This window comes from Adlercreutzia sp. ZJ304 (assembly GCF_011039075.1).
Classification (GTDB): domain Bacteria; phylum Actinomycetota; class Coriobacteriia; order Coriobacteriales; family Eggerthellaceae; genus Adlercreutzia_A.
This window is the reverse complement of the sequence record NZ_JAAKEG010000008.1, coordinates 1-57671: the sequence shown is the minus strand read 5'-3', so window position 1 is coordinate 57671 and position 57671 is coordinate 1. Positions and strand designations below refer to the sequence as shown.

Annotated in this window: 49 protein-coding genes and 1 tRNA gene; 1 reads left to right on the top strand and 49 read right to left on the bottom strand. The window is 46.0% G+C overall.

Annotated features, from left to right (window positions below; translation table 11 throughout):
* Window positions 1–189 precede the first annotated feature (189 nt).
* The 44 genes from G7Y46_RS05925 to G7Y46_RS05710 form a co-directional block, all read right to left on the bottom strand.
* The gene (locus G7Y46_RS05925; protein ID WP_165253213.1) at window positions 190–459 is read right to left on the bottom strand and encodes a type II toxin-antitoxin system RelE/ParE family toxin; all 270 of its coding nucleotides are present in this window, start codon (window positions 457–459) and stop codon (window positions 190–192) included.
* Complete coding sequence (locus G7Y46_RS05920) at window positions 452–748, bottom strand: hypothetical protein (protein ID WP_165253211.1); 297 nt, start codon at window positions 746–748, stop codon at window positions 452–454. The genes G7Y46_RS05925 and G7Y46_RS05920 overlap by 8 nt, the downstream gene beginning before the upstream one ends.
* A gap of 251 nt (window positions 749–999) precedes the next feature.
* Complete coding sequence (locus G7Y46_RS05915; protein WP_165253209.1) at window positions 1000–1857, bottom strand: fumarate hydratase; 858 nt, start codon at window positions 1855–1857, stop codon at window positions 1000–1002.
* Between the two features lie 2 nt (window positions 1858–1859).
* Window positions 1860–2435, bottom strand: a complete 576-nt coding sequence (locus G7Y46_RS05910) for a fumarate hydratase C-terminal domain-containing protein (protein ID WP_206214178.1) — start codon at window positions 2433–2435, stop codon at window positions 1860–1862.
* On the bottom strand, window positions 2386–3525 hold the full coding sequence (locus tag G7Y46_RS05905; RefSeq protein ID WP_165253207.1) for an HpcH/HpaI aldolase/citrate lyase family protein: 1140 nt from the start codon (window positions 3523–3525) through the stop codon (window positions 2386–2388). The genes G7Y46_RS05910 and G7Y46_RS05905 overlap by 50 nt, the downstream gene beginning before the upstream one ends.
* A 22-nt stretch (window positions 3526–3547) precedes the next feature.
* Complete coding sequence (locus tag G7Y46_RS05900) at window positions 3548–4453, bottom strand: peptidase (protein WP_165253205.1); 906 nt, start codon at window positions 4451–4453, stop codon at window positions 3548–3550.
* A gap of 60 nt (window positions 4454–4513) precedes the next feature.
* Window positions 4514–5641, bottom strand: coding sequence for a phosphonopyruvate decarboxylase (gene aepY / locus G7Y46_RS05895; RefSeq protein ID WP_165253203.1), 1128 nt, complete (start codon window positions 5639–5641; stop codon window positions 4514–4516).
* 1 nt (window position 5642) lies between these two features.
* The gene (locus G7Y46_RS05890; RefSeq protein ID WP_165253201.1) at window positions 5643–6605 is read right to left on the bottom strand and encodes an aldo/keto reductase; all 963 of its coding nucleotides are present in this window, start codon (window positions 6603–6605) and stop codon (window positions 5643–5645) included.
* Window positions 6606–8015, bottom strand: a complete 1410-nt coding sequence (locus G7Y46_RS05885) for an MmgE/PrpD family protein (RefSeq protein ID WP_165253199.1) — start codon at window positions 8013–8015, stop codon at window positions 6606–6608.
* A complete protein-coding gene (locus G7Y46_RS05880) occupies window positions 8015–9319 on the bottom strand; it encodes a hypothetical protein (protein WP_165253197.1) in 1305 nt (434 codons plus the stop codon). The genes G7Y46_RS05885 and G7Y46_RS05880 overlap by 1 nt, the downstream gene beginning before the upstream one ends.
* On the bottom strand, window positions 9316–10437 hold the full coding sequence (locus tag G7Y46_RS05875) for a DegT/DnrJ/EryC1/StrS family aminotransferase (protein WP_206214177.1): 1122 nt from the start codon (window positions 10435–10437) through the stop codon (window positions 9316–9318). The genes G7Y46_RS05880 and G7Y46_RS05875 overlap by 4 nt, the downstream gene beginning before the upstream one ends.
* Window positions 10438–10499: 62 nt before the next feature.
* A complete protein-coding gene (locus G7Y46_RS05870) occupies window positions 10500–11963 on the bottom strand; it encodes a lipopolysaccharide biosynthesis protein (protein WP_165253195.1) in 1464 nt (487 codons plus the stop codon).
* A gap of 6 nt (window positions 11964–11969) precedes the next feature.
* Window positions 11970–12956 (bottom strand): glycosyltransferase, encoded by a 987-nt coding sequence (locus tag G7Y46_RS05865; protein ID WP_165253193.1) that lies wholly within the window; start codon window positions 12954–12956, stop codon window positions 11970–11972.
* Window positions 12957–13035: 79 nt separating this feature from the next.
* Window positions 13036–13176 carry a hypothetical protein gene (locus tag G7Y46_RS05860; RefSeq protein WP_165253191.1) on the bottom strand — a complete coding sequence of 47 codons (141 nt, stop codon included), beginning with the start codon at window positions 13174–13176 and terminating at the stop codon, window positions 13036–13038.
* A 152-nt stretch (window positions 13177–13328) separates the two neighbouring features.
* Window positions 13329–14732, bottom strand: a complete 1404-nt coding sequence (locus G7Y46_RS05855; RefSeq protein ID WP_165253189.1) for an O-antigen polymerase — start codon at window positions 14730–14732, stop codon at window positions 13329–13331.
* On the bottom strand, window positions 14708–15577 hold the full coding sequence (locus G7Y46_RS05850; RefSeq protein ID WP_165253187.1) for a glycosyltransferase family 2 protein: 870 nt from the start codon (window positions 15575–15577) through the stop codon (window positions 14708–14710). The genes G7Y46_RS05855 and G7Y46_RS05850 overlap by 25 nt, the downstream gene beginning before the upstream one ends.
* 1 nt (window position 15578) lies before the next feature.
* Entirely contained in the window at window positions 15579–16556 is a 978-nt protein-coding gene (locus tag G7Y46_RS05845) for a glycosyltransferase (protein WP_165253185.1), read from the bottom strand.
* Window positions 16553–17626 carry a glycosyltransferase family 1 protein gene (locus G7Y46_RS05840; protein WP_241157072.1) on the bottom strand — a complete coding sequence of 358 codons (1074 nt, stop codon included), beginning with the start codon at window positions 17624–17626 and terminating at the stop codon, window positions 16553–16555. The genes G7Y46_RS05845 and G7Y46_RS05840 overlap by 4 nt, the downstream gene beginning before the upstream one ends.
* A gap of 92 nt (window positions 17627–17718) precedes the next feature.
* Window positions 17719–18420, bottom strand: coding sequence for a sugar transferase (locus G7Y46_RS05835; protein WP_165253181.1), 702 nt, complete (start codon window positions 18418–18420; stop codon window positions 17719–17721).
* A 10-nt stretch (window positions 18421–18430) separates the two neighbouring features.
* Window positions 18431–18943: an antiterminator LoaP gene (gene loaP / locus G7Y46_RS05830; protein ID WP_165253179.1), complete on the bottom strand. Its 513-nt coding sequence runs from the start codon at window positions 18941–18943 to the stop codon at window positions 18431–18433.
* Between the two features lie 261 nt (window positions 18944–19204).
* Entirely contained in the window at window positions 19205–20449 is a 1245-nt protein-coding gene (locus G7Y46_RS05825) for a type II toxin-antitoxin system HipA family toxin (RefSeq protein ID WP_165253177.1), read from the bottom strand.
* Window positions 20450–20452: 3 nt separating this feature from the next.
* Complete coding sequence (locus tag G7Y46_RS05820; protein WP_165253175.1) at window positions 20453–20752, bottom strand: helix-turn-helix transcriptional regulator; 300 nt, start codon at window positions 20750–20752, stop codon at window positions 20453–20455.
* Between the two features lie 100 nt (window positions 20753–20852).
* Window positions 20853–21938, bottom strand: a complete 1086-nt coding sequence (locus G7Y46_RS05815; RefSeq protein ID WP_241157071.1) for an FtsQ-type POTRA domain-containing protein — start codon at window positions 21936–21938, stop codon at window positions 20853–20855.
* Between the two features lie 58 nt (window positions 21939–21996).
* Window positions 21997–22920 carry a UDP-N-acetylmuramate dehydrogenase gene (gene murB, locus G7Y46_RS05810; RefSeq protein WP_241157070.1) on the bottom strand — a complete coding sequence of 308 codons (924 nt, stop codon included), beginning with the start codon at window positions 22918–22920 and terminating at the stop codon, window positions 21997–21999.
* Between the two features lie 3 nt (window positions 22921–22923).
* Complete coding sequence (gene murC / locus G7Y46_RS05805) at window positions 22924–24321, bottom strand: UDP-N-acetylmuramate--L-alanine ligase (RefSeq protein WP_165253173.1); 1398 nt, start codon at window positions 24319–24321, stop codon at window positions 22924–22926.
* 82 nt (window positions 24322–24403) lie between these two features.
* Window positions 24404–25504 carry an undecaprenyldiphospho-muramoylpentapeptide beta-N-acetylglucosaminyltransferase gene (gene murG / locus G7Y46_RS05800; protein ID WP_241157069.1) on the bottom strand — a complete coding sequence of 367 codons (1101 nt, stop codon included), beginning with the start codon at window positions 25502–25504 and terminating at the stop codon, window positions 24404–24406.
* On the bottom strand, window positions 25489–26736 hold the full coding sequence (locus tag G7Y46_RS05795; RefSeq protein WP_165062286.1) for a putative peptidoglycan glycosyltransferase FtsW: 1248 nt from the start codon (window positions 26734–26736) through the stop codon (window positions 25489–25491). Before G7Y46_RS05795 ends, murG begins: the two co-directional genes overlap by 16 nt.
* Window positions 26737–26740: 4 nt before the next feature.
* A complete protein-coding gene (murD, locus tag G7Y46_RS05790; protein ID WP_165253169.1) occupies window positions 26741–28411 on the bottom strand; it encodes a UDP-N-acetylmuramoyl-L-alanine--D-glutamate ligase in 1671 nt (556 codons plus the stop codon).
* On the bottom strand, window positions 28411–29454 hold the full coding sequence (mraY, locus tag G7Y46_RS05785) for a phospho-N-acetylmuramoyl-pentapeptide-transferase (RefSeq protein ID WP_165253167.1): 1044 nt from the start codon (window positions 29452–29454) through the stop codon (window positions 28411–28413). The genes murD and mraY overlap by 1 nt, the downstream gene beginning before the upstream one ends.
* Complete coding sequence (murF, locus tag G7Y46_RS05780) at window positions 29454–30914, bottom strand: UDP-N-acetylmuramoyl-tripeptide--D-alanyl-D-alanine ligase (protein ID WP_241157068.1); 1461 nt, start codon at window positions 30912–30914, stop codon at window positions 29454–29456. Before murF ends, mraY begins: the two co-directional genes overlap by 1 nt.
* A 49-nt stretch (window positions 30915–30963) precedes the next feature.
* Window positions 30964–32460, bottom strand: coding sequence for a UDP-N-acetylmuramoyl-L-alanyl-D-glutamate--2,6-diaminopimelate ligase (locus G7Y46_RS05775; protein WP_241157067.1), 1497 nt, complete (start codon window positions 32458–32460; stop codon window positions 30964–30966).
* A 6-nt stretch (window positions 32461–32466) separates the two neighbouring features.
* Window positions 32467–34239, bottom strand: coding sequence for a penicillin-binding protein 2 (locus G7Y46_RS05770; protein WP_165253163.1), 1773 nt, complete (start codon window positions 34237–34239; stop codon window positions 32467–32469).
* A gap of 7 nt (window positions 34240–34246) precedes the next feature.
* Complete coding sequence (locus G7Y46_RS05765; protein ID WP_165062291.1) at window positions 34247–34705, bottom strand: cell division protein FtsL; 459 nt, start codon at window positions 34703–34705, stop codon at window positions 34247–34249.
* 28 nt (window positions 34706–34733) lie between these two features.
* Window positions 34734–35690, bottom strand: a complete 957-nt coding sequence (gene rsmH, locus G7Y46_RS05760) for a 16S rRNA (cytosine(1402)-N(4))-methyltransferase RsmH (RefSeq protein ID WP_165062292.1) — start codon at window positions 35688–35690, stop codon at window positions 34734–34736.
* Between the two features lie 39 nt (window positions 35691–35729).
* Window positions 35730–36275, bottom strand: a complete 546-nt coding sequence (locus G7Y46_RS05755) for a division/cell wall cluster transcriptional repressor MraZ (RefSeq protein WP_165062293.1) — start codon at window positions 36273–36275, stop codon at window positions 35730–35732.
* 269 nt (window positions 36276–36544) lie between these two features.
* Window positions 36545–37834: a Ni/Fe hydrogenase subunit alpha gene (locus tag G7Y46_RS05750; RefSeq protein WP_165253161.1), complete on the bottom strand. Its 1290-nt coding sequence runs from the start codon at window positions 37832–37834 to the stop codon at window positions 36545–36547.
* Window positions 37831–38595 carry an NADH:ubiquinone oxidoreductase gene (locus tag G7Y46_RS05745; protein WP_241156007.1) on the bottom strand — a complete coding sequence of 255 codons (765 nt, stop codon included), beginning with the start codon at window positions 38593–38595 and terminating at the stop codon, window positions 37831–37833. The genes G7Y46_RS05750 and G7Y46_RS05745 overlap by 4 nt, the downstream gene beginning before the upstream one ends.
* 32 nt (window positions 38596–38627) lie before the next feature.
* Window positions 38628–39530, bottom strand: a complete 903-nt coding sequence (locus G7Y46_RS05740; RefSeq protein ID WP_165062295.1) for an FAD/NAD(P)-binding protein — start codon at window positions 39528–39530, stop codon at window positions 38628–38630.
* Window positions 39520–40554, bottom strand: coding sequence for a 4Fe-4S dicluster domain-containing protein (locus G7Y46_RS05735; RefSeq protein ID WP_165253159.1), 1035 nt, complete (start codon window positions 40552–40554; stop codon window positions 39520–39522). The genes G7Y46_RS05740 and G7Y46_RS05735 overlap by 11 nt, the downstream gene beginning before the upstream one ends.
* Before the next feature lie 151 nt (window positions 40555–40705).
* Window positions 40706–41110, bottom strand: a complete 405-nt coding sequence (gene ndk / locus G7Y46_RS05730; protein ID WP_165253157.1) for a nucleoside-diphosphate kinase — start codon at window positions 41108–41110, stop codon at window positions 40706–40708.
* Between the two features lie 17 nt (window positions 41111–41127).
* Window positions 41128–42468 carry a tetratricopeptide repeat protein gene (locus G7Y46_RS05725; protein ID WP_165253155.1) on the bottom strand — a complete coding sequence of 447 codons (1341 nt, stop codon included), beginning with the start codon at window positions 42466–42468 and terminating at the stop codon, window positions 41128–41130.
* A gap of 31 nt (window positions 42469–42499) precedes the next feature.
* Complete coding sequence (locus G7Y46_RS05720) at window positions 42500–43018, bottom strand: peptidylprolyl isomerase (RefSeq protein WP_165062299.1); 519 nt, start codon at window positions 43016–43018, stop codon at window positions 42500–42502.
* A gap of 176 nt (window positions 43019–43194) precedes the next feature.
* Window positions 43195–43590 (bottom strand): GtrA family protein, encoded by a 396-nt coding sequence (locus G7Y46_RS05715; protein ID WP_165062300.1) that lies wholly within the window; start codon window positions 43588–43590, stop codon window positions 43195–43197.
* Window positions 43591–43708: 118 nt separating this feature from the next.
* Window positions 43709–43784, bottom strand: a tRNA-Arg gene (locus G7Y46_RS05710).
* A gap of 76 nt (window positions 43785–43860) precedes the next feature.
* Between G7Y46_RS05710 and rlmD the strand changes: the two genes are divergently transcribed.
* Complete coding sequence (rlmD, locus tag G7Y46_RS05705; protein ID WP_165253153.1) at window positions 43861–45183, top strand: 23S rRNA (uracil(1939)-C(5))-methyltransferase RlmD; 1323 nt, start codon at window positions 43861–43863, stop codon at window positions 45181–45183.
* Window positions 45184–45245: 62 nt separating this feature from the next.
* Here rlmD and G7Y46_RS05700 read toward each other — a convergent pair whose 3' ends face one another.
* The 5 genes from G7Y46_RS05700 to G7Y46_RS05680 all read right to left on the bottom strand — a co-directional run.
* Window positions 45246–51992 (bottom strand): hypothetical protein, encoded by a 6747-nt coding sequence (locus G7Y46_RS05700; RefSeq protein WP_165253151.1) that lies wholly within the window; start codon window positions 51990–51992, stop codon window positions 45246–45248.
* A gap of 33 nt (window positions 51993–52025) precedes the next feature.
* On the bottom strand, window positions 52026–52763 hold the full coding sequence (locus tag G7Y46_RS05695) for a hypothetical protein (RefSeq protein WP_165253149.1): 738 nt from the start codon (window positions 52761–52763) through the stop codon (window positions 52026–52028).
* Window positions 52764–52819: 56 nt separating this feature from the next.
* Window positions 52820–53521, bottom strand: a complete 702-nt coding sequence (locus G7Y46_RS05690; RefSeq protein WP_165253147.1) for a hypothetical protein — start codon at window positions 53519–53521, stop codon at window positions 52820–52822.
* Window positions 53522–53704: 183 nt separating this feature from the next.
* The gene (locus G7Y46_RS05685) at window positions 53705–54355 is read right to left on the bottom strand and encodes a flagellar protein FliS (protein ID WP_165253145.1); all 651 of its coding nucleotides are present in this window, start codon (window positions 54353–54355) and stop codon (window positions 53705–53707) included.
* 107 nt (window positions 54356–54462) lie between these two features.
* Window positions 54463–57671: InlB B-repeat-containing protein (locus tag G7Y46_RS05680; protein WP_165253143.1), on the bottom strand; the 3209-nt coding region annotated here is incomplete at its 5' end.

Below are 57671 nucleotides of genomic sequence, written 5' to 3'. Positions count from 1 at the left end.
TTTCTTCTTCATTTCATCGAAGAAACCCTTGCCTACAAAAACAACGACAAGAATAACTATTATTGCAATAATAATTCCGACTACCCAAGGCTGAGCCAAGAACTCAAAGATATCCATTGAAACTCCTAGTCGTATTCAAACATTACACTAATTTTAATGCAAAGTGCACACTAAGCAACTATGCCATTTCTATTGCGCCATCCTTTGGTGAATAAGCGCAAGAATATGGACTTCATTGCGTTCTGCATGATATTCATAGATGACATCAAAAGGCGCAATGACCAGCTTGCGTACAGTTTTGCCATATTTCCTGCGAATTGATTGAGGCACTATACCAGAACCGATCTCGGGCATATCGGACAATAAAGAAATAGCATCCATGATCTCTTTGCGCTTGCTGGCAAGAAGTACTTGTGCAACGTCATTTAAGAAACCTTCAGTAAAAAGAATTTCAGGCATCTGTACGCCTCTTGACTTCTTCATATGCCGCCTCGATACCTTTTACATATCGCCCAGCAGCAATATCTGCGCGTCCCCGTTCAATAGCAGATGCCATACAAGCCTCATATACCGCACTTTCTGCAGCCTCGTTAAGCTTCTCTTGAAACATATCCTCAGTACAAAACACGTAAGCCCCAACACCGTTTTCGGTTATACGTACAATATTTGACTGAGCGGCTTTTTTTATCTCTCCTTGTTTCTTTTGTAGCGCAGAGATTGGGAAAATAGGCTCCATTGTCACCGTCATACAGCATCCTTTCGGAAGAAAATATACTATAGAATAGTATATAAGTTATTCCGACTGACTAAAAGCGACTTTTTAAAGCTACTCTGAAGAGGGCTTAATTTAGTGTGCCCTAATTTTGTCCCGGGCGTAGACTTAAGGTTAGATTTTCTTTATTTAACCTGTTCAGACATAGGATTTGGCTATTTATCCCATACGTTTTAAGACTTGCCCGGAAAGGCCAGCAAACCGCACATTGTAGTCCTCTCACTATTTTAGTCGATAACAACACTTGCATGCCTTGGTTCAAAGCAGCAACACGGTCGCAAGCAAACAATGCGCACACCACTCGCCCGAGCAGGTCCAATTTTTAGAAAAGTGCCTAGAACAGTTGTTGAGCCACCTATACCCATAGGTCCTATACCACTTGCATTAACAGCATCCGATATGCGCTGTTCCATCTCAGATTGATTACCATATCTCCCATCTACCTGAGCCTGAAGCATTAGATTTACTGCCTCATAGTGCGAACGACCAATGCCGATAGCTAAGGTACAAGGAGAACAACCCAGTTGAAGACAAGCCTCTTTAGCCCATTCAATAATCTGATTCTCAATATTAGAAGCATCGTGTCGGTGAAATATACGGTAGCTTCTTCCCCGTATAGCAGGTCCACCGCCAAGCATCAAAACATGAATTCGAAAAATATCCTCGTTGATTCTTCGTATAGCAACAGGAGCGATATCTAGCATGGCAGGATCGTCATACATACCCAAAGTCTGTCCCAAACGATCCTCGCCATCCCCCTTTACAGCCATAGGTCTCCCAGGAAGCCTGCGTAAGCCCTCTGCAACACCTAATTCGATTGCCTTTAGAATTTCGCCATTGACAATCTTACTAGGCCCAACCTCAAGCAAAATATGAGGAATGCCGGTATCGTCACACAAAGGACTCGAATTTTGTTCTGCAGCCTCTCCGTTAGCAAGCATAATCTCTAGTAGCCATTTAGCCGTTTCGTTCTTCTCGCATTCAATAGCCCTCATATAAGCATGTTTCTTATCATTAGGATAAGCGGAACTAGCTTCAATCAAACAACTGGCAACTTTATCAACTATAAGTTTTTGACAATCCATTGCTATCCTTGATATATGCTTTTACCATGCGCAGCAGCTATAACAGCAGGACATTCTTCAAGTTCAATTTCGTATAGAGCTTCCATTCCTAGCTTGGAAAATGCAACCACTCTCTTTGATGTCATGCCTTTCCCAAGCAACGCTGTAACTGGAGGAACAACAGCATAAACGGCACCGCTTTCTTCTAATTTTGCAATTGTAGTATCTGAAAGAGAACCCTTACCTAGAAATACCCTCACGCCTACATCACAAAGCGGTCCGAAGCTTTCCTCAATTTCAAGCTTATTGCTAGATGTTGGTCCTATACCAGCTTCGCTGACAGCTGTATGTAAGATGGCGGCACCCTCAAAATTTATACCAATATCATTAATATTTCCGCTATCAATCAACTCGCAGACTTTAGGAAGAGCTGCGTCACGTCCACAGATAACACGTCCTGAAAAGATAGCCCTATCACCAACAAACAAATCCGACACATCCGAAATAGGTAATTTAATATGTTTATATTCAGCACGCATCGCATTACCTTTATACACCGAAAAGCTCAACGTATCTCTTCTCGTTTTCAATAACACCATATGCTTTTGCGCGCATGGCTACTTTACGTGCCCAGTTAGTATGAGGAGCTATTTCATTCATTTTGTTAGCTTGCGTGCTTTTTACCACTCCACTGTTTGTGTTAAGTATTTGCATCGCATCGTTATATTCCTCACGTGTAACCGCTTGTAATGCATTGACAAACCTTATATGGGTTGGATGGATAACCGTACGACCAACAAAACCGTTAGCCTTATCGAGAATCACCTCACGTAATAGACCGTCGACTTCCTCGTTGAAAATACGATGACGTCTCAGAAGTCTATCTTCGATATCAATTTTAGGTAAATCTTCAAACATCATTTCCTTAGGAGCGCGAAAGTACTCCCATACAGGTCCAGATACAACATAATCGTTATTACGACTAAAAACATTTAAAATGTCACTTAAAATTTCTCGTACAGTCAGAATATCGTAGATAGAATAATCAACACCACGACGAGCACCAAAGCAACTACTAAAGTCAGTAGCACCAACTCGTACCTGCAAAACAATATCTTTATAGTCATCTAGGATTTCGCGCACCGCCATAAGCTCACCCATGCGACTCTCTTTGAACGCAACCTTAGAATCCTCAAGAATAGGCATACCGTAGAGAATTTCTCCGAGCTCATCATTGAGTTGTTTGAGATAGTTGAAATATGCCTCACCATTGCGGCTATTAAATTTAGGAAAATTAAACCCGCACAAAAGCTTTGATTGACGCACTGTCAGCTGCTGAGCAAAACGATGAAATTGTCCAATCGAACGAACACGGCAAAATATTAAAGGAACTCTATCGATATCAAGACTTCCATCCTCAATTGCATCTACCAAGATATCAAGCAGCGCAAGCGAATTGGCTTCAGCTTCATATACTTTGTCCGCAGGACACGCATCCTCGAAACATAGAACCATAGATGTTAGTTCAGGCAGCCAGCCAGAAATTATCTTACCAGCAAAGTCCTGTGTCCCAGGCATATACATAGTTGCACCAAGACAGAAACGTAACAACTCAGAATCGGTATGCTTATTAAACTCAATTGGTTCCTTAACGAACATAAAACCGGGGTTATAAAGATGATGTCTCATAGGATCCTTTCCTCTATGCTCTTTACCAACCGATCGAACCTGCAGGTGAAGCAATCGCCTCAGGGTAGTACTCATCAATAATGCGCTTCACAAGTGCAACCTGTTTTGCACGCTGACAAGCCTGTTCAACTGTTGTATCCCAGCTATGTGTGCCAGCAACACTCCCGCCAGTTTTGAGGTAAACAGGAGCTGCCACACGAATCATTTCAGGAACCTCGTAATGACGAATAAAACCACCAGAAGAAGTCGGATTTTCAGTATGAATGTCAATAGGAATGTTGACTGCTTGACGTATCGCTGCAAGCATTTGAAGCTGTATATCGCGCACCGGATTAATGCTATCAAGCCCTATGGATTCAAACAACTTTGCAGAGCAAGGATTAGATATTCCAGCATGCGCTGACATCTTAAAGTGACAATCTATCGGAATCTCTCCAACCTTGCGCGCTTCATTTAGTACCCACAGACAGCCCTCGTCATAGACAAGAAAACCACGAACTCCAAATTTAGCAGCACGTTTAACTTCTTCAATTGCTCGCACAATCTGTTCTTGACCGCGCAAACGATAGCCAATTCTCTTGCCCTCTTCGGTCTTAGCCGAAGCAGAAGTGTCCGTTGTTGCTCGCGGACCAATAGCAAGAATTAATTGAGTGCGATACTTGGAAGCAAGAGAAACCATCTGCTCAATTTCGCTATCAAGTAGCGACATAATTCCCTTAGTCTGCGTAACGCGATGTATATCAATTTCATATTCATGAAGTTTTTCTAGCAGTGCTCGCATAGCGGCTGGACCTTGAATGCCAGGCACTTCAAATCGATACTGTGCTCCATCGGTAAACCTCTTCTGAGAAACCGGTAAGTCATATGCATCACCTTTGGGTAAACCAATGCTTCCCAGAAAGTCCCTTGTCTCATCCATAGTTGTCATCCAAGACCCCTTCAATCTTTGATTTTCAAGTTGCAAATAATAAAATCCATCGTTGTAGTTTTAATCAGATCTAAGCTCTCGCATCAAACAGCTCTTCATATCTGTAGGGTTAATCTCAAGTCCCGGAATATCGGATCGAATTCCAGGACGAATATAAACATCGAGAAATGCAGCATTATTCTTCTTGCATAGTTCTTCAGCAGCCCAAGAAATATCATCGGTGCAAAAAACAGGACCGCCAACAGTCTCATAGCCGCATGCTGCTGCAATCGTCGTTAGATCAATATCTTGTCCAGCTGATGGTCGACCACCAACTGACTCATGCATACCATTATTAAGTACTATATGAAGAAAATTGGGAGCTTCATATCGCGAGGGCATAGTAAAAGCACCCATATGCATAATCGCTGCAGCATCTCCATCAAGACATATAACCTGTCTGTCTGGTACAGCCAGAGCTATTCCTAAAGCGATCGAAGACGCATGTCCCATTGAGCCAACATTCAAATAATCGCAAGAATGATTCTCTCCTCGAGCCTCTCTCAAATAATAAAGCTCCCTTGCAGCGCGACCTGTAGTAGCCGAATAGAGGCTATCAGCAGGAGCTGAATCGAGAACAACTTCTATAGCTTCTTCTCTACTTAAGAGCAGCTTCTTGCCGATAATAGAACTTTTAAGACCGCTGAATATGTCCTTCGGCACAAGAATAGCGACTGGCATGTTTTCATCGCGTGCTTTTGACACCATTTGAGTTACAGCATAAAAAGTCTCAGATTGTTCATCATTAAGTACTATATACGGAATTCCTATATCACTAAGTAAAGATGGGGTGATTTCCCCTTGTAGCTTATGCTGCACATGGTCCAAATGCCACGGATCACCTCTCCAACCAATAAGTAATATTATCGGAATACCGAGCATTTCACGACATGCAAGAGAAACAAGCGGATTGATAGCATTTCCAAGTCCAGAGTTTTGCATATATACAAGTGGCACTTCGCCTGTTGCTAAATAGTGACCCACCGCAATGCCAATAGCGTTTCCCTCATTGGCGGCAACTACGTTGCTATTGTGGTTGCAATATGTTTGTAATTCAGCGCAAAACTCGTATAAATAAGAATCAGGTACACCAGTGTAGAATCTAACTCCCACATCAGAGAGAGCTTCAATAAACTTCGTTGCTTGCATGCTATATCACTTTTCCATCGGAATAAAAGCGGTAATATTCAGGTGAATCTTTGGCTGTAAGCCCCCAAGCACTATCCATAGCCTCAACAATCATACTTGGCAAAGCAAGTTTATTAAGACTATCAAGATTCTGTTTAAGCTGACTCATGCTCGAAGCTCCGACAATGACACCATCACCTCGATCCTTATTCAGCATCGAATGATTAGCGAGCCATCGATATGCCGCTTCCGCAACTGAAATATTGCATAGCTTGCATGCTTCAGAGATGAGCACAATAGCCTCAAAGTATGATTCTTTCCAATAACGTCCTTGATAGCTTTTCGCTCGTAAGGCAAAACGACCGCTATTAGGTCTAGTATTGATGTCTTCATATTTGCCGGTAAGCATACCCCCTGCCAATGGGTTATATGCATAAAAACGCATACCAAGACTGTCGAGATATGGAAAAAGTTCGCTTTCTGCATTACGACTTAAAACGTTGTATACGCCCTCAAAAACAGTAGGTCTAGGACACCCTAACTTCTCGCAAATCGGAATCATCTCTTCAATGAGTTCTAATGGAAAGTTACTCACTCCCAATTCTTTAAATTTTCCTTCAGAATAAAGTTCGACACATCCCTCAATTGCATCTCCAATAGGAGTGCTTCTATCGGGAAAATGGAGATAAAAAACATCAACAGATTTTAAGTCCATACGTATGAGAGACTCATTGAGTTGCATAACAACTGACGCTCTATCAAGTGTTCCTGTAACCCGGGGATTTGCTTTAGTAGCAACGGAGAACCCTGAAATATCAAAAGACTTAAAACATTCACCCAAAAGACTTTCACAAGCACCATCGTTGTACACATAAGCCGTATCAATTTCTGTACCACCAGCACTTTTGAAAGCGCCCAGCATATCTATAGCATCTTGAACGAATACTTGCTGGCCAATATTCATGGTTCCAAAAATTGCTTTCATCTAACCATCCCATCCTAGACTGCATGGAAAACGAAAAGGCGCCTTAGTGTCGCTCCACATTTCAAAGCATCGCAATACAAATTCATCAACATCTTTATTCGCTATATTTACGCCACTTGACTTAATACAACAATTCTTCAGTTTCAGCTTCAAATCATCGAGTGTAAATGGATTCTCTGGATCTCCTTTTGGTACAGGAATAGCATGCTTAAATTCATTTCCACCTATTGTCTTTACAATTAATTCAGCACCGCGAATACCTTCTGATGGTCGCTCAAGCGATGGATCTTCAACGATTTCTATAACATCGATTAATTTATCAACCTCTTCCGGAATTGTATTAATTTCTAAATCAGAAAGATCGAAATGCCCTGTCACAAAAGCAGTAGCCACCGCATAATAAATTGAAAACTTCGCTTCGGCTGTCGTTTGGGGCTTCTTTATTTGACCTGCAAGTTCAATAGCATGTCCATAAGTACGCACAAGTATATGCTCTAAAGATTTGTAATCGACTTTGTTCCTTAGAAACAGAGCTGCCTCAATTCCGCCGTGAGTATGTCGACAAGACGGATAGGCTTTCATATAACATTCAGCTATACCAAAACGCTTTCCTAGTCCACCTAGAATTACATTAATATTAGGTTTTGATGTCATAGCTTGCAGCCATCCTCTTGCACTCTCAAGAGGATGCTCCGAAGCAACAACACCTCGCTCTGCCAACAGAGCAGACAACATCCCAGAATAAGCAGCTCTAGCAGGATTCAAAGGTTTAGCTTCTTGTCCAGTTTCACCCACAAGCAAAAGGCCCGAAGATTGAGTACAAGCTAAAGAAATTGCACTATAGATCTGTGATTGATTGAGACCTATTATCTTTGCGCAAGCAACCGCAACAGCAATTGCCCCAACTGTTCCAGTTGAATGAAATCCTCTCTCAATCATTTCTGGCATACAGGCAGCGCCAAGACGACTGTATATGTCATATCCGATAATCATTGCCTCAATCAGCGCCCCATTCGAAAGCTCTCTTTCTTCAGCAAGAGCCATAATGGCCGGCACTATATGGGTCCCAATATGACCCGCCGCCTGCTTATTTCCGTCATCCATGTCAGCGCCATGCGCATATGCCGCATTAATCATCGCAGCATCTAGTACAGAATACTTACCTTCTTTGAAAAAGATACTCGAGGCACCCTTTTTGCTATCCTGAAGAACAATATCTGCAAGCGCAATATTGAATCCGGAATTCACTCTATATCCCGCATGTACGACCGCTATAAAATCTAGCAAATGATATTTTGCGCGCTCCAAAATATGTTCAGGAATATTCTCGTATTTAAGTTCGGCAGCATATTTACTTAATAATCCCGTTAAATTAACTTCTAATGGAAAAGTATTATCACAATAATCCATTATCTATCCTCTAAAGATGCATGCTCTGCCCACAACACAAGAGCATCGGTCATTGAAGAAACTTTCATATCGCCACTTGTGTCCATAATTTGAATACATTCATTGATGTGCTTCGAAATACGAATAGCTTCATCAATAGTATCCGACAAGAAATTAACTTCCACCGCCCTTCTACCCACATCAGCAAGAGGAGCTACAATATCACCGGGAATCTTTCTGCAATTAACGGAAACTACCCCATTAATTTTTCTTGCTGCAGAAATCCCCTCAATAGAAACAATCTTGCCAGACCGGACAGTTACATCATGTATCACTTCGAACATATCGTTTAAAAGATAGGGTTTACTATCAATTTCTAAATCGCATGATGACATACTTCCAGTTAAGGCAAACTCAACTAGCAATTCTGCAAAATCTACACCAATTGCTTTTTTCAGCGCTCTCTCATAATCTCCCCCAGGAAATCTTAATCCTGGATCATAGAAATAAAACTCTCCATCTTTTACAAAACCTTGCATGAAAGCAGGACCATTTTCACACCCAAGACTCTTAAGCATTGAAATAACTTTGCGATTCACTTTTGCCATATATTCTTCAGCATGTCTCGATGGAGATACTGTTCCGATAGCAACATTACCCAAGTCATCTTTTAGACTACCAAGAAGCCTGTCAGACAAACGCTCCAGATACGCATGCCCATCAATAAAGAAATATGTAACGGATATATCATCTGCATCGTTCATATATTGTTCTACTATAACTCGCCCATCAGCTGACTCTTTCGATGCCGTCGTCAATATACGGAATAATTCAGTCTTGTTATGGCAAATGCCCTGGCCACGCGACCCCCTACTATCAACTGGCTTAACAAACAATGGAAAACCGAGTTCATTACCAGATTCCATTAATTCATCAGGAAACCCGCACTCATAAGGAATAGTGTTAACGCCATATTTTGAACAATATGATTTAAAAAGAGATTTATCTGTCATGGTAGCAAATGCAAAGTCATTTCCATAACACGGAAAACCCATTCGACTACAGAGAAGGCGATAGGGAATTTGGCAAGGATCAAGCCATGCCGAAATCGCTCCATCAATACCCTCTAATTTACAATATCGAACCATCTCTTCAGTATTGAATATATCGATTTTCGCCGAACAGTCGGCTAATTCTTTTGCTGGAGAATTGTCAAGATAATCAACCACATAAGAAACTACACCTAGATGATGTGCAGCTTCAACAAGTTTACAATGCTGGTCGGCTCCACCAAGAATTAGCAACTTTTTTCCGTTCAGATTCATTGACTTTGCCCTAGTACGATTTCGTAAATCTTCTCAATATCATCAAAAGATAAATCTGCATAGAGCGGGAGTGTCAGTACTCTTGATGCCACGTATTTAGCTACTGGAGTATCGCCACTTTCAAAGCGACCCCTATAGCATTCATAGTCGCTTACGAGAGGATAGAAATATTTACGAGCACCAATACTTTCTTTAGCAAGAGCATCAAATACATCATCGCGAGTTGCACCAAAAGAATCTTCAAATACAACAGGTAGATAGGCATAATTGTGTTTTATGTTGTCTGGCGGTATGCATATCTTAATGCCGGGGATACTTCCTAAAAGTTCCCAATAATGCTCTGATATCTTTTTACGTTTCAAAATTTCATCGTCTAAATGTCGTAAATTACAAATTCCCATAGCAGCACAGAATTCATTCATCTTGGCATTGCCGCCTACGTATTCAACACTCTCAGGTCCTGTAATGCCGAAGTTCTTCCACTGGTTTAGAACATCTTTTAACTCAGAATCTTTGAAGCAAACTGCTCCACCCTCTATTGTGTTAAACACTTTAGTGGCATGAAAACTAAACATAGACGCATCACCAAAGGTAGCTGCACTTACACCATCGCGTTTAACTCCGAATGCATGTGCAGCATCGTATATAACTTTTAGATTGTGTTTGTCTGCAAGTTCTTGGATAGCATCTGTATCACACAGATTGCCATAAACATGAACAGGCACTATTGCGCAAGTTGATTCATCAATAAGTCTCTCAATGCTTGCGGGATCTATTGTGTAGTCATCAGGCTTAATGTCGGCAAATACAGGCTCTAGTCCTTTACGTACAATAGCATGTGTAGTTGAAGCGAAAGTAAATGGAGTGGTAATAACTTTGCGTCGTCCATCTTTTCCAAGACGCATAGATTCAATTACACCTTCAAGTGCAGAGTGTCCGTTTACATAAAGAGCTACATTGTCTACACCTAAAAACTCTTTCAATGTAGCTTCTAGCTGTTTGTGTTTCTCGCCCATATTGGTAAGCCAATGGCTATCCCAAAGAGGTGCAATTTCGGATATATACTCATCTAGTGGTGGCATAGATGAGCGAGTAACTAGTATGCGGTTATTACTCACACATTCCCTCTCTTCAGTTTTCAAAGTGCTTATATTCAATTAAAGATAGATTTCAATTTGAACTAACTCTCAATGTGATTTCTTTTACTTGCAAACAGTTCCTTGCCTGTAGCAAGAAGATATTCCAAAGCTTCCACATGAAATAGCTTAGAGAAACCTAAGTAAGCTGCCGCCATTACAATTGTCTGCAACAAAATAGTTATACCGTCGGGCAACATTAGTAAGCTAACAGACCATGCAATAGCTGCCGATATTAAAGAAAGTACTATACCGGGTGTAATGTCACGCACTTGCTCAATATAGGGATACCCAATAACACGCTTGTTTGGATAGGCGTTTACAAAAGTAGAAATAATCCCACTTAGAAGATAGCTACCTATCATGAGATATATATCTTTAAATACAAACGCAGTAACTAAAAGAAAAACAAGTCCGTAAGATTTCTTTATAAGTTCAAGTTTTAAGAAAAGATCGCTTCTACCCATAGCGTTAAGTGCTTGAAGATTAGATGTGTGAATAGGAAGCAGTGCCTGAGTAAAGCAGTAGACTTGCAAGAAGTATACGCAAGGTAGCCACTGCTCACCTAAAAGCAGTCTTACAAGAGGCTCTGCAACTAAAGCAAACAGCGTCATACACGGCATAATAAGATAACAAGAAGTTTTGAGCGCCCTGCGCACTAGACGCTTTACATAAGAAAGATCATCTTGAACACGACTAACTGCCGAAAGCATTACAGGCTGAATTGCACCATCTAACATTGAACCTAGTGCTTGTGGATAGCGTTTACCTTGAGAAACATAACCGAGCTGAGTTGCCGAGAACTGCTTACCTATCACAAGATCAGATAGTGATTGATATCCTACATCAAGCAATCCTGAAGCTAAAAGCTTCCAACCAAAGGAAAAGAACCTCTTTGCACGAGAAGCGCTGAATACTAGTCTTGGTCTCCACGAAACCTGTAGCGCTAAAACACAACAATTAACAAGTTGATAAATAAGCTGTTGTGCGACTAATGCCCAAAGCCCAGTGCCCCAAAAAGCAAGCCCAATTCCAATTGTTCCACTTATAAGAACAGAAACTATAGTTGCATTAAACACTTTGCGAAGTTCAAGATTTCTCTGAACAATAGCAATTTGTACAGCATTGTATGCATTAATTATAAGAACGAGAGCCATAGCACGAAGCGGCCATATAAGCTCATCCATACTATAGAAAGAAGCTATTACAGGAGCAGCAAGAAATACAAGTACATACAGAACAACTGATATACAAAGCGATAGCCAAAATACTGTAGAGCAATCATCATCGTTTACGCCCGGGAATTGAACTAATGCCGTATTAAGTCCTGACTGTACTATTACATTGCCAATATTCACAAAGACAAGCATGATAGCTAGTGCACCAAAAGCCTCCGGAGCAAGAAGTCGCGCCAAGACAATCTGAACAACAAGCCCAACAACAGAACTTCCACTTCGTTCAAGCAGTTTCCAAGCCAAGGAAGATATGGTTTTAGATTTAAGAGACATTTATATTCAATGCTGATTTCTTACAATTCGCTTATGGGTTGATGGACCCCACCCGCTACTTTGTATTACAAATCCAAGCTTCCGAAGTAGCTTCTTGATAACAATTTTTCCGTAATCCTGCCAATCGAATTTAGAAATTATTTCTTTCTCGAAAGAAGAAAGGGTATACGAATTACTATACCCAAGTATTGTTCCTAAATATGACTTTGCGGCAACCAGAAAATTGTCGTGCCATTCATGATGAGTTATTTCATCGATAGACTCCATCATGCATATCCAACGTTTACTATTTATGCAGGATTCTGCCGGATTTTGCATCCTAGAAGTCCATGAGCCAGGTGTTTGAAAACGATAAACGCTCATACATTTAGGCTCATAGTGTATATACCCTTTTGTTGTCGAGTAAATTGCTGTCGGAAAATCACCCACCGGCTTATCAAAAACCCACGTATTAACATATTCTGCAAAATGCTCTTTTCGTCTAACGCGGCTAGCTGTGGGTATCTGCCAGTTATCTATAACATCAGGTCCATTTAAATTACAAGCAATGGAACCCATCCCCATTGTCCCTAAAACATCACCGGTAACACCATCAATAACACAAGCTGCATGACAAACTTCTGAACATTCAGGATGATTTTCAAGATAATCAATTTGTTTCTGCAGTTTATATTTATCGCACCAATAATCATCACCTTCACAAATAGCTATATATTTACCTCTCGCATCTGGAACTAGCAAACCACTTACATAGCCACCTTTATAGGTACCTTTTCCATACTGATTTTCATCTTCATAATAAACCCGAATAATTTCCGGATATTTGACTTCATATTTACGAAGAATACCTACTGTTCCATCAGTAGAGGCATCATCATGAATCAAAATTTCAAAAGAAAATGTGGTTTCCTGTTGCAAAAAGCCATCCAAAGCATCGGAAATATAATCTGCATGATTAAACGTTATACAACAAATACTAACTAGAGGTTTCATTTAACCCCGATTTTAGTTATAAAAACTACATCTCATAGTTTGCTTTTAAACCCCGCGATTCAACACCTAAAACTTAGGCTTATCCTTGAGCCTTTCTTTTATATTCCATCTCGATTTCTGAAGCATACTTTTCCACAAACTGCTCCAAACTATAAGTTTGCTCATCAGTTAAATCGCTATGTTTCGCATAGACATAAGGTTCTACCATTATTTGAGTCACTCGTCTTCCAAATCTCTGTACGTGACAATGAGCGGGTTCGCGATTGCAGTCATCTTTAGATTGATCCACAACCACTTTTAAGCCCTCGAATTGTTTTTAAACATACGATAGATTTCTTTCTTCTTCATCCTTTGTGAATAGCTGATTTCAGATCAATCCGTTTTGACACAGCTCTCACCTTTTAACGACTTGATAACAGGCGTTTCTATTTTTAAGCTTTCTCTTTTATAGATCTGTCCGATAAACATCTTTCTAGCTTCTTGAGCAACCACACAAGCTGCAATAATGACTAAAATGCGTTTGTAACTCAGATCATCAGAGAATAAATCCGTAACCGAAACCATCAACATCGGAATGTACAAAATGGAAAGAGCCAGAATTGGAATGCAGGGTTTTTTAGATGCTCTAGCTTTACCATACATCCACGAAAACAAGACGCAGAGTAAAAACAGTATCAAAAAAGCACCGATTAAACCAAAATCATAAATCCAGCCAACTAGAGTTGTATATACGTTACCATAAAGACCACGTTCAGGAACTATTGGATAGTAATTCGAAGAGCCGCTAATAACATATCCTCCGAAATTAGCCTCGCCAATAGAAACACCAAACATAGAAAGTATCGAATGAATGCTTTCAAAAGAAGTGATCCCAGAATGCTCAAGACTATCAAATCGCTGAAGAAACCAATCTAAACCATAGATTGGACCACCTGCATAAACTAAAGCAATATCGGCCAGCCTAAAACCACTGCTCTTACCCGTCAAAAAACCGGCAAAATAAAAGATGGCTACAAATATCAACGCCATTACTATAAATATTGCAAGTAGTTTTTTAAAACTTGCAGCTGTTCGTTCGTTTTTGACGAAATATATTGTCACAAACTGAAACGCAAAAACACCAAGAAAAAAGAGTAGTTGAATACGTGCACCAGTAACAAGAATAATAGGAATATATAAGGCGATTGGTAGCCAGTATTTCTTGCCCATTGGCTTATATAAAAGCGCATTAATAATCAACATATAAGAATAGAAATAAGCAATGGCGCTACTAAAACCATTCATAAGCGAAGAAAGCATACTTTTGTTGGAGCCTTGCTCTCGAAATGCCCCCAACAATGTTCCCGAACTTGATAAACTCATATCAGTATGTGCCTGAATATCCCAATATGTATACACAAAAACTAGCACCATTACCACACAGATAAAAAAATTAAACTTCGGAGAGACTTTAAGACCATAGCGCTTTTCAGATAATCGATTAGCAATCTTATATTTCCGTACATCTTCATGAGCGATCGCGCGCACAAAAACATCCCCAACTATAGCAATAGTACAAGCACAAATAATCACACTAGCTGTATTCCAATGAATATCGAGTTCAAAATTTCCAAGTACAATTAACGCAGCAGTACCAAGAAGAAACATCATTGTAAAAATGGGACCAGGTGACATAATGTCGTATCTGGTAATCAATAAAGCTATCAACAAAATAGCCATCAATACACAACAGGTAAATAAAGCAACCACTATTAGTGCTTTCTGAGCTCTTGACACATAAGAAAACCGTTCGAAGCGCCCTCTATCAACGCTTTCAGCTTTTCTTTCTTTTTGTTTTCATACAACAAGACTAATGCATATTGCTTAGCTAACTGAAAATAAGCTTTTAAGCAAACTCTACCCCTGTTGTGTTTTCCACTAAAATAAACAATATTTTGAGCGATGTAATACTTACGAAAAGCCGAATGATTAAAAACCAAAAACTTATATCCCAGAATACGATGTATACAAGCATTGCCGATTTCGTGGTTAGTACAAATTGACGGAACAAGAAGTATCCTATAATTTATATTGTGTAAGCGTTTACAAAAATCAAAATCAACACCATCTATGAACATCACTTCATCAAAACCGGCAATTTTATCCCATGCCTTCACACTCGTCAGAGCACCTGAACTAATACATTTATCAATATATCTTGGAATACTTCCTTCATATTCTCTAACACCTGTTGTTCGATTAAAAAAGTTAGGACAAATAATTCCTATACATCCAATATTTTCATTAATAGCACTTTGCGCAAATGAGTAAATCAGATCAGGCGGCATAACAGAATCCTGATCGCACGTAAGAACCCACGTATAGCCAGCTTTTTTTGCTTCGGCAAAAGAAATATTGAACGCTGAAGCAATTCCTGCGTTTTCATTCATCAAAATAGGCTCAATACTATAAGCTCTACATGCATTTTTAATTGCTCCTGCATTTTTTGAGCCGTTATCTATGACATAAACACATGAAACCTGGTCTTTTACAGAAAGTATAGCTTTCTGTAAAAGATCCATATCAGGATTAAACGTTACAAATGCAGCAGCAATATCTTGTTTTTCAATAGGTGTGCGCAATCTAAAATTTTCCAAAAAGAATGGAAAGCTTTGCCTCAATATCACCTATCGCTAAACCACAATGAAGCATTGGAGAGCAAAGAAGCTTTTTTCGATTCGATAATGAATTATCCGAGTCTAATAGCTGCAAAAACTCACAGTCTTCCTTGCTAAGAGAATTCCCCCCTTTGTTCATAAGGGCCTTTGCTAAAAATCGCCGATTAATTCTGTCGTCTTTATTAGTAATAAGTTTCCATTCATGCCTGAGACGTTTAATTAAAGAACCATCGCCGGGCGTTAAAGAAGAGTCTAGCCTGCGATGCTTCACATAACTCATTGAATCAAATACAAGCGTTCCTTGGACAAGCAGACACGCAAGGACAACATATTGATCATGAGACCAAACAGGCATTGAACCAAAACAACGAATATGCTTCTGCAATGCTTCATTCCATACCATAGTATGCCCCGCAAGTCTATGACGAATTATCTCGGCAGGAATTGAGTATCTTAATCCTAAAAAGTCATTCTTCGAAAGAGGTCGCAATTGTTCATCAACGATAGAAACAGAAGAAGCATAAAGCGCCGGCTTCTCTCCATAAGACTGAATAGAAGCAATCGCAGCAGCAAGCTTTCGTGAATCCCAAACATCATCTTGGTCGGAAAAAGCATAGTAGTCATAACTCTTTGCTGTTAGTAGAAGCTTTTCAAAACTGTCAAGAAAACCAATATTCTCCCCTGAAGTAACCGTTAATGAAAAGCTTTCATTTACATATGCAGAGACGACATCGGTTAAAAATTGCAATGTTCCATCAGTTGAACCATCATCACGCACTGTTAAATGAACAGAGACTTTTTCTTGGGCAACTATCGAATCAATCTGCTTATCTAGATAATGTAAACCATTAAAGGTAGACATCAGAACATTAACCTTGGGCTTTCCGCCTACATCCAAAAGTTGCTCCGTAGTGTTTACGCCGATAAATGCCGGAGCACTCATGTTATAACTCCAGCATAAAGATTTTCATAATAGTTTGCTAGCTTTTCAGCGGCTCTATTGATGTCATAATCAACAAAGCTTTCAATATCAACTTTGTAACGTTGCCCCACAGCCACTTGTGCCAAAACATACGACCAAGTATTTACATCATCTATGGGCAGAAAGCGTGCTTCTCCCGTTACGTCTACTTCACGAGTAATTAAATCTGAAAAAAAGCACGACAACCCTGTTGCCTGCGCCTCAATACCTACAAGACCAAGACCCTCATAGAGGCTAGGTAATACAAAGGCATCAAATGCCTGATATAGAAGATTCACATCATTGCGTTGCCCTAAAAACCGCACATTATTCAACAAATCATATTGAATCAATAAACTCTCTACAAAATGTCTCAACTCGCCACTGCCAACAAGTAAAAGGACTGCGTCTGGTCGAAGCCTACAAACTTCGCGAAAAATATCTATGAGAAATCTATGATTTTTCTGAGCGGTAAATCTCCCAACATGACCGATAACTAATTGATCTTTTGCAATATCTAACTCGGTACGCACTTTCGAACGAACTTCGGAATCAAAAGCAAATTCACCGAGCTCGATAGCATTGCGCAACACTTCAAACTCCGCATTTTTCCCAAAAAGCCATTCCCCGGCATATATGCTACAGGCCAATCGATGAGTCGGATAGCGATTTGCTTGAGTTCTAAGAATAGCTTTCAGCAAATTTTTGGCATATTCTCCACGACCGCTCGTGGAATGAGAATGTGCTATACGTATAGGAACACCGGTCCGTTTCGCAGCATAGAGAGAAAAACAGGAAAGTCCGTTTATGTGACTATGGACTATTGACCATCTCTCCTTATTAAAAAGACACTCTAATGCACGCATATAGCGTGACAAGTTTTGATAGGGTGGCACTTTTATAATGCGCCCGCCTAGTGACTCTACTTCCTCGCGCGGCACCAACGTTGAATCCTCGTCCACCAGCAGGTCGAACTGCACGCGAGAGCGGTCGATATGGCGGTAGTAGTTCATCACAACAGACTCCACGCCGCCACCGATCATCTTGCCCATGACATGTGCCACACGCAAGGGCTCACTCACACGAAAAAAACCTCCGTGCCAAAAGTAGTAACCGTGTGAGCCTCATCTCCAGCAACATCAACTTAGTAGGCTCCGTCACCTTTAAACATTACACCTACTGTCTTTCCTATAACTTTTATATCTGTTATAGGAGAGGCTTCTTCGATATATTTGATATCAAGATCTACCATGTCATTAAAGGTGGAATCACTTCTGCCACTTATTTGCCAATAACCTGAAAGTCCCGGCTTTACTGTTAGGCGTAATCTGTCACGCTCTGTATACTCAGCCACTTCACTTGGAAGAGGAGGACGAGGTCCTACACAAGAAAGCTGTCCTAGAAATACATTTAGAAACTGAGGCAGTTCATCTATTGAATGTTTTCTAATGAAGTGCCCTACACGAGTAACACGTGGGTCATCTTTAATCTTAAACAGAGGTCCTGTTGCTTCGTTTTTATCTTTTAGATTAGGTAGTAGTTCATCTGCACTAGGTATCATGCTTCTAAACTTATACATCTTAAAAGGCTTCTCGCCTCTACCTAGTCTAGTTTGAGAATAAATTGGACTTGCCCCCGGAGAATCTATAACTATTGCAATAGATAATATTAGCGCTGGTACAAACCCAACTACTATAACTGCACTGCTAAACACAATATCGAATGTGCGCTTTATGAAGCGGTATGGTAGGGGTTGGCGCGCTCTTGCAAGCGTATTGCTAGATTCGGATGTGTATTCTGCTGTTGTCGTAACTTCCGTTTGTTTGCGTTTGAGATTCTCGCCCAATGCTTGGAATCTAACTCTTCCGCCTAATAGCTAGCCCAACTTCGGCATTTATCATGCGACCAAACATCTTAACCTGCAGATATGCGCGCTTCTTCCTATGGTTCACCTTACGAATTAAACCCTCGTGATGAAGCAGCGGACCAGCCGTTATTACCAACTTGCCGCCATCAACATATCCTTCGCTCATCTGCACAGTGCGATTGTCTTTTTGCGTGAATGCGTCTATCCACGCAACTTCCCCTTTACTTAAAGGAATAAATGCTTTGTCGTTACCTAGAAGCCGCGTGAACGCCTTAACACCGCGAAGTCCCTGCTCCACGCGCTCTACCTGATTTGTCACCACAATAATGTAGCCCGGAAACAACACTTTCTCTACCGTTTCCCATACGCCATCACACTTTTCGCCCGTTTTGTAGTGCGGGCAAAAGCATTCTTTAAGCACAGCAGAACCAGCCGCCGCTTCGCATATCATATCGACAGCAGACTGTTCCTGACCGGTCGCCACTTGAACGACGTACCACATCAGCAACTCCTAAACGACAATGCATTCAGTCCCTTTAAGCCAACGGATGCTGAACGCAGCATCGTTCAAGGCGCAAAGAGTGTAATTTGCTTCGCGTAGCGCAACTACACCCGCAAAGCGAACTGCTAACAAATACGTTTCAACACAAAACACACCTGCTGTTAGCACGTCTCACTATATCACACAAAACACTCGTGAAAAACCATTTATGCAAGCGTTGCGCTGCCCCGCGCGAACGTGCACCATTAAAGGCAGACAAGTCTACAACAAAGAGATGCCCCTTAAATCAGCCAGATGCTCTTGCATGATCGGAACGAAGCTTTTAATCTCGGAATCAGAACATCCATTCTTACGCGCAATAGACTTCCATTCAGATGCAGCCGACAGCACTTCCGACAAAATTGCCGTAGTTTTCTCGTTCTTAATACCCATATATTTTGCGAGTTCTATAGCAGCCTTAGCTCTTAGGTCGCCGCATTCTCCAAGAATTGACGTAGCACATCTGCTGTTTCCGTCTAAATTTGGATTTACATCAAACAATGGAGAAAACTGCCACTTATTTCCAACCCTAATAAAGCCATGATTTCTCATGTGATCATCCGTATTATTAAGAGCAATTGAAAGTAATATCCTGCGCAGTAATTCTTCAGAAGCAGTTGCTGGATCTCCAGCCCACAAAGATATAGCTTCGGCCAATTCACCATAATCGCAAATTTCACCATCATGGGCACCCAACAAAGTCATAGCGCTTATGTAAGCAATGCGCGCTCCATTCAACAAGGAATTGTATCTATCAAATCTCTCAAGCAGCAACACCGAACTTGACCCTATCGTAATAAGTTTATTCGCCGGAACTTCAGCGTGTGCCCGCCGAGCAATATCTAAAGCAGTTTTCTCCCAAGCCATTACATTCCACGAATCGGAGGGATGCGGGAATTTTGCAAGCAATAATTTTCCATCTTGTACTACGGAAGCTTTAGGACGTGCACCACCCAAAGACCCCGAACCAGCGCTCAACAATGTTTTTATTGCGGCATCAGATTCAGCATTTTTTGCCAAATCTCTACTTGCAGCAAGTAATTCGGGAAGCTGAATGATTTTCGGAATAGCCTTTGATTCCGAAAGAAAATCACCTCCATGTTCGCGAAACCGCAAATTCCCCTCGCGAGTTTCGTCAAAAACACCAACCAGATAATCTACGTCGCGCAATTTATGTGCAACATATCCAGCGTCTAACAATTTTCTACGATGTTCTTTATCAATAAGATTCCGACCCCAGCGATCAGGCGCCGAATCGCTAAACGCTCCCGGCAGCCCATTACAGTGATAAGTTGAACCGATTAAAGGAAACGCAGGATCTATCTCATATGCACGGGAATCAGAAAGATAATCGCTTGCATAAGCAAAAGTTGTAGTCAGCGTATTCCCACGCATGCTGAAATAAGCTCGCCCCGCATACACTGGAATGCTATCTATGTCGGCATATACATCTAACTGGGAAAGCATATGTTATCCCCTTATGCGTTTTGGAAGTTCTTGATCGGCACGGGCGCGACCAAAATCCGTCTCGTACGGGTCTAGGGCCTCAATAAGCCGATCGGTTACGCTTATCACATTGCATATTCCGATAATCGTCTGAAATGAAACCGTCGGATCACCCTTTTCTACTGCCGCTATAGTAGCCCTAGATACACCAACTTTGTCAGCCATCTGCTGAATAGTTAGCCCACGCAGCTTACGCCATGTGCGCAAATTTTCCCCTACGTGTTGTGCCGCAAGGCGTGTTCGTGTGTTTAGTAAACGCTTCAAATTTGCATCCTACGGTTATTTATGTTAATTATTATTAGCATTATAGTGCTTTATGCTAATTATTTTCGACATAATAGCAATACAAATTTCCTCGCTGTCATTAATTCCCATCGGGAGAGCGCCAAGTTGGACGATCTGCTACACGCACATTTATATAAACAACCTTCGGATTCTTTTCCATAATCTCTAGACACACGCGCTCTTTGTCGCGAATGTTGTCGGCGGTGCCAAAAGCTATTTCCACGTTGCTTTTCAGAGTAAGCGTTGTAGATTCCACGTCCGACGCGCTAACCGACTTCACCTGATTAGCAAGATCGGTCGTAAGCCCAGTAATTATTTCAAGCGCATTGTTTACATTGGGATCGGTGCATTCTTTACCCATCTCCGGTATAACGCCAACCTGCACGCCGGTTATATGTATGGCTGAATCTGCATCTTCATAAATTTTCGGACTTATCTGCTGACCTATTTCAGAATCTTGATTCGGAATTGCCATGATCCATATGCCTTCAGGGCTAATTGCCCAATTTTGAATGGTCTGCGCCTGCCCCATAGGAATTTCCACTATTGCAGCAATATCACGCTCGTTAACCACAATTGTCAGCGTAGAGGGGAATTCGCGTTTAACCTCTACGCTTTCCACCCATGAATCGCGCATGAGGCTAGCTTTTATGCTGTCTATATCCACATTTAGTAGAGTTGTGCCTTCCGGGACATTAACAAGCGCATTAGCCTCGGTGGAGGTTAGATGCTCTACGCCTTCGAACTTAACTTCCTCAACTAGGAATAAATCGGTACGCGAAGCAATAAAAACAGCCAGCATAAATGCAATAATTAGCGCAACAATAACCCCAATAATTATCAGCGGACGCCGCGTTGCCCGTGCTGCGCGTTGCATAGATTCTGCTCGGCGCTGGCGCCTTTCCTGATTTCGCGCCATCCTATTAATCTCAGATACAGTGCGCCCACCTTGCACGCTATAATTCCCAAGCCTACTTTCGGCTGCGGCGTTTCTGTTAGCACGCGCACCACTCGTCGTGCGTGCACCGCCAGTCATGCGCGCACCACCCGCTGCGCGTGCACCACCCGTTGCGCGAACACCATCCGCCGTGCGTAAATCGCTTGTGCGCATGCTGCGAATATCGGGAACTCTTCTGCTTGCGCGCGCCGAGGTGCTAGCCGACATGCTGCGGCTATCCACGCGGCGCGTTGCATTATTGCGAGCGCTACTCGCGCGCCGCTGCCTAGCGGAACCCGAGGAACCGGACTTCTGTCGTGAGCTGTATGCCATACGACTCGAACACCCGTGCCTTTACAGTATCTATCAATTGGCGAACATCGGCAGCGCTAGCGCCGCCTGTATTCACTATGAAGTTAGCATGCTTGTTACTTACTTGTGCGCCGCCGCACTTTGTACCTTTCAAACCTGCCTTATCTATCAACTTTGCCGCCGATTCTCCCGGCGGATTCCGAAATACACTGCCACAACTAGGAAGATCTAGCGGCTGCGATGCTTTGCGCCGCTTCAAGTTCGCCTCCATTTTCCCACGAATGAAAAACGGATCAGCACCTTCTAGCGCAAGTTCGCACTCTAAGATTACATCATCTAAGGCAAAAGACGTGGCGCGATAGCCCCATTTCACATCGCTTGCCTGCAGCTTGCGCATACCTACACCCGGCGTATATACCGTAACACTAACAACCCGACTGCCAATATATTCATCAGCCGAACCTGCATTCATGCGAAGTGCGCCGCCTAAATTCCCGGGCGTTCCAACAGCGAACTCCAACCCGGCAAGCGATCTTTTAAACGCCTCTTGCACAACAGCAGACAACAAAACACCCGCGCCCGCCGATATGCTAAGTCCATCTTCCTGTACACGAAAAGCTCGAAAATCGCGTCCGAGAGTAACCACAACACCATCAAAACCACTATCAGCCACAAGCAAGTTAGACCCGCGCCCAACCATTGCCCACGACATGCGCTGGTTCGCGCAAGCATCTAGCAAGCCGGTCAGCGCCGAAAGCGAATCGGCACGCACAAACCAACGGGCTGGTCCGCCTATACGATACGTAGTATGTGCGCTCATAGGTTCAGCCAGCATAACCTCGCCGTCGAAAGCGGGGTTCATTAGCAGCGCCTCGAGCGGAGTCGCATGTGCTGCCAAAAGCTACTCCTTCGCCAATTCCGCCAGAATTAATGGACCAATTTCCGTAACATCGCCAGCACCCATCGTTATTATCAAATCGCCCGGGTTCGCAAGTTTAGCCATAGCAGAAGCTGCATCTATACGCCTATGAATATAATTAGCCTGCGGATGACCTTCATGTTGAAGCACAACATTCAAAAACGTTTTACCTGTAATTCCGGGCACCGGTGCCTCGCCCGCTGAAAACACATCCATAAATGTAACCGTATCGGCATCGTCGAACGCTTCGCCAAATTCATCTTTCAGCACTTCGGTAAACAACGGAGCACGCGAATACCTATGTGGCTGAAATAGCACATGAACGCGCGCAAATCCCAACTCTTTAGCCGCACGCACCGTAGCGGCTATTTCAGTGGGATGATGCGCGTAATCGTCCACCACGGTAACGTCACCAGTCTTGCCAACCAAATCGAACCGACGGCGCACACCTGCAAAATCAGCCAAAGCGAGCGCTGCTGCAGCAACATCCATTCCCAAAGCATCTAGCAATGTAAGCACAGCCGCACCGTTTAGCACATTATGCTTTCCGGGGTTTTGCTTAATGCGGCTTTGCACAATCGCGCCACTTGGCAGCTGCAGCTTAAACTCCATGCCAACTCCTTCTGGCATACATTCAAGTATTCGCGCATCGCACGCATCGCCAAAACCGTAAGTTATAACCTTACCTGCACTTTTGTGCGCCGTATCTACCAACTTAGCATCTTCACCACATACAACTATGGGCGCACCGTCGGGCACAGTGTTCATAAACTGGCTGAACTGGTAATAGATTTCGCCCACATTTGCATAGTGGTCTAAATGATCGGGCTCTATATTAGTAACTATAGCCGCCATCGGGTCAAGCCACGTAAACGACTTATCAGACTCATCAGCCTCTACCACGTAAAATTCCCCGCGCCCACTATGGGCATTCGTGCCATATTGGCGAACCGTACCACCAATAAGAAACGTAGGGTCTTTCCCCATAGAATCTAGCACGCTAGCCAACATAGAAGATGTGGTTGTTTTCCCGTGGGTACCAGCCACCGCAAGCGTTTCCAATCCACGCCCAAGTGCAGCAAGCATCTGCGCTCTGTGAACAATATGCATGTTACGGCGCTTTGCCTCTTGCAATTCTGGGTTATTCGGCAAAATAGCCGTAGAAACTACAACTGTTGCATCCGTCTCGGGTAAGTTCTTGGCATCGTGCCCAATAAAAACCTGCACGCCTTCGTCTTGCAAACGCTTAGTATAGCGGCTGGCTTTCATATCGGACCCGCTAACTTTAAAGCCCTGAGCCACAGCTACACTAGCTATGCCGCTCATGCCAACTCCGCCTATACCGATAAAATGCAGGGTGTCAGAGATAGTGTGCGGCATTTTAATACTTCCTTTTTGCGTTTGCTCTACATTTGCGAACCTTTATTTTACCGTGATGCGCTTATGTTTGCAGCCACACAATTTAGTTTGCCACATCTATCACAATATCAGCCAGTTTATGTGACGCATCGGCTGTTTCAAGCGCAGCCGCCGCCTGCTGCATACACTGCCGCTTGCCAGCATTGTCCACCAATTCAAGCACCGTATCGGCAAATTCAGGCGTATCCAATTTATCGTCTGGCACTAATTCAGCTGCACCAGCAGCTACATATCCTGCAGCATTTTTCGTCTGATGATCTTCTGCGGCATAGGGAAAAGGCACCAAAATCGCCGGAATGCAACGCGCAGAAATTTCCGCCAACGACGTAGCGCCAGCTCTACTAACCACACAATCGGCAGCAGCAAGCGTTTGCGCCATCTTGTCCTGATAGCCCATCACATGCCAGCGCTTCGCTTCGCCTTCGCTAAGCGACAGATCGGCTTGCACCTGTTCTAGTTCTTTTTGCCCCGTAATGTGCACAATGTGAAGATTGCTGCGTTGAAGAAGTTCATCTTTCATAGCCACAATGGCATGATTAATATGCCTAGCCCCTAAGCTACCACCAAACACAAGCAGCACAAGCGCATCGTCGGCAATGCCATACATTGCACGCCCCTCTTCGCGAGTTGCGCTAAGCACGCTAGCGCGCACGGGATTCCCCGTGATATATGTGCGCGAAGGATCGGCATTATTGCCAATGGTGTCTTCGTATGTTAAACAAACCGCAGCAGCACGCTTTGAAAGATACTTATTAGCCATACCCATAACAGAATTCTGTTCGTGCAAAACAACAGGAACGCTCATCTGCTCTGCCGCCCTAGACACCGGAATGCAGGCATAGCCCCCAAAACCTACCACAGCATTGGGTTTCAATTGTGAAAACCATGCCTTAGCTTGCTTTGTACTTTTCGCAATGCGGCGCACCCCTGTAACAATTGATGCTGGATGCGAACGGCGAAAGCCACTAGCATCAAAAGCTTTATACGGCAAACCCGCCGCTACAGCTAAACGAGATTCCAATCCATTTGGAGTACCGGCAAAATACACTTCTAATCCGCGCTCTTCTAAGACTTCAGCAAGCGCCAGAGCAGGATTAATGTGACCGGCTGTGCCACCACCTGAAAGCACTATCTTCTTCGCCACTGATCGCTCCTTCCGCCTCTGTCTTGCCATTGTGCGCCGCCACCGGCACCTCCGCGATGCACCCTAAATTCTTGACGCACCCGCTCATGTGAATCTGGCATTTCCGATGCACGCTCTACCGATAGAATCAGCCCCACCATCAGAAGCGACGCAACAATAGATGTACCACCCGACGATATGAACGGCAACGGTTTTCCCGTAGTCGGGAAAACACCAATGGTGCAGCCGATATTCAAAAACGCCTGAAATACCAGCATAATTGCAAACCCACCTGCAATCATAGCGCCCAATTCGTCAGGTGCACCCTCGGATATTTTCAAACCCGCATACAGTACCAGTAAAAACAGCGTTACAACAACTAGCGCACCTACAAGCCCTGTCTCTTCACCAATAACCGCAAAAATAAAGTCGCTTTCCGACGCAAACAAATAGTCGAACTTTTCGTGCGAATTGCCAATACCTACACCAAACAAACCGCCTTCGGAAAGCGCGTAATACGACCTGATAATGTTGTATCCGGTACCGTATCCATTCTGCCCGTCACCCCAAGGGTCAAGATACACCAAACGCCCACTGCGAAAGCCCGTGCCAAAAATGGCGTAAGCTGCCGCTATAAACAGCAACGCGCCAATGCCTAAAAGCCATTTGCCCGATATGCCGCCAATCCACATAACGGCGAAAATACCTACAACACAAATAAGGGTGGTACCTAGGTCAGACTGAGTAAGATACAGAAAAACTACCGGCAGCAATATAAGCAGCAGAGCCTGCACAATAGCTGCGCGCACCTCTATATTGCCTTGGCGCATATCGTTCATAATACGAATTGCCATTAGCAGCAACGCTATTTTTATAAGCTCGGAAGGCTGCATACCTAAAGGTCCAATGTAGAGCCAGCGCTTAGCACCGTTAACCTCTGTTCCGGCAATCCATGTAAGGAACAGCAGCACTATGCCAACACCCCACACTATCCATGTAAAAGACCCCGCCCATGCACCATAAGGAATAACGCGCCATATAACAATTGCAGCCACTATTCCAATAACAGCAAATGCCGCCTGATTGCCCACATCAGAAAATGGCGACTTCCCAGCGCCCGCCAGTACAACGGAAGTCGTAGAGTAAACCATGAGTAGCCCAATAGCCACAAGACAAAGCACTGCCACAATAAGCAAAGTGCGTGCCGTACTCATGCCATGAGCGTGTGAACTGCGATTTTTATCGCGCGCCATGCGCCTATTCTCCACAAACGCTTCGCGCGCGCTCTACCAAATCCTTAAAAGAGTCTCCGCGCTCTTCAAAACAAGTAAATTCATCAAATGACGCACACGCCGGAGAAAGAAGAACAATATCGCCCGCATCGGCTATATCCAACGCCATATTGAACGCATCAGCCATGCCTACTGCTCTGTGCACATCAATAGAGTCTATGTTCGCGAATGCCTCCGCAAATCTCTCAGCCGATTCCCCGTAATTAATGACAGCCTTAGCATGAGCAGCACAAGATTCCACCAAATCGGAAAGGTCGGTGCCTTTATCGCGCCCGCCAAGTAGCATTATTGGCTTCTCGGGCAAAAACGCCGCAACAGCCTTTAAGGTAGCATCGGTATTAGTAGCTTTCGAATCGTTATAGAACCGCACGCCGCGAACAGTGCCGACAGGCTCTATTCGATGCGGAAGCGGCGCAAAAGAAGTAAGCGCACCCGCCACACATTCTGCATTAGCCCCAGCAGCAATAGCAGCCGAAGCTGCCGCTAGCGCATTTTCCACATTATGGGCACCGGAAAGCTGCAAATCGGCAATATTGCAAAGCGCATACTCTTCACCGCGCAAAGCCACACACATCGTGCCATCGGGTAAAACAAAAGCAGCGTTGCGCGACCCGCACGCCTGTCGCATATCGAAATTGATGCCCTTAGCAGTACCAAGCGGAATGTAGTCAAACCCACGCGTGCTGTCTGCCCTAAGTTGTCGAATTTTTGCACGCACTTCGTCATCGGTTGCATTAAGCACCGCAATGCCATCTGCCACATTCGCTAAATTAGCCAGCACTTTCCACTTAGCCTCTGCGTAGTTCTCATGCGATCTGTGCCAAGCCAAATGGTCGGGTGTAATATTCAGTACCACAGCCACATCGGGCGCAAACGCAAAAGTAGAAGCCAACTGATAAGACGAAACCTCAGCAACATAGTAAGTAGTTGGAGCGAAGGGGGGGGTGGTCTTAAGCGCAGTTCCGCACGACGCAAAAGCACCAGTGGTGCTTTTGCCAAAGTCAGGACTGTTTGAGCAGAAGACTTCTCCCCCCTTTGCTCCAACGGACATTAAAGAAGCCTCGGATAAGCGGAGTGAAGACTGCGCAGCTTCTGAACGCAGCTCTTCAGCTACCTGAGCAGTCTCGGTATTCATTGGAGAGGCTTCGGATGAGCGGAGTGAAGGCTGCGAAGCTTCTGAACGCAGCTCGTCCGAAGCCTCCCCAACAGCAGTTATGCACGCATCCCCAATATTCCCAACGCAGCGCACATTGTATCCGCATTCACGCATTATATGCGCAACAAGTGCAGTTGTCGTAGTTTTACCATTTGTGCCGGTTATCGCTACCCATTTTGAATTTGCGGCGCTTTCACGCCAAGCGAATTCTACCTCGCTTATAATTTCCGAACTTGCCGCCTTTGCCGCATTGTACATGTTGCTAAACTGCGATATCCCGGGACTTGCTATGCACAAATCGAATTCGCCATCTATTGGCTGCTCGTCGTTTTCAACAACGGTTAGCTTGCGAACGCGACTGCCTACCAAAGGCTTCAAGTAATTTAAGCATGCTTTTCCGGTAACACCCAACCCAAGTATAGCCACATGCCCTAGATCTGCATAAGCCATCTTGCGGTGTTCTAGCAATAAGCCCGCCATTATGCCACCAACGATTCCGCGAAGTAAAGCACAAATCCGCATATAGCGAACGTGCCCGATATAATCCAGAAGCGAACAACCACCTTCGTTTCACTCCATCCTTTTTTCTCAAAATGGTGATGAAGCGGAGCCATAAGGAATGCACGCCTTCCTGTACGACGAAAATGCCATACCTGAATTATGACCGATAGCGCCTCGCACACAAACAAGCCACCAATTATTATTACAACGAATTCGGTCTTTGTTACAACCGCCAAACAGCCTAGCGCCATACCCAGCGCAAGCGAGCCCGTATCGCCCATAAAAATATCTGCCGGGTGGCTGTTAAACCAAAGAAATCCTACACATGTGCCCGCTACTGCCGCAGCAAAAATAGAAGGTTCCAGCATGTTTTCTCGGTAAGCAATAGCAGCCATTACCAGCATTACTATCATAACTGTACCAGCAGCTAAACCGTCTAGTCCATCTGTCAAATTTACGGCATTGCACATACCAACAAGCAGGATAAGGCAGAATACAAGGTAGAGCCAAGGTATTTGCAGCTGCCCATCGCCCATAGGGATAGTGGTGGTCAAAATTCCCAGATCGAAAGTGTATATAAACGGAATTTCCACAGTAGGCGGTATGCCCAAAAGATTCACAGCGCAAAGCACAAATATTGCAGCTATGACGAATTGACCGACAAGTTTTGCAGCGGGAGTAAGCCCAAGTGAGCGGGCGTGCGCCACCTTCGACACGTCGTCTATTAAACCTAAAACACCAGTAAGCACTACTGCGCCCAATAAAAGATACGTTTCCAAATCGGGCAAGCCCACCAATAAAATAGTTAGCGCTACAGCTATAAGCATTATTACGCCGCCCATAGTAGGCGTTCCCTGTTTAACTAAATGAGTCTGTGGTCCATCATCGCGAACTTGTTGTCCAATGTGACCTCGCCTTAGAAAGCGTATAAACGCAGGCATGAAAAGTATTGTTAACACCATGCCAAATACAGTGCCAAGAAATACTAGAAAAGTAGGATATGCAGCAAAAAAAGAAAACATTAACTTATCAGCCCCTCAACCAAACGGTCGAGCCCCATGAAATGCGACGCTTTTACAAGTACTGCGTCGTCAGCGCAAAGAGTCTCTTCTAACTCTCCTAAAACTTCGCCAATTCCTTCAGCAACAATAATGCGCTCATTTGGCAATCCTGCCTCACGCGCCCCTTCAGCAATATAGCGGCTAAGCTCGCCCACACATATAAGCGCATCTATTGGCTGTGCTGCCACATATCCACCAACGCGCATGTGGCATTCCTGAGCAAAATCGCCCAATTCACCCATATCACCCAAAACAGCAAATCTGCGCCCCGATATATCCATCGCTCCGAAAGCACGCAGCGACGCACACATAGAATCGGGATTCGCGTTGTATGCATCGTTTATAACAATGAAGCCATCGCGCCCTTTACACACCTGCGCCCTACCCGGCTCTGGAAGAGACTCGGCTAGTGCCTGCGCTACTGTCTGCAAAGTCATTCCCATGGAACGCCCCACAGCAGCAGCTGCGCAGGCATTCGACACGTTATGCAACCCCATAAGGCTTAAGTGACATGAAGCGCGTTCAACATCGGGTGCCATTGTAAACAACGTCGGCTGGCGCGGGTCTTCATCAGAATCTGCAAAACCACTAGCACAAAGCGTAAATTCCGCCGACCCTTGCGCATCTAAGCGAACATCCTCAGCCCAAACGCGCGGTCCTGCCGGCAGCGCATCGGCTTCACGCGCATCATCGTAGCCATTAAAAGCAACACAGGTTATGTTGTTGCGCTCAAGCTTAGAACGCTCAACCATAACGGCGGCATATTCATCATCGGCATTAATAAAAGCTCTTCCAACACCTTGCGGAAGTGCTGAGAATAGTTCCGCCTTGGCAAAGGCAATAGCCTCACGGCTTCCAAGCAACTCTATATGTGATTCGCCGCAATTTGTAACAAGCCCCCAATCGGGTCGCGCCACTTCGCACAGCTGTGTTATCTGCCCAGCACCGCGCATCCCCATTTCCACTATTACAACTTGCGTTTCGGGCTGCGCATTCAGAATTGTTTTTGGCACACCTAATTCGTTATTCTGATTCGCCTCGGTTGCCACAACGGAAAAGCACGCTGCACACACATCGCGAGTAAGATTCTTGGTGGTGGTTTTTCCGGTAGACCCGGTAAGACCAACAATTTTCCCTTTCAAGTGCCGTCGCCATTCACTAGCCAGATCGGTTATAGCATGGAATGTATTAGGCGCTTGTATTATTGCCACACCAAGTTCGCGCGCCAGCGTGCATGCCCTAGCATCGGGCGCTTCGCTTACAAGCGCGCCAATAGCACCCGCGCGCAACGCCGGCTCTACAAATTGATGCCCATCAACATGCTCACCGGGCAATGCAACGTAAAGCCAACCGGGCTCTACATCGCGCGAATCCCACGTAATGCCCGTTAAAAGAGCACTTCCGTCTATCGGTTCTATCAAAAAATCCCCGCCGGTATACAGGGCAATCTGTTTTGCGTTTAAGCGCATTTTAACTCCTGTGCGCCCTTATCTTTAGCGCTTTTGCTGCCGTCTCACAATCGTCGAAATGAATCTTTTCATCTCCGATAATCTGATAATTCTCATGTCCCTTGCCAGCCACTAAAACAACATCTCCGGAACTGGCTGCATCTATAGCCAACTGTATAGCACGAGCCCTGTCGGGCTCTACGCTAAATTTCTCTTTTTCTGAATTCATACCAGCCACAATATCGCAAATTATTGCTTCAGGGTTTTCACTTCTAGGATTGTCGCTAGTAACTATTGCGAAATCGGCGGCCAGCGCCGCTTTGCCCATTATGGGACGCTTCGCGCTGTCTCTGTCTCCGCCACAACCAAATACTACTATGGTGCGACCCGCGCCCGCAATTTGCTTCACAGAAGCTATTGCCTTTTCAAGTGCATCCGGAGTATGCGCGTAATCAACCACAACAGACACACCCGAAGAACTGCTACCCTCAACCAGCTGCATTCGCCCGGGAACAGGAGACGCGCTAGTTAGCGCCTCTATAGCGTCTTGTGCCGAAATTCCCAGTTGAACAGCTATACCTAAGGCACAAGCCGCATTCTCTACATTAAAACGCCCAACCAAAGGATACGTTACTGTAAAGTCTTCTCCGCATATATTAAATGTAGCGGTTGTACTTATTGCACCATATTCAACATTGCGCCATGCTATATCAAAGCTGCCCGCCTCGTCGGCACCATAAGTAAGAACTTTATCTCCCGCGTCTAAGCAGCGCTGTATTAGCTTAGCACCCCACTTATCCTGCCCGTTTATAACACGAGCCGCAGGATAGGCGGAACTAAACAGCAAAGCCTTTGCCTCGAAATACGCATCAAACGTTTTATGGTAATCAAGGTGATCTTGCGTCAAATTCGTAAACGCACTAACAGCAAACTTAGTGCCCCATGTACGTTCAAGATCTAACGCATGGGAACTAACCTCCATCGCAGCACACGTTACACCCGCATTTCGCATATCGGCGAACATGCCCTGCAAATCGGGCGATTCAGGAGTTGTGCGCTCGCTTTCTACGCGCTTGCCATCTATCTGAATGCCCACAGTGCCTATTACGCCTGTTTTGTGCCCCATTTGTCGCATTATGTGCTCTACCAAATAAGTGGTAGTGGTCTTGCCATTCGTGCCAGTTACACCAACCAAATTGAAACTTTCACTTGGCCAGTCGTAGAAAGCGCACGATGCTTCAGCCATGGCACGCCGCGAATCGGACACAATCACTTCGGTTACATCTGTTGCGTCGGCTAGGTAAACCTTGCGCTCAGCCACAATAACGCTAGCACCGCGGTCTATGGCATCTTGAGCAAACGTGTGTCCATCCACACTAAGACCCACTATGCAAAAAAACGCATCTCCCGGCGCTACGCAATCGCTTCTATGGGCTAGACCCCCTACCTCAGCCGATTCGTCCCCAATTACAGTACAGGGAACATGTTTAAAAAGTTCAGCACATGTTTTCTTAATCATGCCAACTCAATTCGGAACTATATTATATTGTTCGATAGCACTCGTCATTATATCCTTAAATCCCTCCGCTACATTGCCTTCGTAAATAACGTCATTTACACCAACGTAGCAAACTAGATTACTATTAGAATTATCAATGAATCCCACAAAGGCTAGATTGTATCTGTCTTCTGCGTATCCGCCGTTTTCGGCAATTTCGGCAGTAGATGTTTTGCCCACTGTACAGAATCCGTCGATATTAGCCTTTTTGCCAGTACCGTCGGTAACAACACCGCGCAGCATTTCGTTTACATCTTCAATAGCTTGGTCGTTGTCAATTACTTTTTCGGAATCGTATTGAATCCATTCGCCTGTTTGCGGCTTCATAAGAAGAAAATGCGGCTGAACTAATGTACCGCCCGTTGCCAATACTCCGTAAAAGCGAGTCATTTGCAAGGGAGTTACAGTAATACCCTGACCAAAACTAATATTGTATCCAGTAATTTTTGCCCATTCGTTAAATTTGGGCATACTGCCTTGCGCCTCGCCCGGGTAATCCACGCCCGTTTTTTCAGAGAGCTTGCAAGTGTTTATCATGTTGTAAAGATTTTCAAACCCAGCTTTTTCAGTAGCAAGCGAAATGCCCACATTTGAAGACTTACTTATTATGTCGCGCAGCGAATATATTACATCTGGGCGCCATTTAGCATCAGTTATGACGTATTCGTCAGCATGCAGTTCGCGCGGGGCAAATATTGTATCGTCTACCCCCATAGCATCAGCATCGCGCACAGTCAGCGCCGACACCGATTTGAAAGACGAACCCGGCTCTATTGGCTGCGTAACAGCCAACAAATTATCGGAACCTATGAGAGATTCGCTAAGATTTGTAGGGTCTAAATATGGATACGAACAAATGGCATATATTTCGCCTGTATCGGCATCCATAACAACCGACGAACCATGCTCACTATCGTAGGTTGTCACCTGTTTACTAAGCGCAGCTTCCATAGTATCTTGCAGGCGTATATCTAAGGAAACCATTATGTCTTCACCATCTATTGCGGGGCTGTCTTCATGCACGCCACCGGGAATAGGTGTTCCCTTAACACCGCGTTCACCAGAATATTTGCCGGGTGTACCGCGAAGAATTTCGTCATATTGCAACTCCAAGCCACTTATGCCATTACCGTCTACATCGCAAACACCTATTACCTGACCCCCCGTAGCGCCATGCGGATATTCGCGCCTGCTGTCGGAAATGAAATAAATGCCATCAAGCTCTAATGATTTCAGTTCTTCCGCCTTGTCAACATCGGCTTGACGCTTCACATAAACAAAAGAAGTAGAATCTTTAGATAGCAGCTTTTCGTAGTCTTCCGCGTTGCCTTCAAGTATGCGCTGAATTTGCTCAGATTCCCACTTCGCATCTGTAACCTCTGTTGGATTGCAATATATTGTGGTGGCATCAACACTGGTTGCTAAAATTTCGCCATTGCGATCGTATATCGTGCCACGACGCGCCGATATTTCGAAGTTGATGGTGCGTGATTCTTCTGCCTGCGCGCTGTATTCGCCAGCAACTATTACCTGAAGAAACACAAGGCGCAGAAAAAACACAGCCGCAATTATTGCAAAGAAAATGAACACGTAGTGAGTAGAGCGCAGAGCACCCGCATTCAAGATGTCGTCCGAGCGCAAACGCTGGCGGATATTTTGAGCAAAAGAAGCATCGGTGAAGCGAGTGCGTTGTTTGCCTCTGCCTCTGCCGTTTCCTTTTTTTCGAGAATTACCCGTCATATTGTCCTTATTGCGCCGCCGCAGCCATACTGCCAGAAAGCGACAGATTACCCGCATCGTCTGTTACAACTATATCGTCAGAAAGATCTATATAAGTAGTTTGCGCAGGCGATAGCATTCCTATGTTGTGCGCTTCTGTCTTTATGCGACCCGGATTAGACAGCGTGCTTTTCTCAAGTTCTAGCGCATTGCCCTCTGTTCGCGCTGCGTCTATATCGCGGGAAAGCTGACGGTATTCCAAAGCTGTGCTTATGGTCATGGAATCAAAGGTGACACGAACTGCACCCACCAGCGCAAATGCGGCTACAACTATAGCAAGCACGCGCACGGCTTTGGCAACTAGACTAGATACAGCTTGTGTTTCTTGCTCAGGTGCGCCGCCCGGCACGACCTCAAACAAAAAGTCTGGCTGATCTTCGTAGTATCGTGCCGAAGTGCCGTAGTTGTAATCCATATAAGCGCTCACGCTTACCTTCTCACCTCATCATGCAGCCTTAAAGCTTCTGAGCCACTCGCAACTTAGCGCTACGAGCCCGCGGATTCCGATCCACCTCAGCCGCATCAGGTAGAACGGGCTTACGTGTAAGTACTTTCAATATCGGCTTACGTCCACATGCGCACACCGGGAAATCGGGTGGACACGTGCAACGATTTTCAAAAGATGCAAATGTTTCTTTTACTATCCGGTCTTCCAAAGAGTGGTAGCTTATAACAGCTATACGTCCACCCGGGTTTAGCCATCTAATAGCCGCATCAAGTCCGCTGCGCAGTACCTCTAATTCGGAATTCACATGAATGCGTATTGCCTGAAATGTTCGTTTTGCCGGATGACCACCGTGGCGGCGTTCTGCTGCCGGTATAGCGGCCTTGATAATGTCAACCAATTGGTCGCTAGTTCTTATGGGCACCTCAGCCCTAGATTTCACAATGAATTCAGCGATGCGGCTAGCCCACCTCTCGTCCGAGTTAGTGCGTATGATCCGAGCGAGGTCTGCTGCGTTATAAGTGTTAATGACCTCTTGTGCGGTTAAAGTTTGATTACTCGGATCCATTCGCATATCGAGTGGTGCGCCTTCCTTATAAGAGAAGCCGCGTGATGGCGTGTCCAGCTGTACCGATGAGACACCTAAATCGAACAATACCGAATCGATACCGACGATGGGTATTCCCATCAGAAGTTCATCCATGTTGCCGAAATTGCCCGCTAGCACCTCTATATGCGGCTTTACATCAGCGGGAAGTTTAGAGAGCTTTTGCTTTGCCTCTTCCCGTGCCACCGCATCTTGATCGATGCCTATTAGCAAACCTTCACGCCCAAGTTTGGCGGCCACCAACATAGCATGACCCGCAAACCCAAGCGTTGCATCTAGATGCACGCACCCCGGCTGACAAGCCAGAGCGTCTATACATTCGGCAGATAGAACCGGAATATGCCGATATTCGCTTGTCATAGTGCCTTGAGAGTGCAGCGTAGTCTGCTTATGCAGACATTACCGCGCTACCCTCAACTCGAGATCATCGGCTAAAGCCGATTCCTTCCAATCGCTATCTTTCTTCTTGTCGCTTTCGTAGAAAGCTCCCAAATCGATGTCGTCCATTGTCTTATCGTAGGTGCTTGCATCCCAAATTTCGAAATGCCCAGTGTTGCCAACTACAACCACTTCACGCTCTATTGAGCAAGCCTCGCGAAGTTCCGGCTTAAGCATTATGCGACCCGATGAATCAATTTCCACTTCATCAGCACGCGACTTCAATTTGCTGCGCATAAGCACATGGCGACGATCTGATGCGTTGTAACCACCAAAACGATCGATAAAAAGTTGTTCAACCCATTCGTTGAATGTATCAGGAGTAAACACGTAAAGGCATTCATCCTGAAGTTCACGAGAAACGATTAGCTCGCTCGGGAGAACCTTGCGGAATTTCGCGGGGAGAGCCATACGACCTTTGGCGTCAACCTTAAAGCGAAACTCACCAAACAGATCGACCAGGAGGGGTCGATCAGCGAGTTTCTCTTCTGTGACGGCTTTTGCCATTCAGCGTAACCCCATTCTGCATTTATGTGATGTTTTGATTCGATTGATACTGCGTTTCAAAACCCCACAAGGCTTCCGTGAATGAAATCTTATGACACTTTGCCCCACTTTGCAACATTTTTATGCATTTTCGGACCACTTCATGAGCTAAATGTCCCACTATGCACACAAAACGAAAACCCGTTCGATATAACTACCGAACGGGTGTTTTACAAAATTTATTATCTTGAATTGAACGATAAAGCGGCAGCGGCACCTGCCTTATAGCGCTAATGCACAGAGCAGCTTAGGCAAGGATCGTATGCACGAACTAATTTCTCAATTTCTAGTTGTATGTCGTCAGGTGCTTTGCCTTCTTCGACAAGCAAAGTGGCAAGAAGACGCATATCCGCTTCAATGTTGGCAATGTTTTGCGAAGTAGGAGTAATTATGTTGGCACTAACTATGCGTCCTTCATTGTCTATCTCAAGTTCGTGGAAAAGCGCTCCGCGAGGGGCTTCCGTAAACCCAACACCGCGCCCAGCGCGAACCTGAAATTCAACAGGCGTGCTTGTTCCCTCAAATTCATCTTTTGCCAAAGCACGACAAATAGAACTGCAGCGAATAAGCGCATCCACAATCTCTACCGCCTGAGCAACATTATTGGCAAACGGATTATACTCAGGCGGACGCAGCCCTGCCTTAGCTGCCGCAAAGCGCGCAGGCTCGGTAAGCGCATCCCAAGATGAATTGACACGCGCAAGCGCCGATGCAAAATAAGGACGCTTATTCTCGCGCATCACAGCTAAAAATGCCGCAGAATGATCTAGTGCATACTCTTCTATATAGTCATTTATATTCTGACAATCAAAGCTAATACCCGCACGCACAAATTGCGCTTTATCGGAACCGACAATGGGGTATTCCCCGGGATTCACCATAGCCAGCATATCGCCTTCGGTTTCAAAACTAGAAACCGAAAAGTCGTTAAACAAATCTACTGCCTGCAGAGCAAAATCGAGCATTGAGTCCATCTTGTCTGCCAGCTCTATATACTCTGCCGGGGAAAGTTCGTTCGTAAATCCTCCTACTACTGCAGTTATAGGATGAATAGAGCGACCGCCAACCTTATTACATAGTTCGTTTCCCAGACCTTTCAAGGCAAGCGCGCCTTCAAAAATTTGCGGACTAGCGTCGGCAAGAGGAAAAACGCTCTTATGCCCCAAAAAGTCGGGCGCGGCAAACACGAATAAATGCGTTGCATGATTCTGCAAAAAGCTGCCGTAAATTAGCAACTGGCGAATGGCTCGCGTGCGCGGCGTTACCTCTACTCCAAAAATGCGCTCTATGGCAAGAATGTCAGTTACAGTATGACTAGCTGAACAAATGCCGCAAACACGCGAAGAGATATAGGGCACTTCTTCAAAGTATCTGCCGCGTACCATGCCTTCAAACATGCGAGCAGGCTCCGTAACAGCAAATTCGCAACGCTCTACTTTGCCATCTGCTATCTCTAAATGTATGTCACCGTGGCCCTCTATACGAGCTACATGGTCAACTTCAATGCGAGTCTTAGTCATAGCGCAATCCTAGGGTCATCTTGGTTAAACATTGCAAGTGCATCGTTAAAACGTTTTAGCGGCACACCGCTGTGCTGCACAACAACACGAGCAGCATCCAAATTAGCATCCGGCGATAATCCCGCACAGCCATTGCATGGTCTGCCCAAATTCGGGCACCGCGCGCCACAACCCTGCTTAGTTATCATTCCCATACATAGAATTCCGCGCCCGTAAAAACAACCGCGCTCGTTGCGTTTACATTCGCCACACATTGTTGAAGTGCGACTGTATTCATTGCTGCCATACAGAGCCTTCTGCAAAACATGGACAAAAGCGTAAGGATCTATTGGGCAGCAAGGCACTTCGTAGTCTACTTTTATTACATCATGCACAGCCTGAGGCTTGCATGCAATATCAGACACTATTGCCGGTGTATTGTCGCCGTATACGTCGTTTATGCGGTCCTGCCATTCTGGCGCAGCCATGCCGGGAATACCCGCGGTAGCTGCACAAGCTCCTATGGTTATAACAACTTTCGCGCGTTCACGCACGCTAGCTAAAGTTTCAAGCGCTTCTTTTGTAGTAGCTGCACCTTCTATGACAGCCACATCAAATTCATCAGGCATAGTATCGCTGGAAGTTAATTGCCAATAGCGCACATCAATCTGACCAAGCACTTCCATAAGATGCGATTCTATATTGGTTATGTTTATCTGACAGCCAAAGCAACTAGCCAGCCCTATAACCACAACTCGCGGTATGTTTGTTGTTTCGCTCAAATCTACCTCACGCTCAACGAAGTGGTGCCTTATTACATACTGTCTTGTATATTTTTAGCTTCCCAGTAATTAAATACAGGTCCATCTATGCAACAGTATTGATGCCCAACTTGGCAATGTCCGCATTTTCCCATGCCGCATTTCATATGGCGTTCGAAGCTCATATAAATACGATCGTAAGGTATGCCTTTCTTTCGCATCTCTTCCACTACGAATCTGTACATAACCGGAGGTCCACATACGGCGCCAAATGTATTATCAGGATCTACCTGCAGGTGCGAAAACGGAGCAGTAACAAGCCCCACTTCGCCATCCCACGTATCGTCCGGATTATCCACAGTCAGGTATAGATCGAAGTCTTTGCGATGCCGCCACATTTCGAACTGATCGCGAAACATTACTTCACTTGGATTTTTGGAACCATAGATAATGGTAACGTTTCCAAAATCGCTACGTTCGTCGTGAATGTTATTAATAAGCGAGCGCAGCGGTGCTATGCCTAAACCGCCAGCTACAAGCAACACGTCGTGCCCGCGCATATCGTCAAATGGGAACGGACGACCATACGGACCTCTAAGACCAACAATGTCGCCGCATTGCATCTGATGCAAGCGCGTCGTAAATTCACCCATACGACGCACGCACAATTCAATAAAGCCACCCTTAGACGGCGAACTAGATATAGAAATAGGCGCCTCGCCCACTCCAAAAATGCTGACCTCAACAAATTGACCGGGCTCGTGGTGAAAAGCCGCACGAATGCGCTCGTCTATTAGGCGAAATTCAAAAAGCTTCTCGTTTTCCGTAAGGGGAGTTATAGATGTTATACGCGCTTCCCACGGACGATAGGGGTTCTCGAACATCATCTGAGCGCCATCCATTGCAACAACGTCGTGGGCAAGCGGTCCTACATGTACGCTAGTACTACTCGGCATCTTCAGCCCCCTTTCGCTCGAAGAATTCAAGTACCTTTATTGGCGAAATATCGGTCTTGCATGCGTGAACGCATCGACCACATCCCACACACAAATAGCGTCCATACTTTGAATTGAAGCCATTTAGTTTGTGATACATTCTGTGGCGCACCCTCTCGCGCGTGCCGGAGCGGAAATTATGCCCGCCTGTTACAAGCGCAAACTGCGGAGATGTGCACGCATCCCACACACGTTCGCGCCGCCCGGTCTGCGCATTAGGATCTAACACGTCGCAGATATCGAAGCAGTAACAAGTGGGGCACACGCTAGCGCATGCAGTGCAATTAAGGCATCTGCTTCCCAGCTCTTCCCAAAAATCGTCAGAATGGAAAGCATCCATTAACATGGGAATTTCCTGTACGCTGGGAATGTCCGGGTTAAACGCCTGCTGGCGACGGCGCGTATATTCACGGAAAGCCCGCCTGTCAGCATCGGTAGCTTCGCGCGGATTGCATGCAGCCTCTAAAATGTTAGCGCCTTCTACACTTCCGATAGATACCAAGTAGCGCCCACCTATATCAGCCAAAAACAGATCGTAGCCGCTGCGCACTTCGCCAGAATCTAGCAGATGGCAAAAACATGAATCGCTGGGAATACAGCCTATACCAACTATCATGGTTGCGCGTCTGTGAGCCTCATAATAAGGATCGGGATAGCGCTTATCGTCGAACACTAAATCTAGGTTGTTCATAGCGTTAATATCGCACGCATGAGCACCGAATAGCACGCGCGGGCGCACCTGCAACACATAGTCGGTTACGCCATCTTCCATGTCGTATTCAAAAAGAGTTTCACGCGGGGGTAACAAATACTTTTTAAGCGATGTAAGAGTGGTTGGATAGTCCAGCACTATCTCATCAAACGAATGCACCGTCTCAAACGCAAAACTCTTCCCGCTACGCACAGACGCTATCACTTCGTAGTCGCGCATGAACGCTTCAACCAAGGCAGGTAGTTCATCCGCATCGATGACTCTGTAAAGCATAGAGCCCTTTCCACGTTTTTTATAAGTACAACCATATTAAATGAGTATGCGGCTTACTAGCAAACCACATCGCCGAAAGGTCATATGCTACACAACAAAAAGGCGGCACCTAAGCACCGCCCTGCACATTTGGAAAAATATGTCTGTTGAATTAATTAAAGAAAATCTTTATTTCGCGCTCGGCGGATTCAACAGAATCGCTGCCGTGTATAACATTTTCGTCCATGATAAGACCGAAATCGCCGCGAATTGTCCCGGGAGCCGCCTCTGCCGGATTTGTAGCGCCCATAAGGCTGCGGCACTTCGCCACAGCACCTGCGCCAGATATAACCATCTTCACCACAGGACCAGACGTGATATAGCTAATAAGCCCATCGTAGAAAGGTTTACCCTCGTGTTCGGCGTAGTTTGCCTTAGCTTGTTCCATCGTAACCATGCCAAGTTCCATGCGCTCTATCTTCAAACCCGCGCGCTCAAAACGGTTCACAATTTCACCAATATGACCGTTGCGCACGCCATCGGGCTTTATCATCGAATAAGTTTTCTCTTCTGCCATGTTTTCCTCCTGCTAAATTAACTATTCTGACTTGGGAAGTAGAGTTCTATCCCAGATATTTTCCAGCCGACAAAATCGCGTACCATATCTATCTTGTATGTAATTTTGCCGCCCTGATCGGTAGTTGCTGTGGCATACACGGTAGATTCGCTCATAGAACGATTTACCCCATCTATAGAAACATTGGGGTCTTGCACTACGGGAGCCACTATAGAGTTAACGTTTGCTTCGCTAAGCGAATCGGCAAACAAGCTATTCTTGGCTTCGTCAGGATTATTGAATAGCTGCTCTGCAACCGCTTGTTGAGTGGGGAAGCCAAAACCTTGCGTAAACGCAAAAACGGCAGCGCCCAACAGTAAAACTACAACAACAATAACAGCTATCAGAATTTTGAGCCCTACATTGCGACGCTTGCGATCTTTTTTCGCTAAACCGCGGGACCACTGCTCCAATTCATCGTCGGTAGCTTTGAAGAATCGGTCTTCATCTTCATCATCGTAGGCATCGATGAAACCGGGCATTTGCATATCTTCATCGCTATAGCCCTCATCATAGAAGAACGGATCGCCACCATCATCAAAATAGTGGCTCTCTACGCTAACATCGAGCCCCGACGTGTCTACCGCTGCAGCATCTGCCCCAGCACGCGATAAAGTGGCAACGCATCGCTGATAATCGACCGCAGCAGAATCGGACAAAATATAATTAGGATCGCTTGTGGCTTTATTGAACGCCTCAACAGCTTCAGCCGCATACCCGGCAGCTGCATACGCCTGACCCATGCTGGAATTTAAGCGATTGCGCGTATCCTGCGACATGTCAAAATCGAACGCGCTTTGATAAGACGCTATCGCATCTTCTGGGCGGTCGAGCGACATAAAGCACACGCCCAAGTTCAGCAACGCCTTCGCCGGATCGGGATTTTCCTCGTCTAATGCAGCCTCACGGAAAGACATTCCCGCCTCGGCGCTGCGCCCCAGTTTCAATTGGGCGTTGCCCATGCCCATATACGCCTTGTAAGGCGATTCATACGTTGGGTCGGCTACCGCCTTCTCAAAATGTACGACGGCATTTTCATAGTCACGCAGAGAAGCGTATGCCATGCCTATGTTGTTATTCAGAGCGCCTTTCGCCTGATAAGAACTATCGCTTGCTGCCTGAACGTATGCCTTAATAGCTTCAGTAGGGTTCTTCAACTTCACCAAACAATTGCCTATATGATGATAGATAAGACCCAACTCGCCTAGCTGAAAAGGCACACTATTATCTTTTAGGCACGCTGTATACTTACGCAGCGCACCGCGATAATCGCCTGAGTCGTATAACAGGCTAGCTTGTTTGAACAGACTATTGTTCACTGATTATCTCCGATTTCGAAGATCGCGACATCTAAGCCTCGTTCTCTATACGGACAGATTCGATGACGTCCCCAACACGCAGCTTACCGATAACGTCCATACCATCAATGGTTTGACCAAAAACAGTGTAGCCATCATCTAAAAACGGCTGATCGCCCAAGCAGAAATAGAACTGGCTTCCAGCCGAGTTCGGATTCTGGCTGCGAGCCATAGCCAAAGTGCCATCTAAGTGTTGGTTGTTCGGATTAGTAGTAAATTCTTCGTGAATTGAATAGCCCGGACCACCGGTGCCAAACGGACCATTGCCTGCAATAACATCTTCCGCGCTGGCATCGCGAGTATTCGGATCACCGCCTTGAATTACAAAACCCGGCACATAGCGATGGAATTTAATGCCATCGTAGAAGCCTTTACCAGCCAGTTCTACAAAATTTCCTACATGTATTGGCGCATCGTTACCATGCAGCTGAACACGGATAGTGCCCTTAGAAGTTTCTAATACCGCAACCTCTTTACCATTCGGTTTGTATTCTGGCGTGTATAAAGACATTGAAAACTCGCTTTCCGCATAGTATTAGTATTTAGTCATAATCGTTAGTGATTCTATCACACATAGCGCATACTGAACGAATAACAAGTGCTTAGATTGAATTTGTTTCAGGTTAATTGCAGCAAAAGCATGCCAAATACTTGTTTTTGCCTCCTGATATTCACCAGTCTGCAAGCTTATTGCTGATTTCCCGCATCCAGAAAAATTTTACGAGTTACGAAATTGTAAACAGTAACAAATGCCGTGGCGATTATCTTACTAATTAGATACGTTACGCCCAAAAGACCAGTAAATACCCACATAAGCAGGTCGTTTAGCCCTAAGCCTATAACCGATAGCACAATGAAGATAATAAATTCGCGCCGGCGGCTCATGTCTTCTTTATGCGTAAACACATAGCGCATAGATGCCAAATAATTAAATATGACCGACACCGTAAATGAAATAGTGGCGCTTATCAGGTAGTTTATTCCGAAAACCTCGGTCAGAAAAACCATAACGCCATAGTCGATCAGGAAAGCTATTCCACCGACTACTCCAAATTTGGCGAATTGTGCGATTAAATTTTTCATAATCTCCATTCCGAAAATACATACAGATTATATTTTACTTTTTGAGAATTATTATTTACTAACAGAGAAGCTGCGTGTTTTTAAGCGTTTCGGCGCGCAGTTTATGGCGAAGTAAAACTGGTGCCCTTGACAGGAGTCGAACCTGCGACACCTTGCTCCGGAGGCAAGTGCTCTATCCACTGAGCTACAAGGGCACTGAAGGCAATTATACGCTATCGATATGCGTGCGTGTATGATAGACAAACAACAGATAATTTCTAGGAGTATGCTTTGAGCACAACTGTAACTATAGAGCGCATGGGATACGGAGCAGCAGCCATTGGACATATGGAAAACGGGAAAACCGTTTTTGTAGAAGGTGGCGCACCTGAAGATGTGTGCGAAATACGAATAACCGACGAAAAGCCATCTTTTGCTGTGGCTGAGCTGGTCAACATAGTGAAGCCATCCAGCTTACGCGCAAAGCTTGACCCGAAATATACAGTGTCAGGATGCATTCCCGGCGCACCGTGGGCGCACTTGGAATACAGCGCGCAGCTGCATGCCAAAAGATGCAACCTTGTAGAAGCGCTAGTGCGCGTAGGCAAACTTGACAGGCAATATGTTGAAAAGACGGTTAGCGAATGCGTGCCTAGCAAGCGCGAATGGGGATATCGCAACAAAATAGAGCTTTCCGCATTCACTAACGAAGCAGGCAAATTTACGCTGGGAATGCATGAAGCGGGAAGCCAAGATATAGTGGATGTGCCGCGCACTCCCCTAGCAAACCGTTTTTTGGAAGGCGCGCCAAAATCGCTTACAGGAGCTATTCGCTTTTTGCAAGGGGCAGACGATTTGGGAATATACCGCGTAGGTGTTCGCGCAAGCCTGCGCACAAAAAGCACCGAAATAGCCCTGTGGACTGCGCCTGCGGCATTTCCGCGCACCGCTGTAGCCAAAACGCTGCAAGATGCTCTGCGCGCTACATCGGTTGTGCGCGTTGTGGCAGAGCCCGGAGCTGCACGCAAGGTGAAAAAGGTGGAAACACTGGAAGGCGCCGGATTTTGGAAAGAAGAACTTGCCGGCACCAGTTTTGCCATTTCGGCACCTTCATTTTTTCAAGTTAATACCGCTCAAGCCGAAAAATTAGTAGAGCTGGTTATGGCGGGGCTAAACTTGGAAGGCGACGAGCTGGTAGCAGATTTATATTCTGGAGCGGGAACCTTTAGCTTGCCAATAGCGCAAACAGGTGCCGATGTAGTTGCTATAGAACTTGAGGGGTCGTCTGTGCGCGATCTTCGCCGCAACGCGCAATACAACAATTGCGATATAGAAATTATCGGTGACGATGTAGCGCGCGCATTACCCGAAATTGGGGTAGTAGATGCCGCTGTGGTTGATCCGCCTAGAAGCGGGCTTTCTAAAGAAGTTATAGCCGCTATAGCAAATGCAGCACCGAAGCGACTAGCTTATGTAAGTTGCGACCCGCAAACATTTGCGCGCGATACCGCCGTATTGCACAGGCGCGGCTTCACGCTAGAAACAGCCACTCCGGTAGACATGTTTCCGCAAACATACCACCAAGAAACAGTGGGTATATTTAAGGCAAGTTAGAGTAAAAGAGCGCACAGAATACGCGCAGAACAAATGCCCTGCGCGCATCATCTTCGCAAATCTTATAAACTGCGCCTTACTGGTGCTGCTTTTCTGCGACCAGCATTGCGACCGCTAGACAGTATGGCTACACCAAGCGCACCGCAAGCTATTGCAGAAAGCAACAGCAGCGCAGGCGCATTCAAATCGCCCGTTTGCGCCAAACTTTGCAGCGTTTTCACAGTTCTTGTAGCCGGATTGTATCCACCAACAATACCCTTAGCCTTAAAGCTAACAACCAACGTATGATCGGCCTTCACATCTGTGAATGTATACGATGCAGGCGCGCCAACAGATGCGCCATCCACCACCACATCGGCAACTATGTAGTTGCTACTTTCTGGTATGAACGAGAATGTCAGGCTTGCACCATCGGCAATTTCTACCATACCTGAAGGCGCAATAGTGCCATGAGTTCCATTAACGCTAGCCGTAATGTGGTGCTTAACAATTGGCGGCGTATTTGGATTGTCCGTAGGGTTGGTAGCCTTCGTGTATCTTGTAGAAAGCAAACTGCTCTTAGTTGCTTGCGGAATGGTAATTTCAGTTACGCCGTTTTTGGTAGTCGCATACTTCATCACACTGTTAGACGCACGCCCGCCATTAGCAACACCAGCCTTATCACTTCCCGCCACAGCGCCCAGCGTGCGGTTTGCGCGCACTTCATATTTCACGTTAGTGTCAACACTTAAGTTTTCGTCAAGCCATGCATCCTCAAGCTGATACCCTGCGGCTGGCTTTACAACATAAACCGCGCTGCGACCCTTAGTAACCCAATTCGGCGGCTCAACGCTACCAAGCGAATCGTCGTTCGTACCGGTGCTGTATTCCACGCGCAGCACCTGAGTGTAACTATCGCCAGACTTTTCCACACCAAACAACTCATCGCTCTCGTCTGGATGATAATGCCCATCAGGTCCAAGCGGAATTACATTCACCCATGTGCCCACAGAACTAGTTATTACCTGTACAGGCTGCCCAGCCTTAGCATTTTCAGAAGTGGAGCTGTCTTTGAACGCACCATTGCTCTTAGCGACATTTGTGTCGTGCAGATTCGCGCCGTTTTGTATTTCGCCAACATAATTCTGTACATTCTTATAATTGTCTGTCGGGAACAACACTTTCGACGACGCATCCACAATAGCCGGATTATCCGGGTTCGTGTAAACCTGCGTGCAATCCTGTGCCACGCCATACAACTTGTCAGCTGTCATGGCATGATAGTTTCCATCGGGTCCAAGCACAACAGGCATAGCATTTTTGTCGTCGTTACCAACTTTATTACCCAAATCGTCAATGTATTCAGGCGCCGCATCAATAGCCACAGGGATATATACCGTCTCGCCCGCTTCGTTCTTGCTAACCTTGAACTTCACATTGGTTGAGGTGCCATCAGCTGAATTGCCGGGCACTATGCTGCCCACAGGCTCGGTGCCATCAGCCACCGGATATACTGCAATCTTTCCATCGGTAACCGCCGCTGGATAATCAGGGTTAGCCACAATTTGCTGACCGTATGTAGGACTTTTGCTATTGCCATCCACACCATAAACTGGACGCGAAGTGTCGGTCTGTACATTTTTATCGGTACCGGCAGGAAGCTTCGCAGGCTTGCCGCTACCAACCTTGTTATAAGTACCGTCTTCCTGTTTCTCATAAACTACATTACCGCTATCATCTAGCACATTACCATTTTTGTCAGTGGCAACCGGTACATACTTTATATCGCCTTCGCCATCATCTTCTGCGACAAATGCACTGTTACTATTTTCACCTGTTGCCGCATTTGTACCGCTAATAATGTCTCCCGGTTTATCGTTTGCGCTGACATCCGGCAGAACAGCAATATTTTCGCCTCCTTCGCCGGGCACAACCGCCGCCGGGTTATCGGGGTTTGGAACAACCTGTTCACCGGTTTCGCCATTTACACCATATTCTGGGTTGTTAGTGCTTGTCTGAATGCTGCCACTAGGTCCCGCAGGTAGCGTACTCGGCGTGCCTCCACTTGTACCCGCAGCGGGTTTATACCCTACAGTATTGCCGCCACCATCGGTTACGGGCGTGTAAATAACATTGCCATTGCCGTCTAGCACGTTTCCATCACTGTCGGTGACAGCTGGTACATAATAGCCCGGCTTAGCGGGGTTTTCTATCATTGGAATAGTGTTACCATCTTTATCTTTGCCAACAACTATGCCATTTTCATCAGCTGGAAGCTGCGGAATGAATGCCTGATTACTATTACCTATCGCCGCTGGATTATCTGGGTTCGGAAGAACCTGCTCGCCCTTGTTGTTGACACCATAATTCGGATCAGACGTATCAGTATGCACCTTATTGCCATCACCCACAGGCAGCGTTGCAATCTCGGGCAACTTACCAGTAGTAGAGTCTGGCTTGCGCACATCCTCATAGCCGGTAATGTTTCCGCCAGCATCCTTTACAGGCTTCAATGCCACGTTGCCATTGGTATCTAGCACATTTCCATCTTTGTCGGTAATGGTCGGATAATAATTGCCGCCTTCCGTTTTTTGAATGACAGGAATTTGACTGCCATCTTTGCTTTCAGCCACCGTTACGGTAGTACCGTCATCAAGTTTTTTGGAAGTGTCGGTCTGCGGAATGAACGCTTTGTTGTCAGAGTCTACCGGCGTAGGTTTTACAGGGTTTACAACCTCTTGTTCGCCCGTTTCGCTATTCACGCCGTAATTGGGGTTGGTCGGGTCGGTTTGCACGTTACCGTTTGTATCGGTTGGAAGTTTTGCGGGCGCGCCATCGCCAACTTTATCGTATGTGCCATCGGGCTGTTTCTCGTAAACAACATTGCCATTGTTATCCAAAACATTGCCGTCTTCATCGGTGGAAACTGGTACATACTTTATGCCACCTTCGCCGTCATCTTCAACTATGAAAGCACCACCGCTGTCTTCACCTGTAGCTGCATTTGTGCCACCAACAACATCCCCCGGTTTGTCATCTGTGCCCTTATCGGGCTTTACAGCAATGTTCGCACCACCCGCGCCGGGCACAACCGCCGCCGGGTTATCGGGGTTAGGCACAACCTGTTCACCGGTTTCGCCATTTACACCATAGTTCGGGTCTTTTGTGTCGGTTTGCACGTTGCCGTTTTCATCAGTCGGCAACTTCGCAGGATCATCATCTGCCGTGCCCATCTTCTTATATGTGCCATCTGGCTGCTTCTCGTAAATTACGTTGCCGCTACCATCAACTACATTGCCGTCTTTATCGGTAACTACCGGCACATATTTCACACCACCGTTGCCATCATCTTCCACCAAGAAAGCACCGCTAGCATCTTCACCTGTTGCGGCATTCTTGCCACCCACAACATCGCCCGGTTTATCGTCTGGCGCAGTATTTGGAATTACTGCAATGTTTTCACCATTTGAACCGGGCACAACCGCCGCCGGATTATCGGGATTTGAAACCTCTTGTTCGCCTTTGTCGTTCACGCCGTAGTTCGGATCGGTTGTGTCGGTGACAACATCACCATCGCCATTAGTTGGCAGCTTTTCGCCGGTTTCTTTATCAACGGGGTTGCCATCATCGTCAGTGGGAATTGTTTCACCCGTAATTGGGTCTTTCAAGCCGGGCTTGCCAGTCTCAGGGTCGGTCGTTTCCTCTAGCGGATTGCCACCAGTACCAGTAGGTGTACCATTTGCGCTCTTTACATTAGCTACCACGTAACAATCTGCCATAAGCACAGGTACGTTAAGCGAAACCGCACCGGTATTGCTTGTTGTAGTTTCTGCAGCAGCACCATTTATGGTAACGCCATATACCTTATACCCAGAAGCCGGGGTTATCGTAAGCTTTGTTGGAGCGCCGCCATCGCCACCTTTGACAGTTACATAACCGTCAGAAGACGCTGGGGTAAACGTAGCTGTAGGGTTGCCCGTGCCATCTGTAGGTGTGCCGGTTATGTTCATATAAATGTTGTGATACTGCGACTCGCCCGGCGTAACCGGTTTCGCATTAAATGTAACCTGCGCATTAATGTCAGAGGCTACATTGTTGAATGTATACGTAACGCTACCATCGGCATTTTCAGTGGTTGTTGTAGGCAAAGCCCCGCTAATTCCTGCCACCGTATAGCCACTACTAGGGTAGGCAGTTATGCTAGCCTGCTTGCCGGCTTCCACAGTTTGCGCCGCCGAAACACGACCGCCTACGCCCGCCGTAGCAGATACTGTATACGTCTGCACGGTGGAACCCGACGAGCCTGCTTTCTTTTCAAAAGCTACATGTATAGTTTGACTAGACGCATCGCTACCTGCACCAAATGTGTAGGCGCCCTGCACATCGCCCTTATAAAGCGCATCAGAATCTGCATTTAGAGGGTCGGCAAGAAGCGTTGCACCATTTACCTTAACGTAAGCAATTACGTAACCCGAATTAGCGTAGAAGTTGAATTTTTTACCCTCGTCAACATAGAGCGACACGTTACCGTCAGGACTAATGGTGCCGCCAGCGCCACTGCTTGCAACTATCATGCGCTGCTGGCGCTCGGGCTTTACGACCGACGTAAACGCAACCGCCACCGATGTGTTTTTAGTAATGCTTCCCAGATTGGCTGCATAAGTGTTGCCAGTCGAACCGATTTGCGTAAGCGCACAAGCCGTGCCATCTACAAGCACACCATCGCTTTGTAGCGTATAGCCAGCATTGGGCTTCAATGTAAGCGTCACATTTGTGCCCGACTTTACATGCGATAAGTCGGCAACATTCGCGCTAACCGTGCCCAAACCGCCCACAACATTAACACCAACGCCAAAATATTTAGTGACCGGTTGCAGCTGGAAAGTAACCTCTACCTTGTAAGTTTTTACAGTAGCATTAAATGGAATTGCCAACGTACCAACGTTGCCATTCATGGTAAGTACGCAATCGGCTGTAGCATTTTCCTCTTCGCCGCTTTGCAGCACACGAATAACCTTAACGCCGCCGTCGGCTATAGCATAGCCCGCATTGGGCGTAATTGTGGCATAGCCCTTGCCAACGCCTGCGCCACCGCTGTCTTTATCAATACTTGCAGGCGCAGAAATAGTGCCACCCGCTGCAGGAATTGCTGTAGTCTGAATAGTATTTATAACTTTTGTAGGAGCCTGACCTTCAGCAAATGTAACGGTCAATTGACTATTGCCTTTAAGCGTAATATTCCACGGTCCGGTTGGATCAGTTTCGCAAAGGTCGGTACGGCTAGCTTCGCTGCCGTCGGCGTTTTTCACAACTAGCACAGCCGATTCCACGCTTGCCCCTTCAGCATCGGCATTAACTGTTGCAGCTACTGTTACCTTCGTGTCTTCCTCGTATTTGCCATCCTGTGGCACAGCCGTATCGCCTTCGGCATCGGTGTAAGTTACAGAAATGCTGCCGGGACCACTGGCTGAAGATTCAAACGTGTACCACTTTTTCTCGGGAGGACGCAGCGCAAGCGTTGCAGTAAGCACCAAATCGGTTACGCTGCCCGTGGCTTTGAAACTGCATATGCCGGTGGAGGCGTTATATTCCACCGCAGGAATGTCGGATGCGCCGCCAATGCCAGCACCCTCGCCCTCCTTCGGCACAAGTTTGACCGACTGCACATCGTATTCCGCATTATCGCGAATAAGGGTGAAGGTAACGCTGTCACCCTGCTTTACAACTTTACTGTCTACGTTGAAGTGAGCAATATTCGCAGGCTCGACAGGTTCTATCGCAGTTTCTATCGTATAGCGAACTATGGGCACATACGCTATAGCGAAAGAGCCAGTTATGGTGGTGTCGAATGTTACGGTAGGAATTGCATCCTCTGCTCCCGCCCCGCCAGAGCCACCTGCACTTGGGCGCGTAACGTTTACAGTCTTGTTCATGGTAGTGCCGTCAGATGCCTTACCCACAACAACCACCGATGTAACATCTGGGTCAATTTCAGGCACGGGTACGCTAATACGAAGTTCGCCGTAATATGGCGTTTTATTGGCAGTCAGCTGTATATCTTTCGTAATATAAGCTGCCATGGTTTTGTCTTCGTTTTGATAAAGCGCCTCAAGCGCCTCGCGCATATCTTCCCCAACGTTGCCTACAGATAAACTTGTACCGGGCGCTTTCATATATATAAGATTGCCCGCTACAGTTATTCCGGTTGCTTCGTCTGTAAGCGTTAGCGCGCCATATTCGCTAGCGCTATCACTTACAAGCATATGAAATGTGGCGCTGGCACTGGCATGCGTAACCAAATCTTGCGCCTCTACCTTTATAGAGTAGTGACCGTCGCTTAGATTATCGCGCCCGGCAATTAGCTGCGTGGCAGAAACCGCCATATTGTGCATCGAAAGAATTTCGCCAGATTCGCCCTGTATAGCACCCGGCGCATTCTCGTTCGTTACTTGCACATATTCAGAAGTTGCAGCGCCAGTATCATCGGCTGTGGCATAACTCCACGTGAAACCAAGACTGCCTTCTTCGCCACCAACATTGCCAGTAGCACTTGCCGTCAGCTTATATTGTTCAGAAAGCCCAGCAAGCTTTAGGTTGCTATTCGATGCAGCGTTAGCTCCCGCAGCATACGTAATTTCAGCCTGCATCTCTTGCGTGGTAGTTATGATTGCCGTGGTTTGACCGCCGCTGTAGGCATTGTTCGACACTACACGCCCAGCTGTGTCGGCGGCATATGCAAGAGAAGCCACTGGATTGTAGGTTATAAGCAGGCATATGCTCAAAAGCACTGCCAACCCTTTGCCCATATGTCTTCTTATAACATGTCCCATTTTTACTCCCTTTACTAGCGTTACTAGCCTGCGCTATTCAAGCACGCTTATCGTTACTTTGGCGGCAGCTTGACCGCGCAATTCCTCCGTGTTCATGTCGTAGGCGTAAAACATTGCCGTACACGGATAAGTACCAGCCGGCAAATCCACATCAAGCGTGTCGTTTTCGATGTGATGGTTCGGCTCGATAAAATCGGTTGTATAAATTGTTTCCCCTGTGTCGTCGCGCATTATAGACACGCGCATTAAGTAATGATTATTTGGCACGTTTTCAATGCGCACCGCTCCTTCGCTTGAGCCATTGGGAAATTCAATGAAGCTAGCAATACTTATGTTGAACATGCCCTCTTCCACTATGCGGTCAAGTTCGGCTTGAATTTCCTCTTGGCTTTTGCCTGAAAGTTGACCAGCATCGCCCTGACGCGCACCCTTGCTGCTGCACATTACGAAAGCGAGCGCGCAAATTGCCACAATAGCTACTATTGCAACAACAATTGCAATCCAGAAAGCCTTGCCGCGGCTCGTGCCTTTCTTGTTGGGCTTGATTGGTTTGGCGGATTGTGTAGGCCTGTTCACCACAGCAGCTTGGTTTGATTCAGCGGGCGCACCCGGTACGCGCACACCCGATGCATACGCATTAGATGTATGCGAAGTGTGCGCCCGAGAACCTACCGATGCGACATGTGCAGCATCCTTCGAGCCGTAACTGCGCACCTGACCGGTGTGAATCGGGTTTTGTTGTTCAATATTGTTCCGGTCAGGTGTTGTCATAGTGTTTCCCTAATTCGTCGCTATCGGTGAATTAAAATTGAGTAGCCCTACGCATCCTAAGAAGCAGGGGTGTATTCGGTAGTGTTGTACGGGTTATAGCTAACTGTGTATGTCACCTTGAAAAGATCTTGAGGAGCATCGCTAGCAATGCTTGTCTTTAACTTACCATTTGAACCAGCAAAAGTGATTGCTGTTGTATTGTGACCCTCAGCGCCACCAGTTTGCTTTTGGTTGATTTTGAAAGTTTCAGTAGTAACTGGAATCGTGAGGCTGTCACTACCAGAAGCTTTAACAATAGGCGTATTAGCGCTTGTTGACGTAGAACCATTTGTATTGTAGTTCACCTGTACAAACACATCACCATAATTCACTCCAGTAGAAGAATATCCTGAACTTGCATTTGCAGCACCCGTAGTGGCTACAAAGTTCCAATCTGTCGAAAAATCACTTACTACCATATTGGTTACATATAAATCAGCCTTGTCAGAATTATTAGTAATCCCATACGTGCCTGCACTGGATGTATCCAAATTGCCGCCCAACATATTTGCAACAAATGGCAACTCTAACGGTATGGTGCAGTCAATTTGCTCCATCGTAGTTGAAACTGTTGCAGTTGTTTCGCCCCCTGTATAAAATTCGCCCGTTCCTGATGTTACCTTTCCGGTTGTTCCATCCTGAGCTGCAAATGCCGGCATGCACATACCTACTGCCAACGCGGCGCTAAGTGTTACAGCACCTAAAATCTGCTTCTTCATGGTCATTCCTCCTTGTTATCTCTGACCACTGTCCTTACTTTTGGCTCTACTTATGTCTTATCCCGTTGCATAAAGCTTTCAGAGCCTTTATGTTCAGCGCCGAGCCACCGTTCGACGCGAAACAGCTAATTACGAACGCGCATTAGCGCGACACACTACTCGCCACAACCAACGCACCACGTGCTACCCCAGCACGTTAATCGTCACCTTCGCAGCAGCTTTACCGCGTTCCTCGTGCGTTCCCTTGTCCAAGGCAGTAAACGTTGCTGTTGCGGAATAGCTACCGGGGTCTAAATCTTTCGTTAGCGTGATGTTCTCGATAAACTGATTCGGCTGCAGTACGCCGCTTTCATACAGAACGTCGCCCGTAACGTCGTCGGTTATAGTCACTTTCATGTCGTAGTTGTTATTGGGTACGTTTTCGATATACGCAGTGCCGCTGCTGGTGCCATCTTCAAACTGAATGGCAGAGGCAATTGATATATTGAACATGCCCTCTTCCACAATGCGATCAAGCTCCGCCTGTTTTTCTTCTTCCGTCTTGTACGGCGCTTGACCGGTTTGCGCGTTGGGGTCGAATATGCCACGCCCATTGCACGCGAATAGCCAAATCAGAAGCCACAAAACCAAAGCAGCAACAACAACGCCTGCCACAATAAGCACGGTACGTCTAGAGCCGCCCTTGGGTTTAAGGCTGCCGTTTGGTTTAGAGCTGCCGCTGGGCTTGCCCTTGGAGGGACGAGGCGCGGTGCCTATACCAGCACCCGCAGTCTTCGCGCCCTCAACAGAAGGTCGCTTATGAACGTTCGATTTTCCAGATTTTTCTACAGTCATATTCTCTTCTCATTCATGTTGAACTTAAACGCATCTACGTTTTGAACTGGTAATTTGCTATATCAAGCAGCTTAAACTTAGCGCCTAAGCCGCTTGTTCTATATGCTTTAAGCGCTCGTAGTCTTTTTCCCGAATACGGCTTTGCTTGAATCCTCAACTTCGAAGCAGAATTCAAGATTGGCTATTGAGACATTCGTTGCCGCCCAATCTGTAATGGCATTCACGGTCGCTTCCGGCAAAATTATGCTGAAAGTAACATCTAGCTTGCCCGAGGTCTTGGGAATTATCATCTTCGAGGCGCCATTCGTAGCATCTACCAACGCGACTTCGCCGCCCGAATTTAACCCAAACGCATTCGGCGTAACGCCTGTGTTTGATACTCTCATTTGGATGCCACCCCAGCTGTTACTTGCGGAAACAGAGCCGCTGTTGAACAGAGCACCAATGCCCGCAGTATCAGCAGTGCTAGTTACCGACTTCACCACAACACCCGATTCCTCGTTTGGCGTGGTAGCCATCTGCGATGTGGCGCTAAGCGTTAAACTATCTACGCCATCTTGCGAAAGTTTTGCCTGCGCATCGGTATATTCAAGCGACATTCCAATCGTAGGCTCTAGCAGCGAATCAACGCTTAACACCCGCATGTAGCTGGCTGTGTAAGTAACATTATTAGCTGGCATTTTGGTTGTAGAAGTGGTCGTAAGCTTTTCGCTTCCGTTAAACCAACCGACAAATACATAGCCATCCTTTGTGGGTGTGCCCGCAGGAACATACTTGCTTAGCGCATCTTCGTACTTAACTTGTTCGGTAATTGCAGCGCTTGAATCGCCCAGAGCGCCAGTGTTCAAATTGAACGTAAGCGTGTACGACTGACGAGCATAATTGTAGGCAATGGTGCCGCCACCCGCCACAGCAGTAACATTCTGCTTAGCCGGAGTTGTAAAGCCTTCATACGTAGGAAGATCATGCGTAACCGTTTCGCCAACATTGCATTTAACGGTCTTTTCTTTAAACTTCGTATATTCGTCGTTTTCAATGTTTTGCTTGTTGTAAATAATCGTATAAGTTACTTCGCCTGCGGTAGCCGAAGCGCTAATAGTTACAACACTATTCGGCATTACAAACGACGCGCCGCTGGCTGAATTGGAGTTAGTAACCGTTACCGCCACGCCCTTATCGTCGGTAACGGTCCAGCCGCTAAAATTATAGCCACTAACAACAGTTGCCGAAAGGTTTACGGTAGCTCCTTGTTTTACTTCGGCACCATTTGCCAAAGCTGCGCTTCCCAACGATGCACTTATCGCCAATATTCCAGTATTAGACGCATCAAGAGTGATACTATGCGCATTGCGCGTGTAGTAGCAGTTGATAACCGTGCCGGCATCGCCACGAATTACTGTTTGCGAATCATTGATCGTATAGTTGTTATATGTGAAGCCATCTGGCGAGTAAGCTGCAGCCAAGCTATTAATTAAAGTGCTATCTATAGTTGTGCCAGCAGCCGCAGTATTAGTAGTTGTTGTTTGCGCAGCCGCACTTGGATAATTGTCATCATCCACATTTTGCTGGAAGTATTTAACCGTATACGCAACTACACCCGCTGGTTGCCAAACTGCATACAGATTTATAGTTGCACCGTTAGCGTCAGCTGGCGTAAACAGCTGCTGTTCGTCGGCTGCAGCCGGGTAATCCACCACCACACTGCCACTTTCAGGAGATGCGTTGCGTGTCCAGCCTGTAAATGTGTAGCCCGAGCGCACTGGTGTGTAATCCAGCGAAGCACCATACGAGATCGTACCACCCTCGGGATCTGTTACCCACGTGGTCGGCTCAGTCGGGTCGGCACCCAAATTCTTATTGTATGTCACTGCGTAGCTGCAAATAGTCCACTTGGCATAATAGATCACATCTTCTGTCCCCACCGTTGTGTCAGCTGTAGGTTGATTGGTTGGCTGCTCCCAAGTGCCGGGGTCTGTATACCAACCGTCGAAGATGTAACCAGTGTATGTAGGTGTGGGCACGGTGTCATACTTGTCGCCATAGTAAAGATCTAGTACGACATCATCTGCCGAAGCCTCTTCGCCCATGCCAAACACTGCACCAGATACTGCCTCGTAACCCTCGCCCGCATCATAGTTAGCCTTGAAAGTTACAGGATGTGAATCTGCCGTCCATTTTGCATACAGCGTTATGGATGCTTTGGTAACAACACTAGTGTCGAAATTCCACTGGTTACCGTCAGTGCATTCCGCATCGGTAAACCAGCCACCGAAAGTGTAGCCTGTCTTTGTCGGGTCAGCCGGCTTAGCAACCTTGCTGCCATACGCCAAATGGTTTTGAGCCGCAATATCGCCACTTTCTGCCCCATTCGTCTGGAACGTAACATCGCTATACATCGGCTTCACCTTAACCGCGCAGTTACCAACAGCAATAACTTTCTCGCCGCTGTAACCATAGTAAACAAGTGAAGCCTGCAGATTCGCGTCACCCGACTTCTCATTCTGAGTACTAGGAGTCACCGTAACAGGAGAACCGGTAAATGAATTAACAGTAGTTGTAAATGCCGCTATATTAGTAGACTCTTGCCAGCCCCAAGTTATGCGGAAGAAGCCTCCGAACAAGTCGGTATTTGGGATGGCGCCTACAACGTTAAGCGTATCGGCTGCATCGCCAACAAAGAATTCAAGGTTAGGCTTATCTAGGCTTAACTCGAACGGCTTTATAAATTCTAGACCCGTACCAGCCAACGCAGGAGCATTTTCCGCAGGACAATATGCAGTAGATCGAGCCGCCGTTCCAACAAAAACACCCTTATCATAAGTAGCATTTTCGGGAAGAGCCAAAATCCTTTCAAGTTTTGGGCAACCCCAGTAAGCTTGTGAACCCACACTAGTAACAGATGCCGGTATAACAACCTCTGCAAGATTGGGGCATTCTTTGAACGCGTTTGCGCCAATTGTCGTAATACACGAAGGAAGAGCAATGCTGATCAGATTAGCTTGCCCCGCAAAGCCATTGTCGATAACACGCGTAACATCCAAACCAGTGCCTTGCACGGCATCGGAAATGCTGAAGTCTGCAGGCAATGTAACGCCATCAGCAACTTTAACACCAAAAGTACCATCTGCTTGTTTTACATAGGTTAAGCTGCCAATAGTTTGCTCGTTAGCATCGTCGCTAACAGTTGGATCTCCTACAAACTTATACCTTGGAGGTAAGCCTTTTTCCACACGTACGGGGTCAGGAGGAAAGTAGCTTTCCCATTGTGCTTCAGTACCCTCTGCAACCTTAACTGTAACCTGAGGTAATTCGTGCG

Coding starts and splice junctions, on each gene's coding strand:
- G7Y46_RS05925 (WP_165253213.1), bottom strand. CDS start 459: ATGCCTGAAATTCTTTTTACTGAAGGTTTCTTAAATGACGTTGCACAA.
- G7Y46_RS05920 (WP_165253211.1), bottom strand. CDS start 748: ATGACGGTGACAATGGAGCCTATTTTCCCAATCTCTGCGCTACAAAAG.
- G7Y46_RS05915 (WP_165253209.1), bottom strand. CDS start 1,857: ATGGATTGTCAAAAACTTATAGTTGATAAAGTTGCCAGTTGTTTGATT.
- G7Y46_RS05910 (WP_206214178.1), bottom strand. CDS start 2,435: ATGGTGTTATTGAAAACGAGAAGAGATACGTTGAGCTTTTCGGTGTAT.
- G7Y46_RS05905 (WP_165253207.1), bottom strand. CDS start 3,525: ATGAGACATCATCTTTATAACCCCGGTTTTATGTTCGTTAAGGAACCA.
- G7Y46_RS05900 (WP_165253205.1), bottom strand. CDS start 4,453: ATGACAACTATGGATGAGACAAGGGACTTTCTGGGAAGCATTGGTTTA.
- aepY (WP_165253203.1), bottom strand. CDS start 5,641: ATGCAAGCAACGAAGTTTATTGAAGCTCTCTCTGATGTGGGAGTTAGA.
- G7Y46_RS05890 (WP_165253201.1), bottom strand. CDS start 6,605: ATGAAAGCAATTTTTGGAACCATGAATATTGGCCAGCAAGTATTCGTT.
- G7Y46_RS05885 (WP_165253199.1), bottom strand. CDS start 8,015: ATGGATTATTGTGATAATACTTTTCCATTAGAAGTTAATTTAACGGGA.
- G7Y46_RS05880 (WP_165253197.1), bottom strand. CDS start 9,319: ATGAATCTGAACGGAAAAAAGTTGCTAATTCTTGGTGGAGCCGACCAG.
- G7Y46_RS05870 (WP_165253195.1), bottom strand. CDS start 11,963: ATGTCTCTTAAATCTAAAACCATATCTTCCTTGGCTTGGAAACTGCTT.
- G7Y46_RS05865 (WP_165253193.1), bottom strand. CDS start 12,956: ATGAAACCTCTAGTTAGTATTTGTTGTATAACGTTTAATCATGCAGAT.
- G7Y46_RS05845 (WP_165253185.1), bottom strand. CDS start 16,556: ATGAGTGCTCCGGCATTTATCGGCGTAAACACTACGGAGCAACTTTTG.
- G7Y46_RS05840 (WP_241157072.1), bottom strand. CDS start 17,626: ATGGGCAAGATGATCGGTGGCGGCGTGGAGTCTGTTGTGATGAACTAC.
- loaP (WP_165253179.1), bottom strand. CDS start 18,943: ATGTGGTACGTCGTTCAAGTGGCGACCGGTCAGGAACAGTCTGCTGTC.
- G7Y46_RS05825 (WP_165253177.1), bottom strand. CDS start 20,449: ATGCTTTCCCAGTTAGATGTATATGCCGACATAGATAGCATTCCAGTG.
- G7Y46_RS05815 (WP_241157071.1), bottom strand. CDS start 21,938: ATGTCGGCTAGCACCTCGGCGCGCGCAAGCAGAAGAGTTCCCGATATT.
- murC (WP_165253173.1), bottom strand. CDS start 24,321: ATGCCGCACACTATCTCTGACACCCTGCATTTTATCGGTATAGGCGGA.
- G7Y46_RS05795 (WP_165062286.1), bottom strand. CDS start 26,736: ATGGCGCGCGATAAAAATCGCAGTTCACACGCTCATGGCATGAGTACG.
- murD (WP_165253169.1), bottom strand. CDS start 28,411: ATGGCGGGCTTATTGCTAGAACACCGCAAGATGGCTTATGCAGATCTA.
- mraY (WP_165253167.1), bottom strand. CDS start 29,454: ATGTTTTCTTTTTTTGCTGCATATCCTACTTTTCTAGTATTTCTTGGC.
- G7Y46_RS05775 (WP_241157067.1), bottom strand. CDS start 32,460: ATGATTAAGAAAACATGTGCTGAACTTTTTAAACATGTTCCCTGTACT.
- G7Y46_RS05770 (WP_165253163.1), bottom strand. CDS start 34,239: ATGACGGGTAATTCTCGAAAAAAAGGAAACGGCAGAGGCAGAGGCAAA.
- rsmH (WP_165062292.1), bottom strand. CDS start 35,690: ATGACAAGCGAATATCGGCATATTCCGGTTCTATCTGCCGAATGTATA.
- G7Y46_RS05755 (WP_165062293.1), bottom strand. CDS start 36,275: ATGGCAAAAGCCGTCACAGAAGAGAAACTCGCTGATCGACCCCTCCTG.
- G7Y46_RS05750 (WP_165253161.1), bottom strand. CDS start 37,834: ATGACTAAGACTCGCATTGAAGTTGACCATGTAGCTCGTATAGAGGGC.
- G7Y46_RS05740 (WP_165062295.1), bottom strand. CDS start 39,530: ATGCCGAGTAGTACTAGCGTACATGTAGGACCGCTTGCCCACGACGTT.
- G7Y46_RS05735 (WP_165253159.1), bottom strand. CDS start 40,554: ATGCTTTACAGAGTCATCGATGCGGATGAACTACCTGCCTTGGTTGAA.
- ndk (WP_165253157.1), bottom strand. CDS start 41,110: ATGGCAGAAGAGAAAACTTATTCGATGATAAAGCCCGATGGCGTGCGC.
- G7Y46_RS05720 (WP_165062299.1), bottom strand. CDS start 43,018: ATGTCTTTATACACGCCAGAATACAAACCGAATGGTAAAGAGGTTGCG.
- G7Y46_RS05715 (WP_165062300.1), bottom strand. CDS start 43,590: ATGAAAAATTTAATCGCACAATTCGCCAAATTTGGAGTAGTCGGTGGA.
- G7Y46_RS05700 (WP_165253151.1), bottom strand. CDS start 51,992: ATGGGACATGTTATAAGAAGACATATGGGCAAAGGGTTGGCAGTGCTT.
- G7Y46_RS05695 (WP_165253149.1), bottom strand. CDS start 52,763: ATGACAACACCTGACCGGAACAATATTGAACAACAAAACCCGATTCAC.
- G7Y46_RS05690 (WP_165253147.1), bottom strand. CDS start 53,521: ATGAAGAAGCAGATTTTAGGTGCTGTAACACTTAGCGCCGCGTTGGCA.
- G7Y46_RS05685 (WP_165253145.1), bottom strand. CDS start 54,355: ATGACTGTAGAAAAATCTGGAAAATCGAACGTTCATAAGCGACCTTCT.